The organism is Clostridium fungisolvens (genome assembly GCF_014193895.1).
In the GTDB taxonomy this organism is placed as follows: domain Bacteria; phylum Bacillota; class Clostridia; order Clostridiales; family Clostridiaceae; genus Clostridium_AR; species Clostridium_AR fungisolvens.
Map to the genome: position 1 here is coordinate 2,076,170 of NZ_BLZR01000001.1, position 57,671 is coordinate 2,133,840.

51 protein-coding genes and 1 pseudogene (2 of these 52 running past the window's edge) are annotated in these 57,671 nt (G+C 30.9%); 38 read left to right on the forward strand and 14 right to left on the reverse strand.

What is annotated here, in order from left to right; genetic code table 11:
• The 5 genes in view from bsdtw1_RS08775 to ubiE are tightly spaced (at most 35 nt apart) and all read left to right on the forward strand, a layout consistent with a single transcriptional unit that may run on beyond the window.
• Positions 1-320, forward strand: the 3' portion of a protein-coding gene (locus tag bsdtw1_RS08775; protein WP_183277203.1) for a FixH family protein. The gene continues 202 nt to the left of window position 1, outside the view; only the last 320 of its 522 coding nucleotides appear in the window; its start codon lies off the left edge, out of view; it ends in the stop codon at positions 318-320.
• A gap of 35 nt (positions 321-355) precedes the next feature.
• Positions 356-1,747 carry a 4Fe-4S binding protein gene (locus bsdtw1_RS08780; protein ID WP_183277204.1) on the forward strand — a complete coding sequence of 464 codons (1,392 nt, stop codon included), beginning with the start codon at positions 356-358 and terminating at the stop codon, positions 1,745-1,747.
• Positions 1,748-1,759: 12 nt separating this feature from the next.
• A complete protein-coding gene (gene menA, locus bsdtw1_RS08785) occupies positions 1,760-2,668 on the forward strand; it encodes a 1,4-dihydroxy-2-naphthoate octaprenyltransferase (RefSeq protein ID WP_244638136.1) in 909 nt (302 codons plus the stop codon).
• Between the two features lie 15 nt (positions 2,669-2,683).
• Positions 2,684-3,316, forward strand: coding sequence for a CPBP family intramembrane glutamic endopeptidase (locus tag bsdtw1_RS08790; RefSeq protein WP_183277205.1), 633 nt, complete (start codon positions 2,684-2,686; stop codon positions 3,314-3,316).
• 18 nt (positions 3,317-3,334) lie between these two features.
• Positions 3,335-4,036, forward strand: a complete 702-nt coding sequence (ubiE, locus tag bsdtw1_RS08795) for a bifunctional demethylmenaquinone methyltransferase/2-methoxy-6-polyprenyl-1,4-benzoquinol methylase UbiE (protein ID WP_183277206.1) — start codon at positions 3,335-3,337, stop codon at positions 4,034-4,036.
• Between the two features lie 51 nt (positions 4,037-4,087).
• Here the strand turns inward: ubiE and bsdtw1_RS08800 are convergent, their stop codons facing one another.
• A complete protein-coding gene (locus bsdtw1_RS08800) occupies positions 4,088-4,435 on the reverse strand; it encodes a four-helix bundle copper-binding protein (RefSeq protein ID WP_183277207.1) in 348 nt (115 codons plus the stop codon).
• Between the two features lie 82 nt (positions 4,436-4,517).
• Here bsdtw1_RS08800 and bsdtw1_RS08805 point away from each other — a divergent pair, with 82 nt between their 5' ends.
• The 6 genes from bsdtw1_RS08805 to bsdtw1_RS08830 all read left to right on the forward strand — a co-directional run bounded on the left by bsdtw1_RS08805 (position 4,518) and on the right by bsdtw1_RS08830 (position 10,518).
• Complete coding sequence (locus bsdtw1_RS08805) at positions 4,518-4,748, forward strand: hypothetical protein (RefSeq protein WP_183277208.1); 231 nt, start codon at positions 4,518-4,520, stop codon at positions 4,746-4,748.
• A gap of 140 nt (positions 4,749-4,888) precedes the next feature.
• Complete coding sequence (locus bsdtw1_RS08810; RefSeq protein ID WP_183277209.1) at positions 4,889-5,578, forward strand: response regulator transcription factor; 690 nt, start codon at positions 4,889-4,891, stop codon at positions 5,576-5,578.
• Positions 5,578-6,951 (forward strand): sensor histidine kinase, encoded by a 1,374-nt coding sequence (locus bsdtw1_RS08815; RefSeq protein WP_183277210.1) that lies wholly within the window; start codon positions 5,578-5,580, stop codon positions 6,949-6,951. Before bsdtw1_RS08810 ends, bsdtw1_RS08815 begins: the two co-directional genes overlap by 1 nt.
• 287 nt (positions 6,952-7,238) lie before the next feature.
• On the forward strand, positions 7,239-7,571 hold the full coding sequence (locus tag bsdtw1_RS08820; RefSeq protein WP_205245275.1) for a YHS domain-containing protein: 333 nt from the start codon (positions 7,239-7,241) through the stop codon (positions 7,569-7,571).
• An 88-nt stretch (positions 7,572-7,659) separates the two neighbouring features.
• Positions 7,660-7,926, forward strand: coding sequence for a metal-sensing transcriptional repressor (locus bsdtw1_RS08825; RefSeq protein WP_183277211.1), 267 nt, complete (start codon positions 7,660-7,662; stop codon positions 7,924-7,926).
• A 135-nt stretch (positions 7,927-8,061) separates the two neighbouring features.
• Positions 8,062-10,518: a heavy metal translocating P-type ATPase gene (locus tag bsdtw1_RS08830; RefSeq protein WP_183277212.1), complete on the forward strand. Its 2,457-nt coding sequence runs from the start codon at positions 8,062-8,064 to the stop codon at positions 10,516-10,518.
• A 99-nt stretch (positions 10,519-10,617) separates the two neighbouring features.
• On the opposite strand, the gene bsdtw1_RS08835 is transcribed toward bsdtw1_RS08830, so the two are convergent.
• The 6 genes from bsdtw1_RS08835 to bsdtw1_RS08860 form a co-directional block, all read right to left on the reverse strand.
• A complete protein-coding gene (locus tag bsdtw1_RS08835) occupies positions 10,618-11,868 on the reverse strand; it encodes a type II restriction enzyme NmeDI-related protein (RefSeq protein ID WP_205245276.1) in 1,251 nt (416 codons plus the stop codon).
• A gap of 255 nt (positions 11,869-12,123) precedes the next feature.
• Complete coding sequence (locus bsdtw1_RS08840; protein ID WP_183277213.1) at positions 12,124-12,609, reverse strand: DUF6803 family protein; 486 nt, start codon at positions 12,607-12,609, stop codon at positions 12,124-12,126.
• Between the two features lie 297 nt (positions 12,610-12,906).
• On the reverse strand, positions 12,907-14,724 hold the full coding sequence (locus tag bsdtw1_RS08845; protein WP_183277214.1) for an urease accessory protein UreH domain-containing protein: 1,818 nt from the start codon (positions 14,722-14,724) through the stop codon (positions 12,907-12,909).
• Between the two features lie 598 nt (positions 14,725-15,322).
• Positions 15,323-15,481, reverse strand: coding sequence for a hypothetical protein (locus bsdtw1_RS08850; protein WP_183277215.1), 159 nt, complete (start codon positions 15,479-15,481; stop codon positions 15,323-15,325).
• Between the two features lie 205 nt (positions 15,482-15,686).
• The gene (locus bsdtw1_RS08855) at positions 15,687-16,283 is read right to left on the reverse strand and encodes a TlpA family protein disulfide reductase (RefSeq protein ID WP_183277216.1); all 597 of its coding nucleotides are present in this window, start codon (positions 16,281-16,283) and stop codon (positions 15,687-15,689) included.
• 13 nt (positions 16,284-16,296) lie between these two features.
• On the reverse strand, positions 16,297-17,010 hold the full coding sequence (locus tag bsdtw1_RS08860; RefSeq protein ID WP_183277217.1) for a cytochrome c biogenesis CcdA family protein: 714 nt from the start codon (positions 17,008-17,010) through the stop codon (positions 16,297-16,299).
• A 200-nt stretch (positions 17,011-17,210) separates the two neighbouring features.
• Between bsdtw1_RS08860 and bsdtw1_RS08865 the strand changes: the two genes are divergently transcribed.
• The 3 genes and pseudogenes from bsdtw1_RS08865 to bsdtw1_RS08875 all read left to right on the forward strand — a co-directional run bounded on the left by bsdtw1_RS08865 (position 17,211) and on the right by bsdtw1_RS08875 (position 19,777).
• Positions 17,211-18,653, forward strand: a complete 1,443-nt coding sequence (locus bsdtw1_RS08865; protein WP_183277218.1) for a multicopper oxidase family protein — start codon at positions 17,211-17,213, stop codon at positions 18,651-18,653.
• Positions 18,654-18,997: 344 nt separating this feature from the next.
• Positions 18,998-19,258 (forward strand): annotated as a pseudogene (locus bsdtw1_RS23610) (YncE family protein); the annotation flags it as partial.
• 222 nt (positions 19,259-19,480) lie between these two features.
• Positions 19,481-19,777, forward strand: a complete 297-nt coding sequence (locus bsdtw1_RS08875; protein WP_183277219.1) for a hypothetical protein — start codon at positions 19,481-19,483, stop codon at positions 19,775-19,777.
• A 284-nt stretch (positions 19,778-20,061) separates the two neighbouring features.
• On the opposite strand, the gene bsdtw1_RS23480 is transcribed toward bsdtw1_RS08875, so the two are convergent.
• Together bsdtw1_RS23480 and bsdtw1_RS23485 are read right to left on the reverse strand one after the other, a co-directional pair.
• Positions 20,062-20,313 carry a DUF1259 domain-containing protein gene (locus tag bsdtw1_RS23480; RefSeq protein ID WP_244638137.1) on the reverse strand — a complete coding sequence of 84 codons (252 nt, stop codon included), beginning with the start codon at positions 20,311-20,313 and terminating at the stop codon, positions 20,062-20,064.
• A gap of 73 nt (positions 20,314-20,386) precedes the next feature.
• Positions 20,387-20,620, reverse strand: coding sequence for a LysM peptidoglycan-binding domain-containing protein (locus tag bsdtw1_RS23485; RefSeq protein WP_244638138.1), 234 nt, complete (start codon positions 20,618-20,620; stop codon positions 20,387-20,389).
• A 209-nt stretch (positions 20,621-20,829) separates the two neighbouring features.
• Here bsdtw1_RS23485 and bsdtw1_RS08885 point away from each other — a divergent pair, with 209 nt between their 5' ends.
• Entirely contained in the window at positions 20,830-21,897 is a 1,068-nt protein-coding gene (locus bsdtw1_RS08885) for a DMT family transporter (RefSeq protein ID WP_183277220.1), read from the forward strand.
• Positions 21,898-22,091: 194 nt separating this feature from the next.
• Here bsdtw1_RS08885 and bsdtw1_RS08890 read toward each other — a convergent pair whose 3' ends face one another.
• On the reverse strand, positions 22,092-23,108 hold the full coding sequence (locus bsdtw1_RS08890) for a hypothetical protein (RefSeq protein WP_183277221.1): 1,017 nt from the start codon (positions 23,106-23,108) through the stop codon (positions 22,092-22,094).
• A 31-nt stretch (positions 23,109-23,139) separates the two neighbouring features.
• Entirely contained in the window at positions 23,140-24,594 is a 1,455-nt protein-coding gene (locus bsdtw1_RS08895; protein ID WP_183277222.1) for an FTR1 family iron permease, read from the reverse strand.
• 527 nt (positions 24,595-25,121) lie between these two features.
• On the opposite strand from bsdtw1_RS08895, the gene bsdtw1_RS08900 reads away from it, so the two are divergent.
• From bsdtw1_RS08900 to bsdtw1_RS08960, 12 genes are all read left to right on the forward strand, one after another.
• On the forward strand, positions 25,122-26,102 hold the full coding sequence (locus bsdtw1_RS08900) for a DUF5692 family protein (RefSeq protein WP_183277223.1): 981 nt from the start codon (positions 25,122-25,124) through the stop codon (positions 26,100-26,102).
• A 486-nt stretch (positions 26,103-26,588) separates the two neighbouring features.
• Positions 26,589-27,260, forward strand: a complete 672-nt coding sequence (gene hypB, locus bsdtw1_RS08905) for a hydrogenase nickel incorporation protein HypB (RefSeq protein WP_183277224.1) — start codon at positions 26,589-26,591, stop codon at positions 27,258-27,260.
• Positions 27,261-27,295: 35 nt separating this feature from the next.
• On the forward strand, positions 27,296-29,983 hold the full coding sequence (locus bsdtw1_RS08910; RefSeq protein WP_183277225.1) for an FAD-dependent oxidoreductase: 2,688 nt from the start codon (positions 27,296-27,298) through the stop codon (positions 29,981-29,983).
• Positions 29,984-29,997: 14 nt separating this feature from the next.
• Positions 29,998-30,339: a hydrogenase maturation nickel metallochaperone HypA/HybF gene (locus bsdtw1_RS08915; protein ID WP_183277226.1), complete on the forward strand. Its 342-nt coding sequence runs from the start codon at positions 29,998-30,000 to the stop codon at positions 30,337-30,339.
• Positions 30,340-30,505: 166 nt separating this feature from the next.
• A complete protein-coding gene (gene uppS / locus bsdtw1_RS08920; RefSeq protein WP_183277227.1) occupies positions 30,506-31,222 on the forward strand; it encodes a polyprenyl diphosphate synthase in 717 nt (238 codons plus the stop codon).
• Positions 31,223-31,301: 79 nt separating this feature from the next.
• Positions 31,302-31,805 (forward strand): hypothetical protein, encoded by a 504-nt coding sequence (locus tag bsdtw1_RS08925; RefSeq protein ID WP_183277228.1) that lies wholly within the window; start codon positions 31,302-31,304, stop codon positions 31,803-31,805.
• A 504-nt stretch (positions 31,806-32,309) separates the two neighbouring features.
• Positions 32,310-32,726 carry an arsenate reductase ArsC gene (locus tag bsdtw1_RS08930; protein WP_183277229.1) on the forward strand — a complete coding sequence of 139 codons (417 nt, stop codon included), beginning with the start codon at positions 32,310-32,312 and terminating at the stop codon, positions 32,724-32,726.
• 210 nt (positions 32,727-32,936) lie between these two features.
• Positions 32,937-33,287 (forward strand): ArsR/SmtB family transcription factor, encoded by a 351-nt coding sequence (locus bsdtw1_RS08935; protein WP_183277230.1) that lies wholly within the window; start codon positions 32,937-32,939, stop codon positions 33,285-33,287.
• Positions 33,288-33,305: 18 nt separating this feature from the next.
• Entirely contained in the window at positions 33,306-33,680 is a 375-nt protein-coding gene (arsD, locus tag bsdtw1_RS08940) for an arsenite efflux transporter metallochaperone ArsD (RefSeq protein WP_183277231.1), read from the forward strand.
• A 17-nt stretch (positions 33,681-33,697) separates the two neighbouring features.
• Complete coding sequence (gene arsA, locus bsdtw1_RS08945; RefSeq protein ID WP_183277232.1) at positions 33,698-35,443, forward strand: arsenical pump-driving ATPase; 1,746 nt, start codon at positions 33,698-33,700, stop codon at positions 35,441-35,443.
• A gap of 93 nt (positions 35,444-35,536) precedes the next feature.
• Entirely contained in the window at positions 35,537-36,586 is a 1,050-nt protein-coding gene (arsB, locus tag bsdtw1_RS08950) for an ACR3 family arsenite efflux transporter (protein ID WP_183277233.1), read from the forward strand.
• A gap of 591 nt (positions 36,587-37,177) precedes the next feature.
• A complete protein-coding gene (locus bsdtw1_RS08960; protein WP_183277234.1) occupies positions 37,178-38,500 on the forward strand; it encodes an APC family permease in 1,323 nt (440 codons plus the stop codon).
• Between the two features lie 274 nt (positions 38,501-38,774).
• Here the strand turns inward: bsdtw1_RS08960 and bsdtw1_RS08965 are convergent, their stop codons facing one another.
• On the reverse strand, positions 38,775-40,616 hold the full coding sequence (locus bsdtw1_RS08965) for a DUF2207 domain-containing protein (protein ID WP_183277235.1): 1,842 nt from the start codon (positions 40,614-40,616) through the stop codon (positions 38,775-38,777).
• A gap of 371 nt (positions 40,617-40,987) precedes the next feature.
• Between bsdtw1_RS08965 and bsdtw1_RS08970 the strand changes: the two genes are divergently transcribed.
• From bsdtw1_RS08970 to bsdtw1_RS08980, 3 genes are all read left to right on the forward strand, one after another.
• On the forward strand, positions 40,988-42,982 hold the full coding sequence (locus bsdtw1_RS08970; protein ID WP_183277236.1) for a methyl-accepting chemotaxis protein: 1,995 nt from the start codon (positions 40,988-40,990) through the stop codon (positions 42,980-42,982).
• 428 nt (positions 42,983-43,410) lie between these two features.
• On the forward strand, positions 43,411-44,097 hold the full coding sequence (locus bsdtw1_RS08975; protein ID WP_183277237.1) for a response regulator transcription factor: 687 nt from the start codon (positions 43,411-43,413) through the stop codon (positions 44,095-44,097).
• Positions 44,097-45,470 (forward strand): sensor histidine kinase, encoded by a 1,374-nt coding sequence (locus tag bsdtw1_RS08980; RefSeq protein WP_183277238.1) that lies wholly within the window; start codon positions 44,097-44,099, stop codon positions 45,468-45,470. The genes bsdtw1_RS08975 and bsdtw1_RS08980 overlap by 1 nt, the downstream gene beginning before the upstream one ends.
• A 211-nt stretch (positions 45,471-45,681) precedes the next feature.
• On the opposite strand, the gene bsdtw1_RS08985 is transcribed toward bsdtw1_RS08980, so the two are convergent.
• A protein-coding gene (locus tag bsdtw1_RS08985) for an IS3 family transposase (protein WP_183276183.1) occupies positions 45,682-47,036 on the reverse strand; the annotation gives its coding sequence in 2 pieces (ribosomal slippage) (positions 45,682-46,577 and positions 46,577-47,036; 1,356 coding nt in all).
• 87 nt (positions 47,037-47,123) lie between these two features.
• Positions 47,124-47,615, reverse strand: coding sequence for a DUF6803 family protein (locus bsdtw1_RS08990; RefSeq protein WP_183277239.1), 492 nt, complete (start codon positions 47,613-47,615; stop codon positions 47,124-47,126).
• A gap of 215 nt (positions 47,616-47,830) precedes the next feature.
• On the opposite strand from bsdtw1_RS08990, the gene bsdtw1_RS08995 reads away from it, so the two are divergent.
• The 8 genes from bsdtw1_RS08995 to bsdtw1_RS09030 all read left to right on the forward strand — a co-directional run.
• Positions 47,831-48,247, forward strand: a complete 417-nt coding sequence (locus tag bsdtw1_RS08995; RefSeq protein WP_183277240.1) for a hypothetical protein — start codon at positions 47,831-47,833, stop codon at positions 48,245-48,247.
• Between the two features lie 129 nt (positions 48,248-48,376).
• Positions 48,377-49,063 carry a response regulator transcription factor gene (locus tag bsdtw1_RS09000; RefSeq protein WP_183277241.1) on the forward strand — a complete coding sequence of 229 codons (687 nt, stop codon included), beginning with the start codon at positions 48,377-48,379 and terminating at the stop codon, positions 49,061-49,063.
• Between the two features lie 133 nt (positions 49,064-49,196).
• A complete protein-coding gene (locus bsdtw1_RS09005) occupies positions 49,197-50,450 on the forward strand; it encodes a sensor histidine kinase (RefSeq protein ID WP_183277242.1) in 1,254 nt (417 codons plus the stop codon).
• Positions 50,451-51,152: 702 nt separating this feature from the next.
• Entirely contained in the window at positions 51,153-52,211 is a 1,059-nt protein-coding gene (locus tag bsdtw1_RS09010; RefSeq protein WP_183277243.1) for an aldose epimerase family protein, read from the forward strand.
• A gap of 924 nt (positions 52,212-53,135) precedes the next feature.
• Complete coding sequence (locus bsdtw1_RS09015; RefSeq protein WP_183277244.1) at positions 53,136-54,713, forward strand: ABC transporter substrate-binding protein; 1,578 nt, start codon at positions 53,136-53,138, stop codon at positions 54,711-54,713.
• Positions 54,714-54,894: 181 nt separating this feature from the next.
• Positions 54,895-55,848 carry an ABC transporter permease gene (locus tag bsdtw1_RS09020; protein ID WP_183277245.1) on the forward strand — a complete coding sequence of 318 codons (954 nt, stop codon included), beginning with the start codon at positions 54,895-54,897 and terminating at the stop codon, positions 55,846-55,848.
• Between the two features lie 5 nt (positions 55,849-55,853).
• A complete protein-coding gene (locus bsdtw1_RS09025; RefSeq protein ID WP_183277246.1) occupies positions 55,854-56,705 on the forward strand; it encodes an ABC transporter permease in 852 nt (283 codons plus the stop codon).
• Between the two features lie 4 nt (positions 56,706-56,709).
• Positions 56,710-57,671, forward strand: the 5' portion of a protein-coding gene (locus tag bsdtw1_RS09030) for an ABC transporter ATP-binding protein (RefSeq protein ID WP_183277247.1). Its footprint extends 13 nt past the window's final position; only the first 962 of its 975 coding nucleotides appear in the window; it begins with the start codon at positions 56,710-56,712; its stop codon lies beyond the right edge, outside the window.

The window sequence follows — 57,671 nt, forward strand, 5'->3', positions numbered from 1 at the left end:
ATAAAGAAATTGATAATGCAGATGTGACTATAATTGCTAAGATGCCACAAGATGATTCAATGAAAATGGATAGTAATGAACCAATAACAATAAAGTTAGAGAAAAGTGAAAAAGGTCAGTACATGAGAGATATAAACTTCACTGATAAAGGTAAGTGGATAGTAACTGCTGATATTACAGTACAAGGTGAAAAGAAGAGTATTGATTTTGATGTGAATGTAGTTAGTGGTGGCCCAAACTGGATTGTTATAGGTGGGTTTTTAGGAGCTATTGCACTAATAATCGTTGTTGCAGCTATAAAAAAGAAGCAAGCAAAATAGTTTTGAAGTAGGAGTAGAAGAAAAGAGGTAGTGCCATGAGCAGTGTAAATAAAGCTACTAATGAAAAGGAAAAGCCTTCAACTGAGTTAGATGGGAAAAATTTATTAGATAATAAAAGATTTGCAAAGTTTATTAGAAGTAAGTGGTATCCAGGAGTATTTCAAATATTTGTAGGAGCAGTTTTTGCATTTATTGTGTTCGAGCTATTAGTTGGTCCAGATAAAGCTCATGATAATTTCGGAACAGCAGGAACTTGGGTACTATGGTGGCCAATCCTTCCTATATTATTGTTCCTTACAGGAAGGTTCTGGTGTGCAATATGTCCGTTTGGAGCATTAAGTGATGTTGTCCAAAAGTTTGTTGGAAGTAAAAAGCCAGTACCTAAGTTTTTAAAAAAGTACGGAGTATGGTTAATAGATGCAATGTTCTTAGCTATAACTTGGAGCGATCATGTATTTGGTGTAGTTGAAAATCCAAGAGGTTCTGGAACACTATTATTATTAATAACTTTAGGAGTTGTATTTTGTGGAGCATTTTTTGAACGTAGAACTTGGTGTAGATATCTTTGCTTCCTAGGTGGGTTATCTTCAAACTATTCTAGAGCAGGAATATTACAACTTAGAGGAACTAAAGAAAAATGTTCAAAATGTACAGTAGCAGCTTGTTACAAAGGTACTGATAAGGCACCAGGATGTCCAATGTTTGAATTTCCTAAAACTATGGAAAGTAACTCTAATTGCAACATTTGTGGTAACTGCGTTAAAAACTGTCCTAATAACTCTATCAAGATATCCTTTAGAAAACCGACTCAAGAATTGTGGTTCATAAGAAAACCTCAATTAGAAGTTTCATTCTTGGCCGTTGTAATCATGGGCATTGTTTTCGTACAAAATGTTACTATGCTTAAGATATGGGATGGCATGTTAACATGGTTAGAAAATGTTACTGGGACACAAAGTTATTTTGTAACCTTTACTATAACTTTCATAGTGGCTATGGCTATACCAATACTTTTATTAGCATTAGCAGGCTATATAGCTAAATTGTTTAATGGTGACTCAGTTAAAGCTAATTTCACTAAATTTGGTTATGCCCTAATACCTTTAGATTTAGCAGCACATATAGCGCATAACTTATTCCATCTATTAGCTGAAGGAAAATCTATAGGATATACATTCATGGGGTTATTCGGAGTTGAGATGCATGGTGCTTCAACAGCAATTCTTGACGATCCAACTATACAAGCATTGCAATTTATATTGATAGCAATTGGAACCTTAGGCTCCATATATACTGCATATAAAATTGCAAAGAACAATTATAAAGAAAAGAAGACAAGCGTTACGGTGGTATATACTGTTCTGTTGATATTACTTGCAATAGCTAATATATTACTATTCTCATTGCCTATGGCTATGCGTATGTAGTTAATTAAAGGAGTGAATATCATAAATATAAATTTTAAAATGTTGATTAGGGCTGCAAGGCCCTTTTCCTTAACAGGTTCAGTAATTCCAGTAACCTTAGGTGCAATGCTTACTATTAATCAATCCAGATTTAATGTAGCATATTTTATTTTTTCGGTTATTGGAATTGTGTTATTACAAGCAGCTGTAAATCTATTAAATGATCATGACGATTTTATAAATAATGTAGATACAAAAGACTCATATTGTTCTAGCGGAGTAGTTGTTGAAGGGCTTATAACGGCTGATGCAGTAAGAAAAACAGGAATTATTGCTTTAGTATTGGGTTGTATAGTAGGTTTAATTTTAGCCTATTTTAGGGGCAGCATGATTCTGATTATTGGAATAATAGGTGCTATTTGTGGGTACTTCTACACTGGAAAACCATTAGCATTAAAATATAGAGGATTGGGTGCACCATTAGTTTTTATAATTTTTGGACCATTGATGACATTGGGATCATACTACGTTCAAGTACAAGAATTAGGATTAAAAGCTTTGTTGGTTTCAATCCCTGTTGGATTACTAACAACTGCTATCTTACATGCCAATGATATTAGAGACATAAGGAATGATAGTAAAGCTGGTATTAAGACCTTGTCAATTGTAGTTGGAAGAAAAAATGCAGATAGGATATATATTAGTTTAATTGTATTTGCTTATATTTCTATTCCACTAATAAGTTTTTATAATTATATTCCTTATTTAAGTTTAATTTGTTTGTTAACAATACCTAAGGCAGCTAAAAATATTAAAAAGTTAACATCAAGTAATAATGAAAATAAAATAATTGCAGATCTTGATAAAGAAACAGCAAAGCTTCAAAGCCAATTTGGAGTGCTTTTAATTTTATCTATGTTAGTTTCGATTGCAATACTATAGAAAGGTGGAGATATTATGGGAGAACTCAAAAGAAGCGAAAAGCTGGCTATAAGTTCATTAATTATTGTTCCGTTAGTATGGTTTGTAATATTTGTGGTTAAGCCATTCAACTTCTGGGGAGAAATGAGTATAGCAATTCTCTTCTTAGGTAGTATTGCTGTAGTTGCAGATAGAAAGCTATTGTCACTGTCACTGAAAAAATTGACTCTTCGAAATATTCTCGTAGGAATAGGTTCAGCTATAATTCTGTATTTTATTTTCTATGTTGGTAATATTGTTTCAGGATATTTATTTCCTTTTAAAGATGCACAAATAACATCTGTTTACAGTAATAGATCTCAAGGAAGTTCAGTTTTTATTGGATTTTTGTTACTATTTATCATTGGGCCAGGAGAAGAAATATACTGGAGGGGTTTCATACAAAATACTCTCTCAAAAAAGTTTGGAGAAAATAAGGGATATGTAATTGCAACATTACTATATGCTGGTGTACATATAATAACATTTAATTTCATGCTTATTGTCGCAGCTTTAGTATGCGGGATATTTTGGGGATGGATTTATAAGAAGGAAAGAAATATTGTAACTATTATAATATCTCATGCACTTTGGGATTTAATCATATTTGTTTTATTTCCTTTAATGTAGAGAGAAAGGAGTAGGATTATGGCTGAAATTAAAGCAGATGTTCAAGGCATATTTTCATCTATTGCTAAAAGATACGATATGCTAAATTCTATATTAACTTTGAATATTGATAAGTTATGGAGAAAAAAAGCTATAAAATTAAGCGGAATAAAAAAAGATGATAAAGTACTAGATTTGTGCTGTGGAACAGGTCAAATGATAGATTATGAATGTAAAGCAGTAGGTAAAAATACTTCTGTTATAGGGATAGATTTTAGTCAGGAAATGCTTGACGTAGGAAAGGAAAGACTTGAATATCTAGCTAAGGATTACATGTTTGAGTTAATAAAAGGAAGTATTTTAGAATTGCCTTTTGAAGATAACACTGTTGATTGTATAACTATTGCCTTTGGACTTAGAAATATTCAGGACACAAACAAGGCATTATCAGAAATGTATAGAGTTTTAAAGCCAAATGGCAAAGTAATATGCTTAGAGCTTTCAAAACCCAATAGATTGATTTTAAATAAGGTATACAACTTGTATTTTAATAATGTACTACCAGTGATAGGGTATATAGGAACAGGTGACAAAAAAGCATATTACTACCTTAGAGATTCTGTAAATAATTTTATGACAAAAGAACAGCTTAAGTTGCAGTTTCAGAAAAATGGCTTTAAAAATACTGGCTATAAGTCTTTATCACTTGGAATTTCATCTATACATTATGGGATTAAATAAAAAGATAGTTAGGAACATGGTTAAGTTCCTAACTATCCTATTTATGAATTATTACATACCAGCCATTCTCCTACATTCATCAGCGCATGTTCTACATTCATCAGCACATTTTTGACAGTGCTCATCTTTAAACATAGAACACTCTTTTGCACATGCATCGCAAATTGTAGCACACATTTTACAATGCTCTTTTGCAAATTGTGCATTCATAAACATAAGTCCTACTGACATTTCGCACATTTTTGCACATTCTACAAGAAGCTTTACGCAACTTCTTCTTGCGTTTAAGTCAGGCTCATTTATACATGCATCAAAACATTCATAACATGCTTGAGCACATTTACTACATTCATCAATACACTTTTGATAGTTGTTTTTTACCAATGTTGATACTGCCATTTTAAATACACTCCTTTAAATTTAATTTATATACAAAAGTATTGTGCTTTAAATAACAATTTTTATACGAAAAGGAACAATTATGGGTGCTTTTTTTAGTATTGGAATGAGTGTAGTATCGGTACACTATTATCTTAAAATTGTAAAAGTAATGTACTTTGGAGATGAATCTAAAAGTTTTGAATCAATTAAAGTAACTGTAAGTACAAAAGTAGTATTAACGCTATCTATGATAGTACTTGTTATATTTGGAATTTATCCAACTCAATTGATAAATTTAGTGATGGAGATTTCAAAAACCTTTTTATCTTAATATTCATATGTATTTATTTGAGCTCTCCAAGTTTGGAGAGCTTAAATCTCAAAAAGAAAATTAAGTATTTTCACATGAAATTCATAAGTTTATGCTAAATTATGAACATATAACAATAACAAATTATACGAGGTTAAACGATGAATAATAATATTTTAATTATTGAAGACGAAGAAAATGTTTTGAATGTTTTAAAAGCCTATCTAGAAAAGGCAGGATATAATGTTTATGGAACTACAAGAGGTTTAAAAGGGATTCAATTGTTTAAATCCAATGATTTTAAATTGATAATTCTTGATTTAATGTTACCTGATATAAGTGGCGAGGAAGTTTGTAGAATAATAAGAGAAACTTCAAACATACATATATTTATGCTTACTGCTAAAGGTAGCTTAGATAATAAAATTGATGGATTAGAGATAGGAGCAGATGAATATCTAGTAAAACCTTTTAGTCCAAGAGAATTAACTGCAAGAATAAATGCTCTTTTTAGAAGAATCTCCTATGAAGATAATGAATCCGGTTTGTGTTATAGTGATGGAAATTTAATTGTTGATTATGAAAAAAGATTAGTAAAGCTGAATGAGCAGGAAGTTCCACTAACATCAAATGAATTTGATATACTGTATGCACTAATTATTAATAAAGGAAAGGTATTATCAAGAGAACAGTTAATTCAGAAAATTGGTGGTATAGACTTTGAAGGATATGACAGAACAATAGATGTTCATATAAAAAATATACGTAAAAAGATTGAGGAAGATACAAAAAAACCTAAATATATCATAACTGTAGTTAAGGTTGGATACAAGTTTGGTGGTGATAATTAGTGAAAAGTATAAGAAGAAAACTTAGTATTATGTTTTTTATTTGTTCACTTGCAGCAATATTACTAATAACAATGTTTGTGAATTTAACTATAACCAAAAAGTTTGATGACTATATGGTAGATACCCAAAATAAAAGATATGAAAGAATTGTAGCATATTTCCAAGAAGTATATAAGAGAGATGGAAAGTGGAATGAAAACTCTGGCGTTGAAATGATGCACGAAGCTTTTATGGGGAATTATTGCCTAACCCTTCTTGATAGTAACGAAAAAACTGTATGGGGAATGAATGCTAATGATATTAAAAATAATTTACATTTAAACACTATGCTCGTAAAGGATTCTGGTGTTTATACATCCAAGCGATTTCCAATTAAGGTAAATAGTAAGGTAGTAGGATATGTAGACATAGGTCAATATTCATCGGTTCTCTTATCAGAAGAAGATGTTAATTTCAAGCTATCAATAAATCAAAGTATTATCGTTAGTGGTTTAATAACCATGATAATAATAATTGCGATAAGCCTCTATTTTTCAAAGCAGTTTTCAAAACCTATTAAGGAAGTTTCAAATATGTCTGTGAGTTTATCTAAGGGAAATTTTGATACCAAGTATGTCACAAAGAGTGATATAAAGGAATTAGAGAACTTAAGAAGTAGCGTAAATATATTAGCAGAAAAGTTAAAGCAACAAGATATGCTTAGAAAAAGGCTTGTATCTGACATATCTCATGAAATAAGAACCCCTCTAAATGTACTGCAAAACAATTTAGAAGCAATGATTGATGGAGTTTTTGAAGTTACAGATGATAAACTTAGGTATTTAAATGATGAAGTTATTAGATTTGGTAAACTTTTAAATAATCTAGATTTGCTCAAGAAATTCGAGGCTGAGAGTACAAAAATTAATTTTGAAACTGTAGATCTGCAGCAATTATTAAAAAGTGTATGTGAAGACTTTTATATGAAAGCAAAAAATCAAGGAATTGAACTTCAATATACTATTCAGAAAAATCAAAAGTATTATATAACTGGAGATAAAGATAAGTTAAGACAGGTATTTATAAACATTATTTCAAATGCTATTAAATTTTCTAAGGATAATGGAAATATAGATGTAAATATGTACACAAGAGATAAAAAAGCCATCATAGAGATTTTTGATAATGGAATTGGGATAAAAGAAGAGGACTTACCCTTTATATTTGAAAGATTATACAGAGGTGATAAGAGTAGAAACGAAATTGAAGGTAGCGGCATAGGTCTAACCATAGTTAAAAATATTTTAGATCTTCATTTTGCAAACATAGAAGTAGAGAGTGTAGAGAATCAGGGAACTAAATTTACTATTTATTTTGATAAACTTAGTATTTAAAAATAAAGGTTAATATACATACTTGTGAGAAAGAAATAAACATACTTATTGAAGAAAATAAAATAATACAAAAAAGTGTGAAGTTTTTTGATTTCACACTTTTTTGTATTATTTAAAAACTTAAAGTGAATTTGTTTTTTTACATCAATACAGCAATAGGCTAATTATAAAATTTAAACGAATCTTCATAACAACTTCATAATACCTTCATAACAACTTTATAAAAATTAGTTATAGTATATTCAAAGAAAGATAAGCTACAAATTTAAAATGGAGGAGAACTTAATATGGAGTTTTTAGCTAATAATTGGATATATATGTTGGTTACAGTAATAATGGTTTTTGTGATGGTTAAAAGAGGCGGATGCTGCGGTGGTCATTCTCATGAGAATGAATTTGAAAACGGTAATTCTCATGGCGGAGGATGTTGTGGAGGTAGTTCAAATCATAATCATAGTGATGAAAGTAATAAACAAATTGATCAATCAAACCTAGTCAAAGATCCAATATGTGGAATGATGGTGAATCCGGAAACTGCAATAAAGCAAATAATTGATGGTCAAACCTATTACTTCTGTAGTGAGGGATGTAGAAGAGAATTTATTCGAAAGCAAAGTTAAATAAAGAAATAAAGAATTTAAGTAAGAAAATAAGTAATATTTTTTAATAATTATACATCCCCTCTATTGGGGGTGGTGAGGGGGAATCATGAATGAAGAACAAAAAAAAGCATTGGAATTATTAGAAGTTACCAAAGGGCAAATTGATGGTATTATTAAAATAATAGAAGAGGAAAAATACTGTGCAAGTGTTTCTAATCAGATTATTGCTGCACAAGATCTTCTTAAGAAAGCTAATTTACTTATTTTAAGGCAGCACATACAGTATTGTGTTACGGATGCTGTTTTAAATGATAGAGCTGAAAAGAAACTAGATGAAATAATGGATATTTTAGAGAAGTTTATTGAAAAGTGATTTGTAAAAAGAGGTTATTAGACTTATAAGAATTTAAAATGCACAAAAATTTTGAAATATTAAGCATAATGTGTTCAAATATTATGATTTATTAAATAAAACAATAAATCTAAATAATAAAAAGAGGTGTGAACTTTGGGAAAAAGTTTGAAAATAGAAGGAATGACTTGTGCAGCTTGTGCCAAAGCTGTAGAAAGAGCTTCTAAGAAGTTGCAAGGTGTTGTTGAAGCAAACGTAAATTTTGCTACTGAAAAGCTGACTGTAAGTTTTGATGAATCAAAAGTGTCTATAACAGATATTCAAGCTGCTGTTGAAAAAGCAGGGTATAAAGCTGTTATCGAGGCTATCAGTAAAACTTTTAAGATAGAAGGAATGACTTGTGCTGCATGTACAAAAAACATCGAAAGAGTAACTAGAAAACTTGATGGTGTAATTGAATCTAATGTGAATTTTGCAACAGAAAATTTAAACATAAACTATGAACCATCAAAGCTTAGAGTTTCTGATATAAAAAAGGCTGTAGAAAAGGCTGGATATAAAGCTCTTGACAAGGAAGTTTCAGTTGATGAAGATAAGGAAAAGAAAGAGAAAGAAATAAAACTATTATGGAAAAAGTTTATTATATCTGCTATCTTTACAGTGCCACTTCTTGCCATTGCCATGGGGCATATGCTTGGTAACAAGTTTGGGTATAGTCTTCCTGAAATCATTGATCCTATGATGAATCCTGAAAACTTTGGTATAGTTCAATTGGCTTTAGTAATACCAGTCATAATTGCAGGAAATAGATTTTTTAGAGTTGGGTTTAAATCCCTAGTAAGTAAAAGTCCTAATATGGACTCCTTAATAGAAGTGGGCACTTCAGCAGCATTTTTATACGGAATCTTTGCAGTAGCACAGATTTATAGAGGTAATACTGAATATACAAAAGATTTATACTTTGAATCTGCGGGAGTAATTATAACCCTAATAACCTTAGGTAAATATTTAGAAGCTGTAACAAAAGGAAAGACTTCTGAAGCTATTAAAAAGCTTATGGGGCTTGTACCTAAAACGGCAATAATAATAAAGGATGGAAAAGAGATAGAAATTTCAATAGACGAAGTTGAAGTAGGAGACCTTATACTTGTTAAGCCTGGTGAAAAAATGCCTGTAGATGGAGAAGTAGTTGAAGGAATGACTTCTGTAGATGAATCCATGCTTACCGGAGAAAGTATACCATTAGAAAAGAATATCGGTGACAAGATAATTGGTGCAAGTATCAATAAAAATGGTTCTATAAAATATAGGGCTACTAGGGTTGGTAAAGATACTGCATTAGCTCAAATTATAAAGCTTGTTGAAGATGCACAAGGATCCAAAGCCCCAATTGCAAAATTAGCAGATGTAATTTCAGGTTATTTTGTTCCTGTAGTTATGTCAATTGCTATCCTTTCAGCATTAGCATGGTACTTTATTGGTGGTCAAACTTCAGTATTTGCACTTACTATATTCATATCGGTTCTTGTGATAGCATGCCCATGTGCTTTAGGACTTGCAACTCCAACTGCAATAATGGTTGGGACTGGTAAAGGGGCGGAATATGGAGTTTTAATTAAGAGTGGAGTAGCGTTAGAAACTGCTCATAAGGTAAAGACTATTGTATTTGATAAAACAGGTACTATAACAGAAGGAAAACCAAAGGTTACAAATTTAGTTGTAACAGGAAACATATCAGAAGATGATTTACTCCAACTAGCAGCATCTGCAGAAAAAGGTTCTGAACATCCACTTGGAGAAGCTATAGTAAAAGGTGCGGAGGAGAAGAATTTAGAATTTAAAAATTTAGACTTTTTCAAAGCAATACCTGGATATGGAATTGAAGTGAAGATTGATGATAAAGATATACTACTAGGTAATAGAAAGCTTATGGTAGAAAGAAATATCTCATTAGAAAACTTGGAGGAAACTTCGCATACCCTTGCAAGCGAAGGCAAGACACCAATGTATATAGCAATTGAGAAAAATATAGCTGGAATCATTGCTGTTGCTGATACTGTGAAAGAAAACAGCAAAAAGGCAATTGAAGAGCTTCACAAAATGGGTATAGAAGTAGCGATGATTACAGGGGATAACAAAAGAACTGCTGAAGCTATAGCTAAACAAGTTGGAATAGATAGGATATTAGCTGAAGTTCTTCCACAAGACAAGGCTAATGAGGTTAAGAAACTTCAATCAGAAGGAAAGAAGGTTGCTATGGTTGGAGATGGTATAAATGATGCTCCTGCTTTAGCTCAAGCGGATATAGGTATTGCTATAGGTTCTGGTACAGATGTTGCAATGGAATCAGCAGATATAGTTCTTATGAGAAGTGACTTAATGGACGTACCAACTGCAATTCAATTAAGTAAAAAAACCATAACAAATATTAAAGAAAATTTATTTTGGGCTTTTGGGTACAATACGCTTGGAATACCTGTTGCTATGGGAATCTTATATGTATTCGGAGGACCCCTTTTAAATCCCATTATAGCAGCTGCAGCCATGAGTTTTAGTTCAGTATCTGTTTTATTAAATGCATTAAGGTTAAAAGGATTTAAACCAGCAAAATAGTTATACTACATGATAAATATTTAAACAGTCAAATAAAAGGTCATTAAGTAATAATTATTACTCGATGACCTTTTTGTTGTTTGAAATTGTTGATTTAATTTACTTACATATCTTAAATAATATATTATAGTCACAGCCAAACTTACAAATACTATCACAGTGCTTATATAAGTCTGAAAAAAGTAAGTATTTAAAAGAAACATAATCTTTATCTCTTAGCGATGGGCGTGTAAGCTGTGCTATTATTTCCTTTTCCCTAGAATCTGGAGCCACCAGAAAAAAGTTATATCTCCTATCTCCAAGAGATGCAGCTAAATCGCTAAGTCGAAGTATACCAGAATAGATGGAAGTGCTTTTTTCAATTTCAAAGGCACATTCAATTTGATTAGTATTCTTTTTCAACCAAATAACATCTATTAAAGAAACTGTTTTATTAACATCAGCATTAAGATTCAAGTCTGGTAGATTTGATATAGTTAGAAAACTTAAGCTTTTACCATCCATGCTTTTATTTCTATCGTTGTTTGCTACAAAGACATCATATCCTAAACTATTACCAATCTCAGTTAGCAAAAACTGCATTCTAAGATGTTCATTTTCCTGTTTGAGGTCTTTTTCTATTTCTTCATGTCGTTTTTTAACAACAGCTTCAAGTTTCTTTTTTTCAAAGGTTAATGCAGTTTCCCAATTTTCGGCGATTGCGATTTTGCCTATGCCAATATCAAAGAGAAGACCACAGAAGGCACCCAAATCTTTCGAAAGGTACGAAATAAAATCTTCGTTAACCTTCAATATAGTTTCTCTCATGGATAGGTAATCAGGCCAAGAACCAAGTTTCTTTTTTTCATTGAAAAGTGCATTAAATCCATTTACAATTGCAGTGTTAAATGGTGGGATAACTGTAGGGTGAAGAAAATATAAAATATTAGCAACAGCTGGTCCAAGCCCTTTTATATTGTAATTATCCAATTTTATAATTTCTCTTATAATTTTATCTTCACTGTTTGTTGATAAACAATTCTCAAGGAATTCTCCAAAAATTCTCTTATTACTCTCATTTTCATAGATATCAGGTATTCTAAGTTTTGGTTTCCAATAAAACGGATGAGCTGCACCCATAAATACCTGTTTTTGTTCCGTAATACAATTTAGGACAAATTCTAGTGGTGAGCCTTTAAAATCTGTTCCGAAGGTATTATTCTTTATTGAGTTAATAGTATTGATTACACCACGTCGAATTGTTCTAAAAGCTTTTAAACGGGTGTTATTATCAATAAACCAACTATTATAAACTGACTCACAATCTTGCTTGTATACTTGAATTAAATCAATGAAATTTGAAGTTATCAATATTATAGCACCTTCTTATTATAAATTTATGTGTAAATATAGAATGCAAGTTCTATATTTAATTAATAATCCTTTTTTTAATTTAATAAAGAATGGAAGTAAATTTAATTATTTCAAAAGAGTACTGGAAAATATTAAGAGAGTTGACTTCTGTAATTACGAATATAATTTAATTTTAGGGTTATAAAAAATATTAAAATGAAAAAACCGGTATTAAACCGGTTTTTATATAATAGGGGATTAGTTTATATTACATTACATTTTCATTTGGCTCATTTTACTAATGATCTCCGGATTAACCATACCAAATATCATTGCTATATGTGCAACTACTAGGAATCCACCTACTAGTATGAAATGTATTTTCATCTTTTCGTTATCAGATTTATTTTTAAATATTAATCCTAGTTCTAAAAGAGCTAGAGGTAATAGGAAGACAACACCACTTAAGTAGAAACCAACGGCAACTACGTCTACCCATGTATGCCATCCACCTGTTTGGGTTAATGGAATTACTGCGTTTATAAAAAGATAAATAAAGATTCCGGTAAAATAAAATCCATCGAAAATTGAAACAACTTTGTTTAAAGTTCTTATACCACCACTTTGTATCCTATTAAATATGATGAAAAACTCTGTTATTGTAAGAGTTTCAGCACATATTACAGGTACAGCCATAAAAATTAATAGATTCCAAGGCTGATTGTCAGCTAATAAGGACATGTAATGAGTCATATTCATAATTTATACCTCCTAAATATTTTATATGAAAATGTTAACATAAAGTTATGAAGAAGTTATGAAGAGAATAGATAATATATAGTTTATTATGGTATAAATTGAAAAATTTATAAAATAGGTTTTGATTCTTATATTAAAATATGGTGGTAGTTAGTAGCAAGAGTTAAGAAAACAAATGTTAAAAATAGCAGTGTTGTTTATATTTAAACAAAACCTAATTTCTTTAATATCTTGTTATTAAAGAAAAAAGAATGCCTTGTTACGGCATTCTTTTACAAAACTAGTTTAAATTATAGACTAATTAAAATATTTACTTCTAATTTCTTCTAGATTTTTATTCTTAAGATCATCAACTACTTCTATTATTCCTATGAACTGATTATCTTTAAGAATAGCATAGCTAGTAGTTGCGTTAGGAACAAATTCAACTACATTTATTCCTTTCTTGAATGTAAATTCACTTAATTTTTTACCTGTTACCGTATCTAAAATTTCGTATGTTCCTTCTGGATTATCAAATTTAGTCATATCAAAGGTAAGTTTAGTTGTTGAATTACTGCTAGTTACTAATATTGCAGGCTTTAACTCATATCCAATTCCGTTAAATTTACCACTTAGGCTTTTGCCAGTTCCTGAGGCCTTGTTAATTAATGTTTCTGTAGGTACTTTAGTTAAATCATTACCATATATACTACTACTTTGAGCTGCAGATCCATCAGTTACAGGACCAGCGCAACAGCTAGGACCTGTGCTTGGAGGTGGTAGTGAAGGATCTGATTTTGATGTATCAACAGTATCTAGTTTATCTACAACCTTAATGACACCTCTTATCATACCCATCCAGCAGCTAAAGTTTATATCTTTATCACCAGGGGTAAACTCAATAACATTTTCTCCACTTTTTAATTTCTTTTCAACATTCAATGATTGTGCAACAACTGAATTATTACAAGAGTTAAGCTCTTTTCCGTCTATTATCCACTTAACTGGAACTCCTTTTTGTACATAAAATGCATTAGGAGTGTAACCGTTAGTATTTGCAGTCATATTTATAGTTTGAACCCCGTCTTTTATCGTTGCTTTCGCAACATTTGAATTAGATGAATCTTTAGAGCTTCCTCCTAATAAAGTGGCAGTGCCTCCTGATAGTGCTGTCAAAGGATTAATGTTTATACCAGCTAAGATAAATCCTCTATTTCCCATAATTAAGCCAAGTACTATAATCAATACACCGCTAAGTTTAAGAATTTTCTTTGTATAACCTTTACTTAATAATCCAGATAAGGCACCAAAAGTAAGCATTAAAGGCACTGTACCTAATGAGAAGATTAACATAGATAGAGCCCCTTTAAAGGCACTTCCTGTACCTAGTGCAAAAAGCTGCATTGTTTGAAGTGGACCACAAGGCATAAGGCCATTTAATAATCCCACTATAAAAGGTGAACCAGACTTATTTTTTATTTTGCATGCTGTATGAGGCAATTTTATCTGGAAGGATCTAAAAAATTTAAAACCAGCCATGTTAAAGCCCATCATTATCATAAATGCACCGGCAATTATTTGCATCATAGCTTTAGCTGTAATAGAAAGTGAGAATATTGAACCTAAAGCTCCAATTATTCCACCTAATATAGTATAAGAAGCAACCCTTCCCATGTTATATAGAAGAGCAGGTTTTATAGCATCAAACTTGCTTTCGCTATCATTTTTTATACTCTGAGAAAGCATAATTCCTCCGCACATTCCAACGCAATGTATAGAGGTAAGAATGCCAACTAGAAATAAAACTGTATAAGAAGCATTAGCAAGCTTAGAATCCATATCGAAGCCGCTAGTTCTTACCCCAAGAAAAGCTATTGCAGCCACTATTATCACTGTTCCTATAAACTTATAATCATTTGATTTTTCCGTTCCATATCCTGCTTTTTTTATTGAAGCTTTAATTTGCGACAGTGTACAAAGATTTTCTTCGTATTCTACAATTGCGAATTCTCCGCTATAATTAGCTTTTACGCTTATAATACCGTCTAATTTTTTGATGGCCTTTTCAACCCTATGTTCACAAGATGTACAAGTCATTTCATAAACTTTAATTTTCTCACGCCTAGTACTCATTCAAATCCTCCTAATTTGTTTATTAGAGATTAAACTAACTTACTTATACCTTAATCAAATTTGACACTTTGATTAATATATAAGTAAGTTATTAAAAAATATAATTCAAGTATACAAAATTAATATGTATTTCTTATGAAGATAAGGGCCCATATAATCACTTAATTGTAAATAAAATGTTAATTACTGTTTATATTATTTATAAATAAATAATATAAAGTTATACTAGCTAGTTAGCTAATAAGATACGATTGATAATGTAAAACGTGTAAATATTATTTTGAATAGTAACAATATTAACATTAAGATGGTATAGAATATATATATTGATTTGTTTTTAGATATCTAGATTCAATAACTTGGTGATTAGAGAGTCAACGTCAAGGTATCATATGAATTGTAGATGATTTTAAGTATTAAATTGATTGTTGGAAAATTAAGAAATGAAGTTAATTAAATGATATATTTAATAACATAATTGAAAATGAAATGTCTTATAGGAGACACGGGGATATCCCTATAAGACTATAATATAATAATATAGATAAATTTATGGTAAGTGGTGTATAACTTTATCTATATTAGAATAAAGCAATAATTACGAAGCTTTTATTTCTATATTTTTATTATTGGTTCCTATATAAAGATTATTATAAGTATTCATTATGGATTGCTCTTCAAAGTTAATTTTCTCAACTAACTTTATAGAATAATCATTTCTATATTTTTTGCTAAATAGAAATTTTAAAAAAACCATATATTTTTCCTCCTCTTAACTTTAATGACCTTAATTCAATAATACTCTATTCTTATAAAGAGAGTATGAAGAGAATATAAAGATAATATGAAGATAAGAAAATATTGTTTAAAATAATAATACTTTACGTAAAAATCAAACTTAAGTAACATGATTGGTTGTTGAGTACTAAAATATTCACGATGAGTATTGAAGATATTAATCATTATTTTAATAAATTAATATAGGATTTCATTTCATCAAGGGTCATCGGACCAATTTTCTTTTTTATTATGGTGCCATTTTTATCTATAAAAAGAGAAGTTGGCAAAGCTGTAATATTATAATTTGTAGCGACAGATTCGTCATAGTCAAACAATATATTAAAATTTAATTTGTTTTTGTTTAGAAAATCTCTGACAGTATCATTATCTTCACCAATGTCAATTCCTAAGATAATTAAATCAGAATTCTTTGTCTCCTGATAGAGCTTTTCTATTTCAGGCATCTCTTGTACACAGTAAGGACACCATGTAGCCCAAAAATTAATAAAAACATTTTTACCCTTGAGCTCACTCAGAGAAACCTCTTTTCCATCACGAGTCTTCAATTTAAAATCAATTGCTTTATCACCATTTGGATCTTTAAAAATTCCATTAGTAGAGTTTGTGTTAGGAGTTTTAGATATATTGTTATTATCAGAAACTTTTTTATTATCAACAGAATTATAGGAATTAGATTTAGTCTTATTATAATTAATTACTGTATATAGACTTAGACTAAAAAGTATAATTATAGATAGAGGGAAAAGTAATTTTTTCATTTTTTAGGCTCCTTTAATAAAAATTAATAAAGTTTAGATATTTGCTAAGTGTACTTAAGTTATTTGTATATACTAAAATCCCCATAGCTATAAGTAATAGACCACTCAATATTGATATAGTTGGAGTAAACTTTAAAATCTTATTTTTTAGTTTCATAAACTTATCAATAGCAATAGCAGTTAATATAAAGGGGATTGATAGCCCTAAAGAATATACGCTTAGTAGGATTATTCCTTGATAAACAGTATGAAGATTACTTGAATAGATTAATATTGATGATAATATGGGACCAACGCAAGGTGTCCATCCAGTAGCAAAAGCCATTCCCATTAGTATAGAACTAAAATTTCTGCTAAATGAAAAAAGTGACAGAAGCCTTTTTTCATAATAGAAAAATCTAATCTTTATTATTCCCATTGTGTGTAGACCAAATATTATCATTAATAAACCGCCTACTTTTCTAAATAAAGCTTGATTTCGTATTAATAAGTTTCCTAAAGTTGTTGCTGATGCTCCCATGATAACAAAGATTATTGAAAAGCCTAATACAAAGCCAAAGATTTTATAAAACCTTGTTATTTTATACTTGTTAGTATTTTTACAAACATCATTGATTGTTGCACCTGTCATATAGCTTATATAAGCTGGTACTAATGGCAAGACGCATGGAGAAAGAAAGGATAGTAATCCTGCAGAAAAAGCTAAGAATAACGGTATCTCGTTCAAGTATTTCAACTCCTTTTAACAGTAATAACAATTTATTATAATTAATTGCTATGAAGATTGTATGAAGAATGCTTTTCAATTGATTGTATTTTTAAATATAGTAAATTACACTGTTAGTTCATTATATCTTCATAATTCCTTCATAAGATTAATTTATAATGACTATTAAATAGAAATTATAATTACTTGAGGGGGTTAATATGATTAAGACAAAAAATATATCCACGGTTGCTGCGGTAGTTGCTGGGGTGGTTGCTGCAGGTTTTATTATATTTGCAAATCCGATTAATAAAAATAAAGAAATGAGTACTACTGAAATTAATAATATAAACAAAAAAGCTAAAATTAATAATAGCCTTCCTATTCCTGCACTTTTAGAAGATAAGAACCCTGACCCTAAGATAGACGATTTTACTCTAGAGCCACAGCTAGGATTAACATCATTTATAGCAGGAACTCAAACTAAAACTATGGGGTATAATGGAAATTTTCTTGGCCCAGTAATCCGGGTGAATAAAGGAGATCAAGTAAATATTCATGTAAATAATAAACTAAATGAAGCTACAACTGTACATTGGCATGGGGTAGAGGTTAATGGTGAAAATGATGGTGGTCCAGATCAAGCCATAAAACCAGGAACAACTTGGAATCCTAGCTTTACTATAAATCAACAGGCTGCAACATTATGGTATCATCCACATTTTAGCGGTACCACAGCTACACAGGTATATAGTGGATTAGCTGGACTATTCTATGTAGATGATCAAGTATCTAAAAGTTTAAATATACCTAAGGATTATGGAATAAACGATATTCCTTTAGTGATTCAAGATAGAAGCTTTAACAAAGATGGAAGTTTTAAATACGATACTAATATGATGGATGGAGCAACTGGGAATAATGTTATTGTTAATGGAGCAGTGAAACCGTACCTAGATGTAAAGAAAGTTAAAATTAGACTTAGAATAGTAAACGGATCTAATGCTAGTAACTTCAATTTAAATTTGGACAATAAAGATGATTTTTACCAGATCGCATCTGATGGAGGATTTTTAGAAAGTCCAGTAAGGCAAAAAAGTCTTTTTCTAGCTCCTGGTGAAAGAGCAGAAATAATTATTGATTTTTCTAAATATGATAAAGGAACCAAAGTATCACTTATAAATGATAAAACTGAAATATTGAGTTTTAATGTTAAGGAAGATGGAAATGATACAACAGAAATCCCTGATGTTTTAACAAAAGTCAATAAGATTGAAAAATCACAAGCTACAAAGGTGAGAAACTTCGACCTTCAAGGTATGGGAAATATGGTATCAATAAATGGTCAAAAGTTTGATATGAATAGAATTGATGAAACTGTAAAACAAGGTGATACTGAAATATGGAATATAACTAGTGAAGAGGCAATGATGCATAATATGGGACATCCGTTTCATATCCACGGTGTGCAATTTCAAATACTATCGAGAGATGGAAAAGAACCAGATGAAGGTGAAACAGGTTGGAAAGATACAGTTTATATAAAACCAAATGAAAAAGTGAGCATTATAGTTAAATTTAATAATAAAGGAACCTTCATGTACCACTGCCACATATTAGAGCATGAAGAGTCTGGAATGATGGGACAAATTAAAGTAGAATAATATCTTTTGAAGGTAAGGCTATAAATAAAGCCTTATCTTTTTATGTACATACAAAAAGAGATTTAGTATTAATCATAGCAGTATATTTCTGTAAATTATTTTATAAAATAAAGCGAAAGTGAGGTATATTGCAAGCTTCTTAATAGATGTACAGCAAGGTTAAGAATTTTTGTACAAAGATTAATGAATAATTTAAATATTGATGTTAAAGAATACGTAGTAGAGATGGAAAGTAATTGTTACTAAATGTAATGATTCTTTGTATAAGTTTCATAAAAATATATATAGCTATTTTATAAGTATATCTAGCTAGGAAGCAAGTATATGTTGAAAGTGACGACAAATATGCATTTGTAGCAAATCAAGGAACTGAAAAGAATCCATCAAATTCTGTTTCAAAGATTGATTTGGCAACTAAGCAGGTAGTGGCTACCATTGAGACTGGAAAAGGAGCACATGGTGTAGTTGTAAGCGCAGATAATAAATATGTATATGTAACCAATATGTATGATAATAGTGTAAGTATAATAGATAATGCATCGAATAAAGTAATTACCAATGTTTCAGTTGATTCGGAACCAAATGGAATAACTTTTAAAAAGTAATTTTAAGAGAGATTTTCAGAAAGTGCCAGTTTACGCTATTAATCTAATAGGATGGTTTACAAATAAAAAGATTAACTAAATTAGTTAGTCTTTTTATTTTGGGTATTATACTACGTTCATGCTGAAAGTAAACTTTTGTTTCTTCATAAAATCTTTATAATGATACGTTAAAATATAAGTATATTAAGAATAGTTAATAATTTAAATTTTGGAGGGATTACTATGAGTTGTCACAATACAGGTAATGAAAATAAATCGAATCATAAGCACGGAGGTAATAAACATTTACTCCATATGATTATTTGCTGTGGGTTGCCTATAGTAATAATATTCATGTTACCTTTTATTGCAAGTTTAAGCCCTAGCATTGCTGGAGTACTTGGTAAGATAGCTCCATTCTTATGTCCGATAATGATGCTTGCAATGATGCCGATGATGATGGGAAACCACAAAAAGAAAAGTTGTTGTTCAAATGACAGTGATAAAGAAGCTGTTGATATTAAGAAAACTATAGAATAAATTTGCAATTTGTTTATTTTAGATTAAGAAAAGCATGCAAAGATATTAGCAATCTTTGTATGCTTTTCTTTACATATTAAATAGGTAGAAAATTTGTTTGTTGGTTTTCTAAGTTGTATACTTTAATGTTTTTTATTAATTCATTTTCCTGATTGTCGATTTATTCATATAAATTTGATTAACCTTTTTGAACAGTAGCATAATAACGTCGTTGTAAAAGGAATTAAGGATTTAACTTCATTATTTATATTGATGATTTCCTATGATATGGATTATACAATCAATTACTTAGCAAAGTCTAAAACAGATTTGAATATTTTGACTATAGGCTCAGGTCTGCCTACTGCCCAGAAGTGCATAAAGAATAGTCTTGGTGATTCGCTTAGCATATGATTATGAATAGCAGTTGCAGCAATGTTATTGATCTTAAGAGTGCTTGCAACTGGATTTACTTCACTTGAAGGTAAAACAAAATCTCCTGTGGTAGCTACATTTGGTCCAATAGCTTGAAAATTAATAGCATGTGATATTCCCATGGCAGGAGATAACTTATGACCATCCTCTGAAATTGTTACAGTTCTAGGTATTGAAAGTTAAAGTACATTGCCCTTATGGGAATCTTTGTAACCTATAATATAATGTTGCTAAATCATTAAGTAAACTTTGGTCTTTGGAATTAAGTTCTCTACTTAACGTAGCATTTGGAATAATTAGTTCTTTACCTTCAAACAGTTGATATGGATATACAATATTATTTATCTTTACAAGTTCTTCAGGATAAGTTCTGAAATTATGATCTATAGAGTACAGTGTATCCCCATATAGAACCTTATAAATTATCATAAACTTTTGCTCTTATTAAGTAATAAATATCCTTTTTTAATATATTCGACACTTTATTAAGAAGTTACTAAATTAGTATCTGGTTAATTGTTTAATTATACAATCGTAAGTGATATAATAAACATATCCCCCTTGGGGGGATAAAAAGACTAAATGATGCAATATATAAATATTTTTAGTAGAACTTAAAATGGGAGGCTATTTATTTTATGAATAAAGCAAAAGTTTTTCCAATAGTTCAGTCTTTGCTTGCGGCACTTTTGTTTGGTGCTAGTGCACCTCTGGCAAAAATACTTCTAGGACAAATAGATCCGATACCACTGGCTGCTTTTCTTTATTTAGGTAGTGGAACAGGATTATTAATATACCAAATAGTACTCAATTTAATAAGCAAAGATAAAAAAAGTGAAGCACCACTTTCAAAAAAAGAGCTTCCTTGGCTTTTAGGAGCTATAACCTTCGGTGGAGTTATCGCACCAATAATATTAATGACGAGCTTAAAGGTTACTCCAGCATCAACTGCAGCATTACTGCTTAATTTTGAAGGAGTGGCTACAACTGTGATTGCCTTATTTTTCTTTAAAGAAAGTATAGGCAAGAGGGTGTGGATTGCAGTTATATGTATTACAATTGCTAGCATTGCCCTCTCATGGGACTTCAGCAATCAATGGGGATTTTCACTCGGGGCTTTAGGAGTAGTTGGAGCTTGTGTATGCTGGGGAATTGATAATAATTTTACTAGAAACATTTCAGCGAAAAATCCTTATACAATAGTTATACTTAAAGGATTTGGAGCAAGTTTATTTTCATTATTACTAACATTTTTATTAAAGTATCACATTCCTCAATTAAAAGTTGTTTTAATGGCTATGATACTTGGGTGCTTTAGCTATGGGCTCAGCATTGTGTTGTTTGTCTTTGCCATGAGGAATCTTGGAAGTGCACGAACAAGTGCTTTCTTTGGAACGGCACCATTTATTGGAGTGATTTTAGCATTTTTATTTAATCATGATATACCTAATGCTATGTTTTATGTTGCATTACCAGTTATGATATTAGGTACCTTCTTTTTACTAAAAGAAGATCACAACCACAAACATACGCATGAGCATATTTTACACGAGCATAGACACTGTCATAATGATGAACATCATAATCATATACATCTTCCAGGCGAGGTGCCAGAAAGTGGATATCATTCACATGCTCATGAACATGAAGAACTTAAACATGAGCATCCGCATGCACCGGATATTCATCATAGACATACACACTAATAATTAGATCTAAGTTAGAAAGCGATATTATTGAGTTTCTAAATAAAACAATATAAACAAGGATATCAATAAATTTGCCATATGCTGATTTTTAGATTAAATAAAGCATACAAAGATTATAAGTAATCATTGTATGCTTTTCCTTACATTTTCAATAGGCCGAAAATTATATAATACTAATCAAAGTTATTATATTACTTCATATTTTTTATTTCAGTTAAAGTCTTATCTAAAGATTCAATAGCAGAATTTATAGTTTTTTCATCTAATGGCTTTACTTTTACTCCTGCTTGGATCGTTCCTAAAGGAGCTTCTACTTTCTCGTATAATGGTTGGTTCTTTGCTTTAACTTCATCTTCAAAGCTACTCCAATATTTTTCTAATCTTTCAGTGTATTTAGTAACTTTTTCTTCGTTTAATGGAGAAATAAATTTTTTAATTTTAGTTAAAGCAGTTTTCATGTCTTGTGGGCCAGATGAGAGTGCAATTGATTTTTGAAGCTGTTCTAGAACTTTATCTAATTCTACAATTGATGTATTTAGAACTTTTGCATCAAGTGGAGTTACTTTTACAGCAGCTTGAATTGTTCCTAATGGTTGTTCAATTTTTTCATAGATTGAAGGATAGTTTTCCTTTATTCCATCTTCAAATGAACTCCAATTTTTTTCTAAGCCCTCAGAAGTCTTGACTAGCTTAGTATCCTCTTTATTAGTAAGTTCACCACTAAGTTCTTTTAAAATTGATCTCATATTTTCAAGACCTATAGTAGTAGCATTTTCACTTTGTAACTTTGCTAACTGAGTATCTAGATTATCTAATGATTTATTTAAGACCTTTGTATCTAATGGTTTTATCTTGGAACCAGCATCAATAATTCCTAATGGGTCTTCAATTTTAGCGTATAAATCTAGGTATTTGTCTTTAAGATCTTCTTCGAACTTATCCTCAAAGGTTTTCCAAGAATCTTGTAACTTTGAGGAAGATTCAGCTACTTTATCTTCTTCTTTATTTGTAATTTCAGCTTTCATATTTTTAATAATATCTCTCATATCGCTTGCTGCTTTATCAACTGAAAGTTCCTGATTAGCAGTTGCAGTCACTTGAGGCTTTGGTACAGAATCTTTAGTTTGTGATTTTTGAGCTGTGCATCCAAGTAATGCTATAGAACTTCCCAATGCAATTAATAATAATAATTTTTTTGCTGATTTCATAAATAAATCCTCCGTCTTTCGTTTGCTAAATTTATTGTTTTTTAAATTTATTAAATAGACTTACTACTATTGCAATTACTACTAACAGTATTTGAGGTATAAATCCTTCCCAAGTAGGATATACACCAAGAGCAGAGATTGTTGGTAGAGTATCACTTGTTGTTGCTGGCAATAAACCTGCAAGTTGAAGTCCATTAATCCCCATGCCTGTAAACTTTAATCCTAAATAGAAGACTAATAGACTAGAAACTAGGAAAAATGGCTTCATTGGAATTTTTAAACCAACTTTAATTATGAGTACTGATAGTAATATAAGAATAGCAAATCCAATCAGAATCCCTAAAAATAAAGTAGATAATTTTATAGATGAAGCCATCCCTATGTAGAATAAAACAGTTTCTGTTCCTTCTCTAAATACGGCTAGAAACGCTAAGAAGCCTAAGGAAAGTAAACTTCCATTTTTTAATGTTTTATAACTGTTATCTTTAAGTTCATTTTTACGTGATGCTATATTGGATTTACTATGCAGCCAATAACTTACGTAAATAAGCATTACGGCCGCAAATACTCCTGTCCAGCCTGAGATTAAGAAGTTATTATTCCCAAAGGTCCCTGATGTAAATAGAAGTTTAACTAATGTAGCTAGTACAATACTTACTATAAGACCAACGCCAACACCACCATAAACCCATACTTTCTTGCTTTCTTGACCTGATTTATTTAAAAATCCTAATAAAGCAATTACAACTAAAATGGCTTCCAGTCCTTCACGTAGGATAATAGTAATTACATCTACTATTCCATATGAAGTATCACCAGAAAGTAAGGACAGATATCCATGCATTCTATCGATTATCTTTAACGCTTTATCTTTATCAACAGGGCTTACTGTAAGATATGCCTTAACACTTACCATATCCTTTTCAGCATCGTCATAAACTTTTTTGGATTGAGTAAGAACTATGCCTTCAACATCAAGCCAAGAAGAACTGAATGTGTTCATGGTTTCAATAGCAGAAGTAATATCACCATCTTGAATTTGATTTTTCGAGGTTTCTAAAAGACTAACTAAGTCTTTAACTGTGGCAGATTTACCTTTAGTTTTTGAATCACTATTTTTATATCCATCTTGAAGAAATGCAGTATTTGTTTTCTCTAAATCTTCAAGTGCTGTTAGAACCTTGTCCTTTTGAATTGGGTCTTGTGTGAATAGAAAACGAACCATGCCCATTTTTTCTTCAATATCGCCATAAGCTTGCTTTGATTGTTCTTTTACGCCATCTTCAAATTCAACCCATGTATCATTAAATTGATTATAAAGATCTTTTCCCTTAGAAAGATCTCCAGCTTTAACGGCTTCAATAGAGCTTTCTATTAGTTTATTTCCTTTTGAAAATTCAGTCTTTGTATCAGCAGCAAATGCCTTAACAGAGAATAGTGGAAATATTAAAAATAATGATAATAATAATACAAATAATTTACGCAAATCTTGCGCCTCCTTTATCGTTAGTACTTTAAGTATTCACATAGAATAAATTAATTTTGTGAATTAAAAAACATGATTTAGGTAATCTTCCAGGAAGATTACATCCAGTAGCAGGTCATAATATATTGAAATTATTTTTTAAAAAGCTTGGTAAGGTACATTGATATGAAGAAAATGCGAATTGTTATCAATTAAAATACTTTTTCATTATATACTAGAATATTCTAGAGTTCAATGGTTAATTTTTAAACAATGTTATGTTGTTAAAAATGGATACTGGGATAAAAAGGTTTGTAAAGTTAGATGACTATTCAATTTTTGAAAGTGTCATATGTTGACGTTTTCATTTTTATTTTTATTGAAGAATATTTGCTTGAGGTATGAAATAGATTTTACTAAGGAGTTGTTGTGCCAAAACTTAATTTATGTTATAAAATCTCGGCTTCTAGGGATTTTCAGGCATGTATAAATTAATGTTTGAGTATGGATCTCTATAAAATTAAATATATATTAGGGGGGAAGGTATTGTGTTTGTTTTTAACTATGCAGATGGTGCGTCTGCATTAAGTGTATGGGGAGTTTGGATAATTGTTTTTATCGCACTTTTTAGCTTTAATGAGATAGCTCGTAGATGGAAATATGTTGGATTTTTTTGTTTTATTGTCTTACCAATAGCACTTTCAATATTATGGTTTACAGTATTAAGCGATACAACTTATACAGATTGGTTTCATTTAGCAAAGGTGTATTCGTCTACAGCAGGATGCATTGGATTTTGGTGTATCAGACATGTTAAATGGAAGAATAAATCTACAGGTAAGGAATGGAGATTATCAGATAAAAAGTGGGCATTATGTTTTCCTCCACTTATTCTTGCTATAAATATTTTGGAGGCAGTATCTCGTGATTTTCAAGTTGGTATTCAATATGCCGGAGGAGGAAGATTAGCTGATGAAGCTATGTATGTACTTGGTGGCTCCTGGAATTTCATGAATGGTGTAGCAGGTATTTTAAACATTATAACTATAACCGGTTGGCTTGGGATTTGCATAAAAAAACAGACTGATAAAGACGGAAGTAAAGATATGTTGTGGCCTGATATGCTATGGTTTTGGATAATAGCCTATGATTTGTGGAATTTTGCTTATACCTATAACTGTCTTCCAGGACATGCATGGTATTGTGGTTTTGCTTTGCTATTGGCTCCAACAATTTGTTCCTTTACTGTTGGAAAAGGAGCATGGCTACAACATCGTGCACAAACTTTAGCAATATGGTGTATGTTTGCACAGACCTTTCCGTATTTCATTGATAAAGGAGCATTCGCTGTTTCCTCATCTTATAATACAGTACCACTATTTGGATTTAGCTTTGCAGCGTTAGTTGCTAATATAGCAGTATTTGTTTACATGATTTATAAAGTAGTTAAGACCAAAAGAAATCCTTATCTTGGGGAGCTATATACAGATTTAAAAGAATACAAAGAAATTAAAGCACTTGCGGAATAGATATTGTACTCATAATTAGACAAACAGACCTTTTTGTCTATTGATATACTTTGAAAACATTTTATAATAGAATCATAAAGATAATTGGAATTATTTTACAGAAGATTACAACAATAAAATTCAAGTGACATTTGTTTAGCTTTTAAAATATAGCTTTAAAGAAAATTCCAAGAAAGAGAATTGAAATTGTATTAAAAGATACAAGGAAATGTATAGATAAACTACTTCATATTTAAATTTACCAAAATAAAAAATTCGTAGATTCATCGAAGTCTTTATTTTGAGTTCAAGATCTGAAGTAGTTTATCTGTTTAGTAGAATAGATACCCAAGTTTTGCTATACAAAACTTAGGTGATTATTCTGTTAAGTATTAATTGTATGTTAATTGGATTATATTTTGAACTGGTATATCTTAAAAGTCAATTTATTTTATTTTTAAAATAAAATTAAAGTTAAAAAATTAAGAAAATGAGAGGGTAAATAATATGGATGCATATAAGGTTCTTGAAATTAAGAAAAGTGTTTTCGAAAATAATGACCGAGAAGCAGATTTACTTAGAGAAGAACTAAAAAAAGATGAGACTTTTTTATTAAATTTAATGTCATCTCCTGGTTCAGGCAAAACAACCACTGTTTTAAGGACGATTGAGGCTTTGAAAGATCAAATGAAAATTGGTGTTCTAGAAGCGGATATCGATTCTGAGGTAGATGCAAATATAGTTGCCAAAACCGGTGCAAAGGTAATACAACTACACACTGGTGGTATGTGTCATCTTGATGCTGGTATGACTAAGCAAGGACTACTAGGACTTGGAACTGAAGATGTTGATCTTGTTATTCTAGAAAATGTGGGGAATTTGGTATGCCCAGCAGAATTTGATACTGGAGCATCAAAAAATGCAATGATTTTAAGTGTGCCAGAGGGAGATGATAAACCTCTTAAATATCCATTAATGTTCTCTATTGTTGATGTTTTACTTATTAACAAGATAGATGCAATGGCTAATTTTGATTTTGACTTCGAGGCTGTAAAGGAGCGAGTAAGGAAATTGAACCCTAATATTAAGGTTATTCCAATTTCCGCTAAAACAGGTGAAGGAATTAAAGAGTGGGTAGTCTGGCTAAGTACAGAAGTGAAAAATTGGCAGGCTAAATAGAACCTTAATAATATTTTATTTGGGAGGTAATTAATATGGTCAAGCAAAAAGTGCTTCAATTGGCAAATAAGATTGCTGCTGGTATTACTGGCGGGATAGTAAAAGTAAAACCAACAGATCCGGAGTATAGAATTCTTGAGCCAGTTACTACAGATGAAATGGCAGAAGTAGCACTGCACTTAGAGGTACGTAAACCTAAAAGCTTAAAAGAAATTGCAGCTCTTTGTGGCAAGCCTGAAGAATATGTAGAAAAAATTCTAGATAAAATGGCTGTTGATGGCTCAATTAAATTTGAACTTGAAAATGGTGCTAAAAAATACTTCCTTGAGCTTTTCGTTCCTGGAGTAATGGAATATATGGTTGCAAATAAGGAAAATGTTGAAAAATATCCAGTAATCGCTGAATGTTTTGAAGAATATACAAGAAGATTAAGTGGCTTGATGGCGGGAAACCTTCCTGTAGGAATGGGAGTAATGAGAGTTATTCCAATCGAAAGTGCAATTGAAGGAGATACAAGAAAAGCTTCTTATGAAGAGATAGCATATCTACTTAATACCCATGAAATTTTTTCTGTTGCTGATTGTGCCTGTCGTACATCTATGAGAGTTAAGGGAGAAGGCTGTGGACATACTGTTGAGGAAATGTGCATTCAGCTAGGACCAGCTGCAGATTACTATATTCGTACAGGAAGAGGTAGGAGTATTACAAGAGAAGAGGCTATTGCTATTTGTAAAAAAGCAGAAAAGGAAGGTTTAGTTCATCAGATACCTAATCTTTCTGGACCGGGAAAAGCACTTGCTATTTGTAATTGCTGTGGATGTTCTTGCTTTGGATTAAGAAATACAACCCTTTTTAGAAATCCTGATTTTTCTAGATCGAACTATATTGCACAAGTGGATACAGATAAATGTGTTGCTTGCGGAGAATGTGTAGAAAATTGCCAAGCTAATGCCTTAACACTGGGGCAAAATTTATGTACAAAGAAACCTGTTGTAGCACCTAAGGAAGTAGATACCCCATACGATACGAAATGGGGGAAGGAAAAATGGAATATAAATTATCGACACCGTAAAGTTGTTGCTGAGAGCGGAACAAGCCCATGTAAAACTGAATGTCCAGCTCACATAGCTATCCAAGGGTATATCAAGATGGCTTCTCAAGGAAGATATAGAGATGCTTTAGAACTTATAAAGAAAGAAAATCCACTTCCAGCAATTTGCGGACGTATATGCCCTAGAAAGTGTGAATCTGCTTGTACAAGAGCAGGAGTGGATGAACCACTGGCAGTAGACGAAATTAAAAAATTTGTTGCTGATCAAGACTTGAAAGCTGAACATAGGTTTGTACCAGAAAAGAAGGTACAAAGACAAGAGAAAATAGCAGTAGTAGGTGCAGGTCCAGCTGGACTTTCTTGTGCTTATTTCTTAGCAGTGGAAGGATATCAAGTAACAGTTTTTGAAAAGCAAAAAGTGCTTGGAGGTATGTTAACGCTTGGAATTCCATCCTTTAGATTAGGAAAAGAAATAGTAAACTCAGAAATAGAAGTTTTAAAAGAATTGGGCGTTGAGTTTAAGACAGGTATTGAAGTTGGTAAAGATGTTACACTAAATGGACTTAGAAACTTTGGCTATAAAGCATTTTATATGGCAATTGGTGCTCAGGGAGGCAGAAAGCTTGGACTCGAGGGTGAAGAAGCTGAAGGAGTAATAACAGGTGTGGACTTTTTGAGAAAGGTGAATCTAGGAGAAGAACTGAAAATGGAAGGTTCAGCGATTGTAATTGGTGGAGGAAACGTAGCTATTGATGTAGCTAGAACTGCTGAGAGAGTTGGAGCTTCGAAAATAGATATGTATTGTTTAGAAAGTAGAAAGGAAATGCCTGCTCTAGAGGAAGAAATTGAAGAAGCATTATCTGAAGGCATTGATATCAACAATTCTTGGGGACCAAAAGCAATTCTTCATGAGAATGGCAAGGTTATAGGTGTAGAATTTAAAAAATGTATATCTGTCTTTGATGAAAATGGAAGGTTCAATCCTAAGTTTAATGAAGAAGAAACCAAGATTGTTAAAGCAAACCATGTGTTAATTTCCGTAGGACAAGGGATAGACTGGGGGGAATTATTAAAGGATTCTAAGATTGAGTTATATCCTAATAAAACTGTAAAATCTGATCCGCTTACCTTCCAGACTGGAGAAAAAGATGTATTTGCAGGTGGAGATGCAGTAACAGGACCTAAGTTTGCTATCGATGCTATTGCTTTAGGAAAACAAGGATCTATTTCAATCCATCGTTATGTACATGGTGATAATCTGTCCATAAGTCGAGAGAGAGAATATAATGCTTTAGATAAAGAAAACTTAAATATGGATGGTTATGATCGTCTGCCTAGACAAAGAGCACTTCATATAGATGGTAGTAAATCAAAAGAAACCTTTAAGGATTTACGTGAGACTTTTACAGAAGAGCAAATAAAGAAAGAAACAGAGAGGTGTCTTGGTTGTGGAGCTGTAGTTGTGGATCAATATCAATGTGTGGGATGTGGTGTTTGCACTACTAAATGCAAATTTGATGCAATTTCGCTTACAAGAAAATATGATAGCGCTGGAGCAGAACTCAATGAAATGAAACCTATAGTTATTAAACATGCTATAAAACGTCAAGGAAGAATTGCTGTGAAAAATGCAAAAAAATCCTTAGGATTAATTTTTTCAAAGAAAGAGTAAAGAGGTGAATTTTTTTGCATGAAGTTGGAGTTATGATTGAAGTAGTAAAAACTGTAGAAAATTTCGCAAAACAAAATGGATTAACCAAAATAGAAAAGTTGGTTATCCAAGTTGGAGAACTTTCCTCCATGATCCCAAGATATTTAGAAGCTTGTTATCCAGCAGCTGTGGAAGGAACTTTATTACAAGAGACTGAATTGAAGATTGATATATTACCTGGTAATGCTTTCTGTAAGAAATGCAATAAGGTTTTTAATCTTATCGAGAATAATAACAAGTGTCCTAAGTGTGGAGGTAGAGTATGGGAGATCTTATGTGGAAAAGAGTTTATGATTAAAGAAATTGTTGCTTGCTAAAAAGGCGTTTAAACCAAAAAAGGATTGAGTTATAAATTCTTAAAGAATAAAATAGCTCAATCCTTTTTTTATTCAGCTATATCCTAAAAGTTGACAATAGTTATGTATTTGGATAATAATAGAATAAAATATCTTAATTGGGAAAAGAAGGCAGGAAGTGAGTCTAATGTTAAAAAATCAAATAGATAAAGAAATATATATTATACCAAAACATATAGCAGTAGTTTGTGATGGAAACGGAAGATGGGCTAGAAAAAAAGGTCTTCCTCGAACATTCGGACATAGATCTGGTACAAAACCAATTGAAAACACAATTAAAGAATGCTTCGAATTAGGTGTTGAAGTTCTTACGTTCTATGTTTTCTCTAGTGAAAATTGGAATAGATCTAATGAAGAAGTTTCTTTTTTAATGAAACTCTTCGTAGAATTTTTTGCGAAGCTACGTGGTGAGGTAGGAGAAAAAATTAATGTACGTCATATCGGTAGTAAGGATAATCTTTCTAAGGAATTGCTAAATGAAATTGAAAAAACAGAAAAGGCATCTGAAAATAATTCGGGGTTAGTTCTAAATATAGCATTAAATTATGGTGGACGTTTAGAAATAATAGATGCTATGCAAGAAATAATGCACGACATTAATGATGGAGCAATTAATGCTGGTGAAATAGATGAAGCGTTAATTAGCAATTATATGTATACCTCAGGATTGCCTGACGTCGATTTAATAATAAGAACAAGTGGAGAAAAGAGGATAAGTAACTTCCTACTTTGGCAATCTGCTGAAGCAAGGCTATGGTTTACTAATGATTTTTGGCCTGATTTTAACCACAACCATTTAATAGATGCAATTAAATACTATAATAAAATTACCAAAGAAAAATGATAGGGAAATTGTTTAAAATTAAAACATATAAATAGAAGCTTACATGGGTGTGAAATAATGAATTTATAGTGGGGATCATATGGAAAAATTAATAAAGCTTATAATTTATTCTGTAATTGCAGTTTGTATTTTATACGTTAGCTTTAATATTATATTTTTTATCGGTATGGTTAATAGCAATGCTCGAAAAGAAGTTGATAAGAAGTTTATATCAGAATGTAAAGATGATTTAAAAGCTATGGATAAAAATTTTAATCTATCTAGTTTAGAAATTTATTATCAGCAAGGAAAATATAAGTTTACCATAGGTTATAAAAAGGATTTATCTGAAGAGGATAGTAAAGTAATAGTAAAGCATATGAAAGAGCTTTTACTGAAAGATAGTGTAAATAAGTATTTAGAAAATAAATATTCAGCTGCGAATATATACTTAACTATTGAATGTAGCAACAAAACATACTATTATAAATGTCCTTATTATTTATCATCTGCTTCTAATAACTCTAACGAAAAGAAAAATTATAAGTTGTGGTATTTTACTAAAGGAACTGAAGAAATTATTAGTTCTATTGAGGTTGATTAGATGCTGAAACAAATGCCTGGTTTAAATATAAATATATAATAAAGGAATGCTGAATTTATCAGCATTCCTTTATTTGATTTTTACCAAACTTAATGGTTTCTCTAAACATTATCAAGCCAATTTTAATATGTTTATGTTTATGTTTTTGTATTTGCTAGGCTTTAGTTAGTTTAACCGTTAAAAATGCTTTTATGCAATTATTTTATGGAAAAGATAAATAGCATTGGGGCCTATTAGAAATATGTGGACAACCTTCATTAAGAAAATGACTTAGTGCTATTGATGAAAAGTGTTATTAAGATGAATCATTGACATAGGATAACATTTAAATTATCATATGATTATATTTGAATATGCTCATATATGAGGTGAGAAGTTCAGATTTAATACAACTAATGAAATATTTATATAATAAGAATAGCCATGATTGTAAAGGTAGCTTCTCAAAAAATATTTTAATTATACTTAAAAACAACTTAGATTTAAAACAATGGGGGATTAATAATGAAACCAAAAGTAGCATTTATATGTGTACATAATTCTTGTAGATCTCAGATGGCAGAAGCATTAGGGAAAATGTTTGCTTCAGATATATTTGAATCCTACTCAGCAGGAACTGAGTTAAGACCACAGATAAATCAAGATGCTGTGAGAATAATCAAGGAACTATATAATATTGATATGAATGAAACACAAAAATCAAAGTTACTTACAGATTTACCAGAAGTAGATATTGTTGTAAAGATGGGCTGTAATGTAGTATGTCCATTCTTGCCTTCAAAACATGAGGAAGATTGGGGATTAGATGATCCATCAGGTAAAAGTGATGATGAATTTATAAAAACTGCAAAATCCATTGAAGAGAAGATAAAAGATCTACAAAGAAGAATAGAAAATAATGAAATTAATTTAAGTGTATAGGGGATACCTAGTAGCATATAAGTCAATAAATATGATTTTAAGCCAGTGTAAACTGGCTTTTTTTGTTTGGAAATTTCTCTGCTTATTCACATTATTTTTATGAAATCATAGTATGGAATATAGATAAATATAGATATTGATATTTAAAGCTTATAGTAATTACAAAGCGTATATTGACTACATATAGATAATGGTCTATATTATACATAGATGATTATCTATGTAAGGGGTGATAAATTGAAACTTGATTATAATGAAAACGCAAAGATAATTAAAGCTCTTTCTGATGCTAATAGACTAAGAATAATTGATATGCTATCTTGTGGCGAGAAATGTGCTTGTGATATATTAGAAAACTTTGATTTTACTCAACCAACACTTTCTCATCATATGAAGGTTTTGATGGAGTGCGGTCTTGTAAATAGTCGAAAAGAAGGTATATGGAGCCATTATTCATTAAATGCTACTAACTGCAATAAACTTATGCTGTTTATTATGAATCTTATAACTGATACAGAGGATTGTATATGTAAAGACAAATCAAAATGTGAATGTAAATAGGAAAAGGGGATATGTATAATGAAAAAAATGATTATTTTTGATCCAGCAATGTGTTGTTCAACAGGGGTTTGTGGACCAAGTATAGATCCAGAACTATTAAGAGTTTCTACTATTTTAAATAATTTGAAGAGTAGAGGTATTATAGTTGATAGGTTAAATTTAACTAATAATCCTCAAGCTTTTGTAGATAACAAGGTCATAAATCAATTATTAAATAGTGAAGGAATAGAATGCTTACCTGTAACTATTGTAGATGGAGAAGTAGTTAAAACTACAAAGTATCCCACTAATGAGGAGTTTTGTTCTTTTCTTGAGATTCCTGAGAGTTACCTGAAGCTACAAATTAAGAAAAAATCAAATAGCTGTGGATGCAATGGTGGATGCTGCGAGTAAAGGAAGGATGCTTAAGAATGGAAAAGATATTTAATCCGAATGAAATAGAATTGACTAAATATTTATTCTTTACTGGAAAAGGTGGAGTTGGAAAAACTTCAACAGCTTGTGCTACTGCTATGACTCTAGCCGATAATGGTAAAAAAATCATGTTAGTGAGTACAGATCCTGCTTCGAATTTGCAGGATGTATTTAATAGAGAGTTAGATAATAAAGGTGTTAAGATAGAAGAAGTACCAAATCTTACAGTTGCTAATTTTGATCCTATAGAAGCTGCCGACGAATATAAGGAAAGTGTTGTTGGTCCATATAGAGGCAAACTTCCCGAAGTTGTTATTAAAAATATGGAGGAACAGCTTTCAGGTTCATGTACAGTTGAAATTGCAGCTTTTAATGAGTTTACAAACTTTATAACTGACGAAAATATTCAAAAGGAATTTGATCACATTATTTTCGATACTGCCCCTACTGGTCATACATTAAGGATGCTTCAACTTCCTTCTGCCTGGAGTGATTTTATAAGCGAAAGTACTCATGGAGCATCTTGTCTTGGGCAACTTGCAGGACTTGAAGATAAAAAGGAAGTTTATAAAAATGCAGTGAAAACACTATCAGATGGAGAGGCAACTACACTTATTTTAGTTGCAAGACCAGAAATTACACCATTAAAAGAAGCTGAAAGAGCATCTATGGAACTTGGAGAAATTGGTGTTAATAATCAGATATTAATCATAAATGGAGTTCTTAAAAATTCAGATGATGAATTATCACTTAATATTTATAATAAACAACAAAAGGCACTTGAAGATATTCCAGAAAAGCTAGAAGCTTTAAAAGTCTTCGAAATTCCATTAAGACCTTATAATATTACAGGTCTTGATAATGTAAGGGCTTTTTTAAAGGAAGATAATATTAAGATAGACAATGAAGAGCTTAAAGTTAATAGAATGTTAGCACTCAAAGATATTATTAATGATTTATATAATTCAGATAAAAAAGTTATATTTACAATGGGTAAAGGTGGGGTAGGCAAGACTTCTATAGCAGCTACTATTGCATTAGGATTAGCAAAGAAAGGCAAAAAAGTTCATCTTACCACTACTGATCCGGCAGCCCATTTAAAGTTTGTTTTAGATGAAGGGCAAGGAATAACCTTTAGTAATATAGACGAAAAGAAAGAACTTGAAAAGTATAAAGAAGAAGTATTAAGTAAAGCCAGAGAAGCTATGTCTGGAGAAGATATTGAATATATAGAAGAAGATTTAAGATCTCCATGTACTCAAGAAATTGCTGTCTTTAGAGCTTTTGCCGAAATAGTTGAAAGATCAGAAGATGAAGTGGTTGTAATAGATACAGCTCCAACAGGTCACACTCTTTTACTTTTGGATTCAACAGAAAGTTATAACAAAGAGATATCCCGCTCACAAGGAGATACTCCAGAATCAGTTAAAAAGCTCTTACCAAAGCTAAGAAATCCAAAGGAAACAGAGGTTGTGATTGTAACTTTGGCAGAAACTACACCGGTTTACGAAGCGATGAGACTTGATGAGGATTTAAAACGAGCAGGAATAAACAGTAAATGGTGGGCCATAAATTCAAGTATGTATGCTACAAATACAACAAATGCTATTTTAAAAGCAAAAGCTAGCAATGAAATACATTGGATTAATAAAATAAATGAAATATCTAATGGTAACTTTGCAATTATAGAGTGGAAGCCAGAAGAAATAAAAGGCGAGGAACTTAACGAACTTTTAAAATAATGTACTGTTAAAGCAACGTTTTGAAATAAAGTGGTTAGCCTCCGATGCTTTAATGAGTTTAAGTGAAAATAATATTTTAAGGGGGAATTTTATTTGAAAAGTAAATCAAGATTATCATTACTTGATAGATATCTTACATTATGGATTTTTCTTGCAATGGCTTTAGGGATTACCTTAGGCTGGGCAGTACCACAGTTATCAAAATCATTATCTAATTTATCTGTGGGGAGTACATCAATACCTATTGCCATTGGATTGATAGTAATGATGTATCCACCACTAGCAAAGGTAAATTATAAAGAACTAGGAAAAGTATTTAGAAATCCAAAAGTATTAGGCTTATCTCTAGTTCAAAATTGGGTTATAGGACCTGTTTTAATGTTTATATTAGCTATGGTTTTTCTAAGATCAGATTCAGCTTTAATGACTGGATTAATACTGATAGGACTTGCAAGATGTATAGCTATGGTTATAGTTTGGAATAGTTTAGCTGATGGAGATAGTGAATATGCAGCGGCTCTAGTTGCCTTTAATTCAATATTCCAGGTTGTCTTCTATTCTGTTTTTACTTATATTTTTGTTACTGTATTGCCACCAGTATTTGGGCTCACTGGATACAAAGTTAATATCTCCATGGGTGAAGTTGCTAGGTCCGTGGCTATTTATCTAGGAATTCCTTTTGCATTAGGAATGTTAACTAGATTAATCTTAGAACCAATGATGGGATCAGAATGGTATACAAAGAAGTTCATACCTAAAATTAGTCCTTTAGCATTAATTGCACTATTATTTACAATCATAGTTATGTTTACTTATAAAGGACAGTATATTGTACAGCTTCCATTAGAAGTTGTAAAAGTAGCAATCCCACTTTTAATATACTTTGTTATAATGTTCTCCGCATCTTTTTATATAAGTTATAGATCTGGAATAGATTATAAGAAAACTACAACCTTAGCATTTACAGCTGCAAGTAATAACTTCGAGCTTGCTATTGCAGTTGCAGTTGCTGTATTTGGAATAGAATCTAAGGAAGCTTTTACTGCCGTAATAGGACCACTTGTGGAAGTACCTGTAATGATAGGATTAGTTAATGTAGCTCTTTATTGGAGAAAGAAATATTTCCAAAAGCAACAGCAATAATTAAAGAACGTATTCAATATATTGATAATAATAAGTTTAATATTTTACCCTCTCCAGGTGAGAGGGGTTTTGTTTTTAAAGCAATTAAATACATAAATGCAATTTTTAAAGTAATTGTTTTATGTTGCAAGAAATATTTATGGTGGGGAAATTATGAAACTAATGGATTTGGCAGTTTATGCTTTAGCTAAAAGATATGCTCATTCAAATGTAGTTAAGGTAAACAAAGATACAAGGCTTATAAAGCGAAAAAAGCTAGTAAATAAGTAAGAATAAATCTAAATAATTAGAAGCAGTGCCTAGTGAAGGGAAATCTTCAATAGGCATTGTTTTAATAAAGATAGAGAAATAGTGCCAACATTTAATTATTGACAAAATTCGAGTTTTTATGCATAATGTTAATGCAATTATGAATAAATATAAGATAGAGATTCGTTATATAATATTATTAAAGTACACATAAGCACTTTCAAGCCGTAGTAAAGAAAATGATGATAAAGTGCGCAGCTAAAACTTTAATGCGGTGAAGTTGTGCATAGATTAGTTTACTTAGTGTTTGATTAAAAATTTATACCTTTAGGAGGAATAATCGTGGAACAAAAGACAAATTTAAAAAAGGATATTGGACTACTTATTGCTACAGCATTGGTTGCTGGTAATATGATGGGATCAGGTATATTTATGTTGCCTGCTACTCTGGCAGGAATTACTGGCCCTGGTGGCACAATTATGGCTTGGCTTATTTCAGCAGCTTGTTCTATATGCCTTGCTATAACCTTTGCAAGATTGGGATCGAAGTATCCAAAGACAGGTGGACCTTATGAGTATTCAAAGGTTGCTTTTGGTGACTTTACAGGATTTATGAATGCATGGCTTTACTGGAATGGGTCGTGGATTGGAAATGCCGCAGTTATTCTCGCTATATGTACTTATACATCTAGTTTAGTACCAGCTTTATCTAATGGACATGTTGCCTTCATATTTGGAACTATTGTATTATGGATATTTACTGGTATTAACATTCTTGGAGTAAGAAGAGCTGGTAAAATTCAGACAATTATTACTATATTTGAGATATGTTTTTTTATATTCTTTATTATAATTACAGCACTTCATTTTAATGTAGCAAATATCAAACCATTGTTTCCAAGTGGAAAAGGATTATCAACAGTGAACGGAGCAGCTGTTAATACACTTTGGGCCTTCGTTGGTCTTGAAAGTGCAGCTATTACTGCTGGTGAAATAAAAAATCCGGAGAAAAATGTTAAGAGAAGTACAATACTTGGTATTTCTATAGCTGCAGTTATATATATATGCATTAACTTTTTTGCTATGGGTTCCATTTCTCAAGAAGCTTTGGCCAACAGTAAGGCACCTTTTTCAGACATTCTTTCCCAGTACTTTGGAGGAGGAGTATCAACATTTATCACTTTAGCAGTTATAATCAGTATACTTGGTACAACTGTAGGCTGGCTGCTTTCAACAGCACGTGTAGGCTTTGCAGCTGCAGAAAACGGGGTATTTCCAAAGGCTTTTGGAAAAGTTCACCCAAAATTCGAAACTCCCTATGTATCATTAATAATAGGCTCGGTATTGTTAAATATTCTTTTATATATGAACTACAATAAATCTCTAGTAGGAGCCTTCACATTTGTAATTTTATTGGCGACACTGGCATACTTACCAGTTTATGCTATGACAGCTCTCGCAGAGATAAAAATTATGATAAAAAATGGACAAATTAAAAATTTCTCAACTTTTATTAAGTGTGCATTGATTCCTCTAATAGGATTTGTATATGCATGTTGGGCTATATATGGTTCAGGCTGGCAAGTAATTGGTTATGGAGCATTATTGGCAGCTCTTGGAGTACCATTCTACTTCTACATGAAGAAAAGTGGAAGGCGTTGCTAGATAGAGAAGAAATAGATTGATGTTTAAATGATTAGGGGCATATGCCCAATGTCATTAAGTTAAGAAATTAAGCTTTGTACTGCTTCTGATAGCAATACCTGCACTTATGTCACTGACCGAGAAAATATCAAAGAAATAGGAGTTTAGTGAAGAAGTAATTTAAAAGAGGTAGCTAATTGATATGTAAAGCTATATCTGAAGCAAATTAATGATGACCTATTAAAATAAAACACACCTCATCAAAATCTGATAAGGTGTGTTTATTTAATTATATCTAGAATGCGCCAGAGTCGCCACCACCACCACAAGAACCCCCATCTCCACCAGAGGTAAATCCGCCTCCGTCTCCAAAACCTCCACCAAAATCACTAGAACTATTAGAACTGTTATCTGCAGTGTTATGATTTAATTGATTTTGGAAATCATCAAAAAAGTCATAATAAATGAAGTTCAGATAATGCATGTTATAGAATAGAGGATCTGAGTACATATAGTCATCATTTGCCAGTTTAGGGGAGAACTCAATTAATTTATCGGCTAAACCTAAAGCTAGGGCATAAGGTAAATATTTTCTCCATAATGTTGGAGTTATAATGTCACTTTTACTTGAATTTATGCTGTCAAATAAAAACTTTTTAAAGGCAAGCCATTTTAAATACTCGTTTTGATAGGTATTAGTTAATACATAACGGTTTCTTATCTTAGTATGGAAAGGTTTTGAATCAGCTTCTGTTTTTACTGCGAATTTCCAATCGTTAAATTTATTTTTAAAATCCAGGGCTGTTCTACGATCATTGGTTTGTGCTTCTATGTCCTTTAGTGAAAAAGAAGGATAATTTCCATAAGAAGAAAGCCAATTAAGTAGATATCTCTCTTGAATAGAACAATAGTCCAAAGTATTAGTATTTATTAAAAAAGTAAAATCTATCTTTTCTTCATCTTTGGAGAAGAATTTTTTTTCTACATAGGAATTTGTGGTATAGGTTAATATATTTCGCACTGATAAATCTAATAGAGTTGCAATTATGTCTTTTATTTGGATATATTCACTTATTAGATAAGTTACTAAAGCTGGACTTAAATCGCTAGGAATTGATTCACAATAAGTATCGTTGAAAAATTGCTCTGTACTTCTATATTTTTCAAGCTCTCTTTGAAATTTTTCTTTTTCTTTAGCATTATAAACTACTAAGATAATAACTGAAGAAATTATAAATAAAACTATGATAAAAATACCTAAATCATTGTTCTTATCAGTTTCAAAAGTTCTATAATTTCCAAAATTTGTTGAAGGCTGAGTGATAGGAACATTAGTAGAACTATTTGCTGGTGGTTCATGTACCGGTGAATTAATAGAACTATTTGATGAGTTATTTTCTGGAGTATAAGCGTTATTCATCTGTTCATTATAAATTCTATTATAGGCATCCTCACTCACTACCTTTTTAGCATCCTTAAGATAATCCGGCGGAAAAAGTATACGGCAGCCTAAGTATTCACCAGAATTAAGCTTTGAAACATTAAATAAGAAATTATTATCATCTGCTTTACTTGCGGTTCCAGAAGCTGGACCTATGCCCCAATATTTAGCGTCCTTTAAATTTCCTACTGGAAAGGTTACCTTTACAGATAGATTGTTTATATCTACATTAGAAGAGTTTTCGTAGAACTTCCCAAATAATTCACCTGCGTCATTATACTTGGTGGCAGCCCCGATTATCAAATATTTAATATTGAATTTAACAATTTTGTTGCTGTTTTTTGAGTATATGGTAAGCTTCTTATAGTTTCCATCTGTAGTAACTGTGTAAGATCCATTTTCTTTACTATCATTGTTCTTAAAAGGTGTTTTGTTTGAGCCATCTAATATACTAACTTCAATGTTTTCAACTCCTGAGCCTTGATTAAAATTAATATTTCTAGTGACTCCATTAAAATCCCCTTTAAAGTTATATTCATAAACTTCTGAAACTTCAAGATCACCATTGGTATTTAGTGTAGTATCTATGGCAAGGCTATCAATTGAAAAGCTTTTATTGTCGGCAAGTACGATATGTGGGGGAAGTAGAAATATAAAGAATAGAAAAGCTACTAGATATTTAAGATGTTTTTTCATAAAAATCTCCTTATTTATATTTTTAGACAATCAATACTTAAGATGGGTGAAGGATATATTGTTCCAGTATAGCTTTAAAAATTTTATTATAAGATAACTTATTGGGTTTATATTACTTATTTTACAGTAAGATACTTAGATAAACAATCTATAAAATAACTAATACTCGTAATAAAAACATACAGTAGAGGTTTGAACTAAAAGTTATAATTTAGTAATTTAAATAGATAAGTATAATCGATGACAAAATGAGATTAGTTTTGACAATATATTTACTAACACAATAGACTGTGATAAAATTTTAACGTAATATATTATTACATTAAAAAGAAAATTAAAATGTTAATGGAAATAACTAAATTGGAGGAATTATGAAAAGTATTAAGGGGAAATTAATTGTATTTTTAGGTTTATTGATTGGGGCTATATGTATAGGACTTGGTATAGTTTCTTTTTTTAATTCATCAAAGGCACTAACTTCGAATTTATCGAAGACTTTACCAAAGATAGCAGAACAGTCAGCAAGTAATATTCAAAGTAGAGTTGAAGGACAGTTGAGTTCACTAGAAGTTATGGCAGCAAGAAATGATATAAAAGATCTTAATGAACCGTGGGAAACTAAAGTACCAATTCTTTTAGATGAAGTTAAAAGAAGCGGAAGCATAAAGATGGGTATTGCAGATAAAAATGGTGATGTAAAATATACTGATGGGAAAAGTGCTAACATTAAGGATAGAGCATATTTCCAGAATGCATTAGCTGGTAAAAGTAATGTGTCAGACCCATTAATAAGTAAAGTAGATGGATCTATAGTTGTAGTATATGCAGTGCCGATTAAGAATAATAATGATATCGTAGGAGCATTAATTAGTACAAGAGACGGCAATAAATTAAGTGAGTTAACTAATCAGATTAAATTTGGACAAACAGGCAATGCATTCATGATAAAGAAAGATGGAACAGTTATAGCTCATAGTAATAAAGATTTAGTAATAAAAATGTATAATCCTATTGAAGAAGCAAAAAAAGATTCTAGTTTAAATGGATTAGCAAATATAGAAAAAAATATGGCTCAGGGGCAAATGGGAATAGACCAATATCTATTTCAGGGAGTAGACAAATACGTAGGATATGCTCCTGTAAAGGGAACTGAATGGTCATTGGCAGTTGTAATATCAAAGAGCGAGGTGTTATCAGAACTCGATAGTTTGAAAATTACCGTTATAGTATCATCGGTGTTATTTTTATTAATTGGATTAGTAACAGTTTATACCATTTCCAACAGTATATCTAAAGGAATAAAATCGACTTCAAAACACCTAGATTTGTTAGCAATGGGTAATTTAAGTGAAGAAGTTTCTTCTAAATATTTAAATGCAAAAGATGAAGTTGGAGAAATGACTAATTCAATGAAAATAATGCAGAATTCTCTTAGAGAAATGATTAGTCGAATAAAACAAAATTCTTCAAATATTAATGGACAATCAGAGAATCTAGCTTCTGTTGCTGAGGAGATCTCAAGTACAACACAAAATGTTGCTGAAGCGATAAATGAGATAGCACAAGGAACAGGCAACCAGTCTGAGGATTTAATAAATGTTACGGAAATCGTAGATAAATTTAGTAACAAGTTATCTGATATGGTAAATGAAATACAAGTTGTAGATTCAAACTCTAGGGAAATTAGTTTAATGGCTAATGAGAGTAGTAGTGAAATGAATAAATTAAATCAGTCTGTAACAAAAGTTAGTGAATCCTTTAAGACATTTAACAGCAAGATTATTGGACTTGGAAAAAATATTAATGAAATAAATGAAATTACAAATATAATTAATAACATAGCGGGACAAACAAATTTATTAGCACTGAATGCTGCTATTGAAGCTGCAAGAGCAGGAGAAGCTGGAAAAGGATTTTCGGTGGTAGCAGATGAAATAAGAAAACTTGCAGAACAATCTAAGGTATCTTCAGAAGATATTAGAAGATTGATTAGTGAAATATCTAAGAATACAGATGTCATAGTTCAAGATTCTGTTGAGATGGATGATGAGCTTATAAACCAAGTTGAAATAATAAATAGTTCAATAACTTCATTTGGAAATATTATAGGAGCAGTTAGTGAAATAATTCCTAAAATACAAACTGTTAAAAATTCTGCTGAGGATATAGACAATGATAAAGATACTATTTTGGCTAGAGTAGATGGTGTATCATCCGTTGCTCTTGAGGTTTCAGCGTCAGCAGAGGAAATTGCGGCATCATCAGAAGAAATGAATGCTTCTACAGAAGAAGTGGTGGCTGCAGCTCAAATACTTAGCACTATGACTGGTGAAATGCTCGAGGAAGTAAATAAGTTCAAAATTTAAATTGTAATTTAATAATTGATTCTATATTTAAATCCAACTATGTGTATTTAATATCAAAATCTTGTGATTTATAATAAATTTATGTTGAAAGTCAGTAATTTTTAATCAAAATGATTAGAGATTGCTGGCTTTATACGTTTACGCATAAAAACCAATGGAAAAGGAGTATAAGAAAATGCTAATATAAGGAGGAGAGATGATTTTAATTTAATAGTGTTTAGTTTAATATGAAGTTTTTTCATATAATATTCATAAGTTTATGTTAAGTTAGGTTATATACATAAAGCGTTATTATATCAGAAACCTATTGAGATTCGGTAGTTTCAAATATAAACTAAAGGATAAATCTAAACGCCGTAAATAAACAACATGAAAATTGATATTTTTTATATAAAATACTAAGATAGAAAGTTATGTGAGGCTGGGGTATGAATAATATTTTAATTATCGAAGATGAGCAAAATGTATTAGATGTGTTAAAAGCTTATTTGGAAAAGGAAGGGTATTCCGTTTATGCTACCACTAGAGGTTTGAAAGGTCTTGAGTTATTTGAATCAATGAAGTTCAAACTAGTAATTCTTGATCTAATGCTTCCAGATATAAGTGGAGAAGAAATTTGCAAAATTATACGAGAAAAATCAAAAGTACATATATTTATGCTTACTGCGAAAGGATCATTGAACGAAAAAATTGAAGGGCTAGAAATTGGTGCAGATGAGTATCTTGTAAAGCCTTTTAGTCCAAGGGAATTAACTGCAAGAGTAAATGCTCTTTTTAGAAGAATTTCCTATGAAGAGGATGATTCCACTTTATTTTATAATGACGGAAATTTAATAGTGGATTATGAAAAAAGGCAAGTAAAAGTTAATAATCAAGAAGTTCCTTTGACTTCAAATGAACTTGATATCTTATATGCGCTAATTATCAACAAAGGAAAGGTGCTTTCAAGAGAACAATTAATAGATAAAATTGGAGGTATAGATTTCGATGGATATGATAGAACAATAGATGTTCACATTAAAAATATCCGCAAAAAGATTGAGGAAGATACTAAAAAACCAAGATATATTATAACAGTTGTAAAAGTAGGCTACAAATTTGGTGGTGATAACTAGTGAAAAGTATAAGAAGAAAACTGAGTATTATGTTTTTTGTATGTTCACTTGCAGCAATTTTGCTGATAACAGCGTTCGTCAATTTAACAATAACAAAAAAGTTTGATGATTATATGGTAGATACACAGAATAAAAGATATGAAAGAATTGTGTCTTACTTTCAAGAAATCTATAAAAGAGAAGGGAAATGGTCAAAAGACTCAGGTATTGAAATGATGCATGAAGCATATATGGGTAGTTATTGCCTAACCCTACTTGATAGTAGTGAAAAGACTATATGGGGCATGGATGCAAATGATATTAAAAATAATTTGCATTTCAATACTATGAAGGTCAAAGATACTGGTGTCTATACTTCTAAAAGATTTCCTATAGAAGTAGATAATAAAAAAGTAGGATATGTAGATATAGGACAGTATTCATCAGTTCTATTATCTGAAGAAGATGTTAATTTCAAATCATCAATAAATAAAAGTATCATTGCCAGTGGTTTAATAACAATGATAATAACAATTGTTATAAGTCTATACTTCTCAAAACAATTTTCAAGACCCATTAAAGAAGTTTCAAAAATGTCCGTAAGCTTGTCAAAGGGAAACTTCGATACCAAATCTGTTACAAAGAGCGATATTAAGGAACTAGAAAATTTAAGAACTAGTGTAAATGTGTTAGCTGGAAAGTTAAAGCAGCAAGATATGCTAAGGAAACGACTTGTGTCAGATATATCCCATGAGATAAGAACACCTTTAAATATATTACAAAATAATTTAGAAGCTATGATAGACGGTATTTTTCCTGTTACTGATGACAGACTTAAAGATTTAAATGATGAAGTTATTAGATTTGGTAAATTGTTAAATAATCTAGAACTACTTAAGCAGTTTGAATCAGAAAGTATAAAAGCTAATTTTGAAACAGTTGATATAAATCAGATATTAAAGAGTATATGTGAAGATTTTTATATGGAAGCTAAAAACCAGGGAGTAGATATTGATTATAGTGTTCAAAAAAATCAACAGTACTATATAACTGGTGATAAGGATAAGTTAAGGCAAGTTTTCATAAATATAATTTCTAACTCTATAAAGTTTTCTAAAGAGAGTGGAAATATATGTATTAACATGTATCCTAAGGATCAAAAGATAGCTATACAAATTAAAGATAATGGAATTGGAATAAAAGAAGAAGATTTACCTTTCATATTCGAAAGGTTATATAGAGGCGATAAGAGTAGGAATGAGATACATGGCAATGGCATAGGGTTAACAATTGTGAAAAATATTTTAGATCTTCATCTTGCTGATATAGAAGTGGAAAGTAAAGAAGAAAAAGGAACAAAGTTTACTATTTATTTTGATAGAGTGATTGTTTAAAAACAAAGATTTCCAAGTAAGTTCTTTTATTTGGAGGTCTTTTTTACTATGTAAGTGTTTATAAAGTTTTTATAGTAATATTTTAATACATATAAGCAGAAAACATTGGCCTGTCAGAGTTTCTTAAGTGCTATTGGGAAAAGTAGATAACCACAAAAAAAGTAGCTAAAGTCATCGCTGAACTGACCCCATAATTTTAGACAAATATTAATTAAGCTATTTTTAGAGACTGAATCCTGTATTGAACAGGACTCAGTCCTTTTAATTTTATCTTAATACGATTATTATTATAATAATCTATATAAGATACTAACTCTTCTATAAAGTGATCTATACTTTCAAATTCCTGTAGATATAGCAACTCTGTTTTCAGTAATCCAAAGAAGTTTTCCATAACTGAGTTATCAAGACAGTTACCTTTTCGCGACATACTTTGCTTAATACCTTTTTCCTTTAGCATCTTTTGATATTTATTCATTTGATATTGCCATCCCTGATCTGAGTGTAGTATCAATTCTATGTCATCAGGAATCTTCTCAAAGGCCTTTTTAAGCATATCAACTGTTTGATGAAATGTAGGCCTTTCGGATAAGTTATAACTTATTATTTCTCCGTTGTACAAGTCAAGGATTGGCGAAAGATATAGCTTTTTTCCAAAGACAGCGAATTCGGTCACGTCAGTAACCCACTTCTCATTAGGTCTATTAGCTTTGAAGTTACGCGATAACAAGTTTGGGGCAATCTTGCCGATTTTGCCTCGGTATGACCTGTACTTCTTAATACGAACCATACACTTTAAACATAACTGCTTCATCAGTCTTTGAACAGTTTTATGATTTACAATATATCCTCTATTGTGCAGTTCTAAAGTAATTCTCCTGTATCCATATCTACCTTTATTCTCATGGAAAATCTGGACGATACAGGACTTAACAACATCGTATTTATCAGATTTCTCCATGCTTTTTATACGATAGTAGAACGTGCTGCGAGGAATGTTTGCAATTTCTAATAAATCAGCTAACTTATATTTATGCCTTAATTCTCTAATAACAACTACTTTGTCTTTTTCGCTGATTTTTCCCTGGCTTGAACTAAGGCATTCAATTTTTTTAGGTACTCATTCTCCATTCGAAGGCGTTGAACCTCAGCAATTAAATCTTCATTTTGTGAGTTATCAGTATTAGGCTTTTTAAACTTATCCTTTTTCATTTTTGCCTTCCTCCCTCTGTTATCTCTATACAGAGCTTCGGGACCATACTCGAGATATATCCGTTCCCAAACACCTACGGTTGAACCATTTGGAATCCCAAAATGAACAGCCCCTTGGAATAGAGATAAATTATTCTTATGGATATATTCTATAACATGAACTTTAAAATCACCAGTATATGTTCCAGACTTCATAGAAAGTCCTTCTACTCCAAATTTCTCATAAAGCGCAACCCATCTTTGAACTACAACTTTTGCTGTAGGGAGTGATTTTGCTACAGAATTGACTGACATACCTTTTTCTAATACATCATTCACCACTTTCAGTTTAACTTCTAAAGTATGTTTAGACATAAAAAATGCACCTCCAAATATTAGTTTTGTCTAATATTTGGGGTGCACTTCATCGCTTTAGCTACTTTTTTTAAATGTATGAATTAATTATTTCATACTATCCATAGTACCCATGCTGCTAATGATTTCTGGATTTACCATACCAAAAATCATAGCTATATGTGCAACTACAAGAAATCCACCTACTAATATGAAATGTATTTTCATCTTTTCGTCATCAGTTTTATTCTTAAATATTAAACCTAATTCTAGTAAAGCAAGTGGTAAAAGGAAGATTACGCCACTTAAGTAAAAGCCAACTGCAACTACGTCTACCCAAGTATGCCAACCACCTGTTTTTGTTAGAGGGATTACTGCTGTTGTAAAAAGATAAATAAAGATTCCTGTAAAATAGAAGCCATCAAAAATAGAAACTACTTTGTTTAAAGTTCTAATACCGCCACTCTTTATTCTATTAAATATAATAAAGAATTCTGAGATCGTAAGGGTCTCAGCGCATATTACTGGAATTGCCATAAAGATTAGCAAGTTCCAAGGCTGGTTTGATGCCAACAATGACATATAATGAGTCATATTCATAGTTTTATACCTCCAAAACATTTTATGAGGAAATATTATCAAAATCATATGAAGAAAATATGAAGCAAATAAACTAATGTATAAGTTTTTATTTTATCAAATAAGATTTATGTTTTATTAGAAAATTTTAATGAAACTTTATGAGTCCTCTTATAACTTATGAAATTATAAGTATTATAATTTCAGTATAAAGTGATTTAGAGAGGAGAATATAGATGAAGGATAAAATAAAGGTATTTTTTCAAAATGAAAAAGTAAAAAGTTTTGCAAGAAAGGTTTTTAACAAAAAGACAATAATTGCAGCTTTAGTGGTAATTGTAATTGTAATTGCATTAAGAGTGGCGTTCTCTTTAATTTTTCAGGTAGATGGTACTGTTACTAAGGTTGAAGGAAGTAAAGTTACAGTTGCAAATTTTATTACAACTAAAACAGTAGACATAGGCAACTTCCAGACAACATCTAGCAACATACAAGTTGGAGACAGAATAGAGATAATGAAAAACCTATCTGGTGATATCATAAGTGTAAGAGATAGGAACAATAGGAACTTTAAAGAAAAAGGGACTAGATTTAATAAAGGCAGAAATAACGTTAAAGGAAATGGTCAACGTAATTCTATGCAAAGAAAATAAAATAATTTAGTAATACTGGGTTAAACAATATTGTAATTATTGTAAGTATTATTTATAATACAGAAAGATAGCCGAAAAACTAAATGTTTTTCGGCTTTTAATTAGATGTTTAAAAACTAGGAGGGAAAAATGACTAAGGTTTTGATTATTGAAGACGAAACTGAGATAGTGAGTTTTTTAAAGCCAGAGTTAACTTACGAAGGTTATGAAGTAGACTGGGAACCTGACGGGAGAGTAGGCTTTGAAAAAATCCAAAGTGGCAATTACGATATAATCTTGCTAGATATTATGCTTCCTGGGCTTAATGGAATTGAAGTACTGAGGAGAGTTAGAAAAACTTCTAATGTACCTATTATAATGTTAACTGCTCGTGATCAGGTTTCAGATAAAGTAACTGGATTAGATAATGGTGCTAATGATTATTTGACCAAACCATTTGCAATAGAAGAATTACTAGCAAGAATTAGAAATGTTTTAAGGATAAACTCAATAAATGTTGAAAAAGATGAAAATAAAATATTATCTTTTCGAGACATTACCTTAAATCAAGGGTTATGTGAGATAAGAAAAGGTAACAAACACATAGAGCTTACCAAAAAAGAATATCAGCTATTGGAGTTTTTGGTAAAGAATAAGGGGAAGGTACTGAAAAGAGACCACATCTTGAATTCAGTATGGGGATATGAGTATGTAGGTGATACAAATGTGGTTGACGTTTATGTTAGTTATTTAAGGAATAAGCTTGAAGATAGCGTTGGTGATAAATATATAACTACGATTAGAGGTGTAGGATATGTTATGAAAGAAAATTATTAAAAAGATAGATAACTTTTTTCTGACAACTAAAAGGCTTTCTATTTCAAAAAAACTTACCTTAATATACTCATCAATTCTAATGGGGATATTAATCATATTTACTATGTTTACATTTCTTTTGATAAGAAGTTTTATGATTAAGGATAGTGAAACAGTAATATCCTCAAATGCAGATATGCTTTCAAATTATATCGAAAGTATGAAAAATACAGATATTAAAAACTTTAATAATATTAATTTAAGTCCTGGAATACACTATATAATTTATGATGAAAATAGAAATATAATTTTTTCTAATACAGTAAACTCAATTCAAATTACTGACCGTCGCCAAAACAAAAAATTACGTAACAAAGATTCCTTTGAAAAATTAAATGGAACACTCTCCACAAGTAGGGTGGTTGATGTAAAAGGAAAGAATTATTATATATTTGTAACGAAAGACTTCGAAGACATAGGAGATAAGATTGGATATATAGCTGGAATTCTTTTTACTATAAGTATTTTAGGAATTATTGTATCCTTGATTTCTGGAAACTTTTTAACTAAAAAGTTACTAAGACCTATAAAGGATATTACGAAAACTGCAAAGGAAATAACTTCAAAGAGTCTTAGTAAAAGAATAGTTACAAATGGTGCAAAAGATGAGATTAGTGATTTAGCTGATACTTTTAATCTAATGATTGGAAGACTTGAGACAGATTTTGAAAAACAAAGAAGATTTGTATCAGATGCATCTCATGAACTTCGCACACCTTTGGCTGTTATACATGGACATGTAAATATGCTCTATAGATGGGGGAAGAATGATGCTGAGCAATTGGATAAATCACTTATAACTCTAAAATCAGAAACAGAAAATATGAATAGATTGATAGAAAACCTACTGTATCTTGCAAAAGGAGACAACGAAGTACTTTCTATTAAAAAGGAAGAGTTTAAAATTATTTCACTTTTCAAAGAAATTGTAGAGGAAACTCAGCTAAGTTACAGCAATGTAGAAATTACATATAACTCCAATGACCAATTAAAGGTTTATGCTGATTATAGCAAATTGAAACAAGTATTGAGAATCCTCATAGACAATAGTATAAAATTTAGTAAAGATTCAGCAAAAATAATGATAAATGTAGAAAATAAAGGCAGAGAGGTAAGTATTACATTAACAGATAACGGGATAGGAATACCTAAGGAGAGTTTAACTAAGATTTTTGACAGATTCTATAGAGTTGATGAATCGAGAAATAAAACTACAGGTGGAACTGGTCTTGGGCTTTCTATTGCAAAACAAATCATACAGTATCACGAAGGAAGAATTTCGGCTGAAAGTAAATTAGGTGAAGGAACCAAAATAAATATTTATTTACCACAGTTGATATATAGATAAACAACCTCATATTAGAATTTATCCAAGTAAAGATTTGTATAACCATGTAAATCTTAGTTTGGAACTGGTTTATCTATATAACAAAATTATTCTTTATTACTTTAAAAGAAATATAAAGTAGGATATATGTAGCATAGTTAAATATAAAGTTGAGAGCAACTTGAACTATAAAGTAGCTCTCATTTTTAATTGTATGTAAAATCACAAAATTTTGATTACAGCTAAATCAAGTTGTTCAATTTCTTTGAATAGTTTTAGTTTTATATATTTCTTTAAAGATGAAACACTTCAATCCGAAAACTATTTTAAAAACTCCCCTGGCTTCTGAGAGGAGAATTTGAAAATATAAGTATAATTATGAAGTGGTTCATCTATATTATAGCAATTTCTAAAGTGAATAAACTTCATATTTAAAATAGGTATAAACAGTTATAATATAATGTGGTATTATTATAATAAGAAGCAAAATAAAAATACTATGCTGTTATAGATGTGATGATAAGGAAAAGTTTTTTTGTTTTTCTGATAAACGTCTTTATTATTGGGCTTAGAGAGTGTGGTGGTGAAAAGTAAACGATTTAAATAGTTGCTGGAAATTATAAGTCTCATGAAAATTATAATTCTAAAGTGTTTAGATGCATAATAAAGACTAATTAAATTAAGTTAATTATTTTATAAATATATATAAAGGAGTAGTAGGTTATGAGTATAAGTAAAAGGGTTTATGGTGAAACCAAAGATGGAGAAATAGTATATTGTTATACATTAGAAAATTCAAAAGGCATGAAAGCAGAGATAATAAGTTTTGGAGCTATTTTAACTTCACTTCTAGTTCCTGACAGTGAAGGGAAATTTGATGACATAGTACTTGGGTATGATATATTAGAAGGTTATTTTGAAAATCCTGCGTTTTTAGGATCTACCATTGGAAGATATGCAAATAGGATTGAAAATGCTTCTTTTGAGTTAAATGGAGTTAGATATAATTTAACTAAAAGTGAAGAACAAAATCAATTGCATGGAGGATTTACAGGATTTCATAAAGTTCTTTGGGATGTTGCTCATATAAACGATAACGAAAGCCCAAGCATCGAGTTAACATATGTTAGTAAAGATGGTGAAGAAGGATATCCAGGAAATTTAAAGGTGAAAGTAACATATACTGTTACAGAAAATAATGAGATAAAGATAGACTATGAAGCTGTGTCAGATAAAGATACTGTAATTAACTTAACGAATCATTCATATTTTAACCTATCTGGACATGCTTTTGGTACTGTTTTAGATCATAAGGTTATGATTAATGCTGATAGATTTACTGTAATAGATAGTAATTCAATTCCAACAGGTGAACTTAGAGAGGTAAAAGGAACTCCAATGGACTTTACTAAACCTTTTAAATTAGGTGAGAGAATATGTGATGACTATGAACAACTAATTGTGGCAAAAGGTTATGATCATAATTGGTGTCTTAACGCTGATGGCAATTTACTAGAAAAGTCAGCTGAGGTAAGAGATGATAAAACAGGACGTATCATGGAAGTTTACACTACAATGCCTGGAGTGCAGCTTTACTCTGGAAATTATTTAGATGGGTCTATAGTTGGAAAAAATAAGGCTGTATATAATAAGAGAGCTGCTTTGTGTCTTGAGACTCAATTTTATCCAAACTCTATGAATGTTCCAAGCTTTCCTTCACCAGTTTTCCGAGCTGGGCAGGAGTATAAACACACTACTATTTATAAGTTTTTTGCAAAATAGTATATATAAGTGAATGAAATTGATTTAAGTTAATATATCTTAAATGGTTTATTAGATTAAATAACAATAAAAGAGGTAAAGCCTATTTACCTATAAGATTTAACATATGTGTTTAGAAAAGCATAGGATTAAAAAAGTCGCTAAAGATTTCTTTAGCGACTTTTTTTCTGTACAAAATATTATAAAATTTTACTGATAGATTACCCTATTAGCTTGATATGATTTGAACGGTTTTTAGTAATATAGTAAAAAGTAAAATTTATTAGTCAATAAATTGCTATATAAGATCTTTAGATGTTTTAAGTTATGTAACTTAAATCTATATAAATTACTTAATTGAAAAGTATATTACTCAATTAATTTTGCTACAAGAGAGACAAGTTCTATAATTCAAAAATTAACATATAAATGTAAAAGGTAAATTTGTTATTGACAGTTAGCAAATTATGGTTTATTATAAAAACATATTAAACATATATGAAATATAGGATTTAAACGATGAAGAGAAGAGTACATTAAGAATAGCTAACAGAGAAAAATCTCCTAGGGTGGAAGAGGTTTTGAGTAAAGCTTAATGGAAGTGCATCTCTGAGTTCTGAATCGAATTATAAAATGTACCACTTTATTTTTAAATTTATATTCGAAGTTTTTCTATCATAATCTATAGGAGTTTCGAAAATAGTTTTAAGATTGAATTGGCACATCTTAAGTAGACTTCAGCGGGAACGCCCGATATAGCGGTGCGGTATGCTTGTACCAATATGCTATTAGATTTTGTGTATTTGCATAAAAATCAGAGTGGAATGCGAAGTTTTGACTTCGTCTCTGGATTGGAGACGGGGTCTTTTTTTATTCTATGTATGTCTAGTAATTTCATGTGTTTAGTTTAAATTTATTAATTATTTTTTACAAGGGGGAACAGAAATGACACTTAAAAAATTATCAATGATTGTAACTGCTATAACAACAGCAGCCTTTTTATTAGTAGGCTGTGGTAGTGGAGCAAAAAGTACAACAAACGCATCAGGAACTGCAACTAAATCAGATACCTTTGTTTATGGTATTGACGGGGATCCTGGTAACTCTGTAAATGTAATAACAACTAGTGATCGTTATGGTCTAATGGAAATAAAGGCATTATACTCACCACTTTATATGTATAATGTTGATGGAATTAATTATTTCCTTGCTGAAAGCATGACTCAATCAGCAGATAAATTAACTTATACTGCAAAGCTAAGAAAAGATGTAAAGTGGAGCGATGGTGTTAAGTTTACTGCAGATGACGTAGTATTCACATACAATGAAATGTTAAAAGAGAAAAATGCTGGATGGGCATATAGTCAATTGGTATTCAATGGAAAACCAGTGAAAATTACAAAGGTTGATGATTATACTGTAGATTTCACATTACCAGAAGTGAGCGCTCCAGGAATGGAACTTTTAGCAAACATCTTTATAATGCCTAAGCACATTTATGAAGGTGAAACTAATTTTGAAAATAGCACTAAGAATGCAAAACCTGTAGGAACTGGCCCATATAAATTAGAAGAATATAAAGCTGGTCAATACGTTAAGATGGTTAGAAATGATGATTACTTCTTAGGTAAAGCAAAAATACAAAATGTTATTTTTAGAGTAATACCAGATGCTAATACTGCTAAGCTTTCTCTTCAAAAGGGAGAAATAAATGCGTTATCAGTTCAATCAAGAGATTTGGATAGTCTATTAAAAGGTAATAACTTAACTCCTTATAAGTATGATGAAGGTAGAATAGCTTATGCTGTGCTTAACTCTAATTCACCAAAGCTTAAGGATGCAAGTGTTAGACAAGCGATTTTCTATGCACTAAACAGAACTGATTTGATAAATGCTGCTTTTGGATCAGAAGAATATGCTAAGAAAGCTTATTCATTCCTTCCTAACGAAAATAAATTCCATACAGACAATGTTGAGAAGTATGAGTTTGATCAAGCTAAGGCAAAAGAACTTTTAGCAAAAGCAGGTGTTTCTGGTTTAAAACTTAAACTTGGATATCCAGGAAGCAATGTTCCTTACCAAAAGGAAGCTGCTATAATTCAACAAAATCTAAAGGCAGTAGGAATAGATGTTGAACTTGCTGCAGGTGAAGATGCTGCTATAAGTAAACAAATGAAAGACAAAAACAGTAATTATGATATGTTCCTCGGTGGATATATCATGGGAATAGATCCAGATACTTTCAACTCATTATTTTTATCAGATAGCCAATGGAATTACAGCCATTTTGTAGATAAACAAATTGATGACTTATTTAATGCTGGAAGAGTAGAAACAGATGAAGCAAAAAGAAAAGAAATATACAATCAAATTCAGCAAAAACTTCAAACTAATGCATACTTCTTCCCAATTCTTGAAAACAAAAGAATTGTTGTTATGAGTTCAAACCTTCAAGGTGTAGATGAAGCTAAACTAGTACCAGTTTACACTTTTGAAGATATGTCTAAGCTTTATTATAAATAAAATTATAAAGATGCACCACTTCGGTACGAAGTCTATTTTTAAAACTCTTCGGGTTCTGGTGAGAGGATTTAAAAATAAGAAGTTTTATTACGAAGTGGTACATTCATAATGTGAATACATGGGGAATATATAGATTTATATTCTCCATGTATAATTTATTAATTAAGGAAGTGAGTATAAAGTGGCAAAATACATACTAAAAAGAATACTACAAGCTATTCCGCTACTTTTAATTATCAGTATTATTTGTTTCGCATTAATTCAGATGGCACCTTACAATGCAGTGGATGCTATGACAACTCCAAAAATGCCTCAAGAAACGATTAATTTAATAAAAGCAAAATATGGATTTGATAAACCTGCCTATGTGCAGTATTTTTTATGGCTTAAAGGGATGCTTACTGGTCAGTTTGGATATTCAATTGTTACTCATGAAAGCATAGCAAACGACCTCGGTGCAAGACTTCCAGCTACTATGATTTTAGTTTTTCCAGCGTATTTGATTTCTCTTGTTATTTCAATAGTTCTTGGGCTTATAGCTGGTTCTAATAAAAACAAGCTTGTGGATAAGATAATAGATGGATTCTGTTCCATAAGTATAGCAACTCCAACCTTTTGGTTTGCAATGATTTTAATTTTTATATTTGGATACAAGCTTTCCATACTTCCTATATTGGGGATGAATACTATAGGAGTTGAAGGCTCCGTATCTGACTTTTTACTACATTATATAATGCCATGTGCCGTATTAGTTATCGCTTATACTCCTGAGCTTGTTAGATATGTTAGATCTTCAACCATAGGACAAACTTCTGAGGGATATGTAATGGTACAGAATGCTTTTGGTGCAAGCAAAAGTGAGATATTATTTAAGCATATTTGTAAAAATGTTCTTTTACCAATTATCACGAAGATAGGTATGGCACTACCTATGTTAGTTACTGGAGCAATGATAACAGAAACTGTTTTTGGATGGCCAGGAGTAGGTCCGTATTTTGTTACGGCAGTTCGCGGCTTAGATTATCCAGTGGTTATGGCTATTTTGGTGCTATCTTCTTCTATGGTCATAATAGGAAATTTATTGTCAGATATATTATATTCTATTGTTGATCCTAGAATAAAAGAAATGGAGTAATGCCTATGAAAAGTGTAAGATTAAAAAAAGTCATAGATGAGTTAAAGGGTAATAAAAGTGCTTTATTTTCGATAGCCTTTCTTGTATTTATTATAGTGATATCGATATTTGCATTTTTAATACCTATAGATCCGAATGCTACTGATACATCAAGTATATTACAAACTCCTAGTATGAGTCATTTATTTGGAACTGATGAATTAGGGAGGGATTACTTAGCGAGAACTATTTATGGAGGAAGAGTATCTCTTATAGTTGGAATTCTTGCTATGGTTATTTCCACTAGCATTGGTATAGGAGTAGGTACTATAAGTGGATACTTTGGAGGAAATATAGACAATCTTTTAATGAGATTTGTAGATATAATATCATCTATTCCTTGGATGATACTTGTAACTGTAGTAAGTATATTTTTAAAGCCTGGACTTCAAGCAATAATTATAGTAATAGGATTATTTTCTTGGATGGGAACGGCGCGACTGGTACGTGCGGAAACACTTTCTATAAAACAAAGAGAATATGTACTTTACGCAAATTCTATTGGAGAGTCCTCAAGGAATGTGATTTTTAAACATATTATTCCTAGTGTATTTCCAACTATAATAATTGCTTCAACCTCAAGTATAGCTGATGCTATAATGACAGAATCCTCATTAAGTTTTTTAGGACTTGGAATTCAACAGCCTATGTCTTCTTGGGGGAATTTACTTCAAAATGCTCAAACAAATTTACAAAATGCACCATATATGGCTATTTTGCCAGGTGTATTAATAATACTTACAATCTATTCTTTTAATAAATTAGGGAATGTTTTAAGAGTATTTGCTGAGCCAAAGACTGCAGGAGGTAGTAGATAATATTATGAATGACGAGACACTTCTTAAAGTAATAAATTTAAAGACTACATTTTATACTAAAAATAGCAAAACAGAAGCAGTTAGAGGAGTAGATTTTCATGTTAACTCAGGAGATGTGCTTGGAGTAGTAGGTGAATCTGGTAGTGGTAAGAGCGTGCTTATGAGATCAGTGATGAACATACTTCAAGAAAATGCCAAGATAGACTCAGGAGAAGTTCTTTTTGAAGGAAAAGATCTTTTAAAGCTATCTCCTAAGAATATGAAAAAAATCAATGGCAAAGAGATGGCTATGATTTTCCAGGATCCAATGACTGCACTTAATCCACTAAAAAAGATTGGAGATCATCTTGTTGAGGTGATAGTTAGGCATAAAGGGATCAATAAGAAAGAAGCAAAGACAATGGCTATAAAGCTTTTAGCTGATGTTGGGATACCAATGCCAGAAAAAAGGATAAATCAGTATCCACACGAGTTTAGTGGCGGAATGAGACAAAGGGTGCTTATAGCAATGGCTCTTGCCTGTAAACCTAAGCTATTAATTGCTGATGAACCTACAACTGCCTTAGATGTTACTATTCAGGCACAAATTTTGGAGCTTCTAAAGGCATTAAAAGAAGCTAATGACATGTCTATTATTCTTATAACACATGATCTAGGGGTAGTAGCTAATATCTGTAATAGAATAGCAGTTATGTATGGTGGATTGATAATGGAAGAGGGAACTACCGAAGAGATTTTCTATGAAACTAAACATCCTTATACAAAAGCTTTACTTAATTCCATACCAAAAACTCAAGGAAATGAAAAAGTAAGACTTAGACCTATAGAGGGCTCTGCTCCATCTTTATTAGATCCTCCGAAAGGGTGTCCTTTTGCAGAGAGGTGTGAATTTGCAAACTCAAAATGCTTTAGTGAGATACCGGATTACAAAAAGTTTAGTGACACACATAAAGCTAGATGCTTTTT

Bases quoted from the DNA above. Each gene is read 5' to 3' on its own strand.
- bsdtw1_RS08820 (WP_205245275.1), top strand. From the start codon at position 7,239: ATGGAGTTTTTAGCTAATAATTGGATATATATGTTGGTTACAGTAATA.
- bsdtw1_RS08890 (WP_183277221.1), bottom strand. From the start codon at position 23,108: ATGAAATCAGCAAAAAAATTATTATTATTAATTGCATTGGGAAGTTCT.
- bsdtw1_RS08965 (WP_183277235.1), bottom strand. From the start codon at position 40,616: ATGAAAAAACATCTTAAATATCTAGTAGCTTTTCTATTCTTTATATTT.
- bsdtw1_RS09010 (WP_183277243.1), top strand. From the start codon at position 51,153: ATGAGTATAAGTAAAAGGGTTTATGGTGAAACCAAAGATGGAGAAATA.
- arsA (WP_183277232.1), top strand. From the start codon at position 33,698: ATGGAAAAGATATTTAATCCGAATGAAATAGAATTGACTAAATATTTA.
- bsdtw1_RS08990 (WP_183277239.1), bottom strand. From the start codon at position 47,615: ATGAATATGACTCATTATATGTCATTGTTGGCATCAAACCAGCCTTGG.
- bsdtw1_RS08885 (WP_183277220.1), top strand. From the start codon at position 20,830: ATGAATAAAGCAAAAGTTTTTCCAATAGTTCAGTCTTTGCTTGCGGCA.
- bsdtw1_RS08855 (WP_183277216.1), bottom strand. From the start codon at position 16,283: ATGAAAAAATTACTTTTCCCTCTATCTATAATTATACTTTTTAGTCTA.
- bsdtw1_RS08925 (WP_183277228.1), top strand. From the start codon at position 31,302: ATGGAAAAATTAATAAAGCTTATAATTTATTCTGTAATTGCAGTTTGT.
- bsdtw1_RS09005 (WP_183277242.1), top strand. From the start codon at position 49,197: ATGATTAAGGATAGTGAAACAGTAATATCCTCAAATGCAGATATGCTT.
- bsdtw1_RS08845 (WP_183277214.1), bottom strand. From the start codon at position 14,724: ATGAGTACTAGGCGTGAGAAAATTAAAGTTTATGAAATGACTTGTACA.
- bsdtw1_RS08970 (WP_183277236.1), top strand. From the start codon at position 40,988: ATGAAAAGTATTAAGGGGAAATTAATTGTATTTTTAGGTTTATTGATT.
- bsdtw1_RS08780 (WP_183277204.1), top strand. From the start codon at position 356: ATGAGCAGTGTAAATAAAGCTACTAATGAAAAGGAAAAGCCTTCAACT.
- bsdtw1_RS08850 (WP_183277215.1), bottom strand. From the start codon at position 15,481: ATGGTTTTTTTAAAATTTCTATTTAGCAAAAAATATAGAAATGATTAT.
- arsD (WP_183277231.1), top strand. From the start codon at position 33,306: ATGAAAAAAATGATTATTTTTGATCCAGCAATGTGTTGTTCAACAGGG.
- bsdtw1_RS08930 (WP_183277229.1), top strand. From the start codon at position 32,310: ATGAAACCAAAAGTAGCATTTATATGTGTACATAATTCTTGTAGATCT.
- bsdtw1_RS08995 (WP_183277240.1), top strand. From the start codon at position 47,831: ATGAAGGATAAAATAAAGGTATTTTTTCAAAATGAAAAAGTAAAAAGT.
- bsdtw1_RS08805 (WP_183277208.1), top strand. From the start codon at position 4,518: ATGGGTGCTTTTTTTAGTATTGGAATGAGTGTAGTATCGGTACACTAT.
- bsdtw1_RS09000 (WP_183277241.1), top strand. From the start codon at position 48,377: ATGACTAAGGTTTTGATTATTGAAGACGAAACTGAGATAGTGAGTTTT.
- bsdtw1_RS23480 (WP_244638137.1), bottom strand. From the start codon at position 20,313: ATGGGAATATCACATGCTATTAATTTTCAAGCTATTGGACCAAATGTA.
- bsdtw1_RS08910 (WP_183277225.1), top strand. From the start codon at position 27,296: ATGGTCAAGCAAAAAGTGCTTCAATTGGCAAATAAGATTGCTGCTGGT.
- hypB (WP_183277224.1), top strand. From the start codon at position 26,589: ATGGATGCATATAAGGTTCTTGAAATTAAGAAAAGTGTTTTCGAAAAT.
- bsdtw1_RS08875 (WP_183277219.1), top strand. From the start codon at position 19,481: ATGAGTTGTCACAATACAGGTAATGAAAATAAATCGAATCATAAGCAC.
- bsdtw1_RS08935 (WP_183277230.1), top strand. From the start codon at position 32,937: ATGATTATCTATGTAAGGGGTGATAAATTGAAACTTGATTATAATGAA.
- bsdtw1_RS09025 (WP_183277246.1), top strand. From the start codon at position 55,854: ATGAAAAGTGTAAGATTAAAAAAAGTCATAGATGAGTTAAAGGGTAAT.
- bsdtw1_RS09015 (WP_183277244.1), top strand. From the start codon at position 53,136: ATGACACTTAAAAAATTATCAATGATTGTAACTGCTATAACAACAGCA.
- bsdtw1_RS08825 (WP_183277211.1), top strand. From the start codon at position 7,660: ATGAATGAAGAACAAAAAAAAGCATTGGAATTATTAGAAGTTACCAAA.
- bsdtw1_RS08810 (WP_183277209.1), top strand. From the start codon at position 4,889: ATGAATAATAATATTTTAATTATTGAAGACGAAGAAAATGTTTTGAAT.
- bsdtw1_RS08975 (WP_183277237.1), top strand. From the start codon at position 43,411: ATGAATAATATTTTAATTATCGAAGATGAGCAAAATGTATTAGATGTG.
- bsdtw1_RS08790 (WP_183277205.1), top strand. From the start codon at position 2,684: ATGGGAGAACTCAAAAGAAGCGAAAAGCTGGCTATAAGTTCATTAATT.
- bsdtw1_RS08800 (WP_183277207.1), bottom strand. From the start codon at position 4,435: ATGGCAGTATCAACATTGGTAAAAAACAACTATCAAAAGTGTATTGAT.
- bsdtw1_RS08865 (WP_183277218.1), top strand. From the start codon at position 17,211: ATGATTAAGACAAAAAATATATCCACGGTTGCTGCGGTAGTTGCTGGG.
- ubiE (WP_183277206.1), top strand. From the start codon at position 3,335: ATGGCTGAAATTAAAGCAGATGTTCAAGGCATATTTTCATCTATTGCT.
- uppS (WP_183277227.1), top strand. From the start codon at position 30,506: ATGTTAAAAAATCAAATAGATAAAGAAATATATATTATACCAAAACAT.
- bsdtw1_RS23485 (WP_244638138.1), bottom strand. From the start codon at position 20,620: ATGATAATTTATAAGGTTCTATATGGGGATACACTGTACTCTATAGAT.
- bsdtw1_RS08840 (WP_183277213.1), bottom strand. From the start codon at position 12,609: ATGAATATGACTCATTACATGTCCTTATTAGCTGACAATCAGCCTTGG.